The following is a 57,671-nucleotide window of genomic DNA, read 5'->3' on the forward strand; positions in this document are numbered from 1 at the left end:
TGCGCGCCTTCGCCGACGGGGTGCGCAACGTATCGGGCAGTGCCTTCAACCAGAGCAGAAGGAAGGTGGAGCCCGGGGTGTTCAAGGAACTCATGCGAGTGATGAACCAAGAGTTCTACACCGACAACGACGAGCGTGTGAAGCGCTGGCAAGGCTTTCGGCTCCTGGCCACCGACGGGTCCATCATCAACCTGCCGCATACCAAGGAACTGGGCGAGCACTACGGCGGCGCGAGCAACCAGCACGGCAACCGCACGGTGCAGGCGCGTTGCTCGGTGCTCTACGATGTGCTCAACAACATGGTGCTCCATGGCACGCTATCGCCCTGGGCGGTGGGCGAACGTGAACTGGCCTTGCAGCACTTGCACATGTGCCAAGAGGGCGACCTGATGATCTACGACCGCGGCTATCCCAGCTATGCGCTCATGTCGGCGGTGCTGGAGCGCGGAGCGCATTTCCTGATCCGTTGCACCCACAAGTTCAACCAGCAGGTGATCGACTTCGTGGCCGGTGGCCTGCACTCGCACACCGTGCCCATGGGCGCTGGCAAGAACACCCAGCACGGTCGTGGTCCGCAGAGCAATGATCGCATCAACGTACGCATGGTGAAGGTGTTGCTGGACAATGGCGAACTGGAAGTGCTGCTCACATCCTTGACCGATGAACAGCGCTATGCGACGGCCGTCTTCAAAGAGTTGTACGCCAAGCGCTGGGGCGTGGAGCGCTTCTACAACACCATCAAGAACATCGCCCGTGTGGAGCACTTCACCGGACACACCGATGTGGTCATCCAGCAGGATTTCCATGCAGCGCTTTTCATGTGCAACCTGCACGCCCTGCTCCTCGACGAGGCGCAGGACCAGTTGCCCGCCGAGCACCCCGCGCGCAAGCTCTCCTACAAGATCAACAACAACGTGTCCTTCGGCTACATGAAGCAGGAGGTGATGCGCATCATGGCCCAAGAGGACGATGAGCAGACCATGCGCGACCTGTCCGAGCTGTTCCTCTCCACCACCGTGCCCATCCGCCCAGGCCGCACTTTCCCACGCGATCGCGACAAGTACCGCACACGCGACAAGCCCGTCTATCTCACCAACTCCAAACCGGCCCTGTGAGAACCCTTAACTTAATGACATTGCCCGCTCGCGTGCGCGCCGCCGCTCGCTTGTAGCGAGTGGCCTTCTGTCTAGGGCGTTGCGCCCGTCTCAAGTCCACCTGCGCGAGCCCTCACCCCGTCTCCGTCTCAATAATGTACCTCGGCCGTCCCTTCACCTCCTTGTAGATCTTGCCCACGTACTCGCCGATGATGCCCAGGCTGATCATGTTCACGGCGGAGAAGAACAGCACGATGAAGGTGGTGCTGAACCAGCCTTGCAGCGTGCGCCCGGTGAGCAGGGCCCACAGCGAGAGCACCGCCAGCCCAAGGGCCACTAGGGCCATGACCACACCGGCGTAGAACACCAGCTTCAGCGGCGCGGTGCTGAACGAGGTGATGCCCTGCCACGCCAGGCTCATCAGTTTGCGGTAGCCGTACTTCGATTCGCCCGCGTGCCGCTCCTTGCGCACGTAGCTGATCTGCTCGCTGGGGTAGCCGATGAGCGTGAAGATGCCGCGCAGGTAGAGGTTGGCCTCGCCGAAGCGTTCCAGGTCGGCGATCACGCGGGCATCGGCACTGCGGAAGTCGGCATGGCCCCGCACGGCGCGCTTGTTCATCGCTTTGATCAGCCGGTAGTACACGGCGGCCGCCAGCTGCTTGCCGGGACTGTCCACCTTGCGGTCCAATCGCACGCCGTACACCACGCGCTTGCCGTTGTGGTGGGCGTGCACCATCCGCGATATCACGCTAACGTCGTCCTGCAGGTCGGCGTCCATGCTGATGAGCACATCGGCGTGCGGCCGCATGGTGAAGAGGCCCGCGATGAGCGCGTTCTGGTGCCCGAAGTTGGCGCTGAGCTTCAAGCCCCTGATGCGGGCGTTGGCCTTCGCCAGTGCTTCAATCTCGCTCCAGGTGCCGTCACGACTTCCGTCGTCCACGCAGCAGATGAAGCTGTCCGGCGTGGCGTGGCTGCTGGCGGCAAGGCTGTCCAGCTCAGCCAGCAGCACGCTGGTGGTGTGCCCCAGCACGCCCTCCTCGTTGTAGCAGGGCACCACGATCGCGACTTTCAGGGGCTTCATACCGGTGCTCATCGGTGGCGGCCAAGGTAGGCGGGGCCGTTGAGCACCCGCCCCTGCACAAAACACGAACCCCGGCTCTCACCGGGGTTCGCTCATGTCAAGGGTTCTGGGCTACTCCATCACCTGCAACGAATCGAACTTCACGCTTGCGCGCAGTTCGTTGCGCACTACCATGCGGCCGTTGCCCATCAGAAAGGCGATTTCCAGATTTCCCGAGCCACATCGGCAAGGGCTTTCTGTCGCTTGGATATCTGCTCCTCGGACCAGACGTCGTAGCGGTCGGCGATGGCTCGGGTGATCGCCAAGCCACTCCCTGCATACACAGGACGTTTTTCAGCGTAGGTTTTGTTCCCAGCCTCGTTGTTCTTGTTCTTTTCAAGCAAGGTCAGGTTTCCTAGTCTATAAGCACTCCGCTCCACCATTGTGTCGTCAATGCCCCAATCCTCATGAGGGGATTCGGGCAGAATGTGCTCGATCGTTAAACCTTCACCGAACGGATCGATGGCGGAACCGTGTTTCCGACGCTCAATCGATGCGAGCAAGTAGCGGACGATGTTGTTGTTCCTGGAGGTGTCCTTGAACTCGGCCGCAGCGAACGATGCCGCAAAGCTCTCGTCATCGGGGAACACCTCCCTCAGCCAAGCCGGATCGAACCGCTTCTCCTTGTGTATTCTCAAGGCGACCGCATTGTACACACGGTCCTGCTCATTCGGATTCAATCCTCCAATGACGTTATACCGCAGTGATATCACACTACAGGCACGGAGTGCGCGGAGAAAGTCAGGGGCCCCCAGGCTCTCATAAGCTGACAGCAGAAGAGGCAGGGGTTGTTTCACTTGGAACAACCGAAGTTCACTGAGATGATCGGCAACCTCAGGTCGGCCCTTCCAGAGCTCATCTTCAGGGGACCTGAGCGCCATGAAGATGTCCGCCGTGCGCTGGAGGTCACGCAGCAACTGGAAAGCTTCCCCCTTGTTCGTTACCTCCTTTCTGATGACTTTGTACAGTTCGCTCTTACGGACATTACCTCTTCGACTGTTCCAATATGTGCGCAGGAATTCTTCGAAGCGCTCACCGCCCAAGACGCTCATGACGGCGCTCCAGAGCTTTTCCATCTCCTGGAGTTCAGTCGGATGACGTTCGTCGCTGTCAACAACCGAAAAGAGATAGTTCTTCAAGAGGTCCGCTGAGGACAACTGTACGCCACGTGCATTGAGCGTTTCGAAAACCTTGAAGGCGTTCATGTCGTCGCCAACGCGGATCACGGTGAAGACAAGCTTGTCGACCATGGTGTCCACGAAGCTTGCGAGCCCCTCCCCGGTTGTGAACGATTTCCGCAGCCGCTCATAGAACCATTGAAAGCACCCTCGCATCAACTTCTCTGACGCATTCGTTCCCCTGACTCTCGGTGGGGCTAGGGGAACGAGGTACGTTTTGAAGTAGTCATCGTTGTTGCGATTGAGCCTCAACTTGTTCGTGGACACGAGCGTTACCGGATCGAGATACCCGATGTAAGATCCGCGCAACGATTCTTGTCGCCGTTGATTCTTATCGCCGTCCGTTCCACTGTCCACAAGGTCTTGTAGGCACTTCAGAACGGCAAGAATGACAATGCTCAGAGTGGTCAACCGCTGCTGCCCATCAATGACTTGGTGCAGCTTGTTGTTCGTTGTCTGCAACACCAAATACCCCATATAGTGCCCGTCGTCGTGACCGCTCAGCAGACCTTGGATGTCCTGCCACAGATCATCCCATTGCTCAACAGACCAGGAGTAATCCCGCTGGAATTTGGGGATCTCGTAGGTGAGACCGTTGCCAAGAAGCTGTCTGTAGGTGGCGCTTGTGGTGTCCTGAATGCCGATCATCTGGTGCCGTCTCGGTCCGCGAAGATACCGGCCACTGCCGGGCGCCTAGTGCCAAAACACGAACCCCGGCTTTCACCGGGGTTCGATCAAGTCAAGGGTTCAGGGTTATTCCATCACCTGCAGTGAATCGAACTTCACGCCCACGCGCAGTTCGTTGCGCACCACCAGGCGGCCGTTCACCGGGCGCAGGAAGTAGAGGGCGTCCACTTCGCTCACCGGCTCGGGCGCGGCGGTGATGGCCATGAAGCCGAGGTCGCGGCTCATGCGCAGCACGGCGCCGCGGTTGGTGGCATCGAGGCTGTGCACCTCGTCCAGGAAGAAGGGCACGCGGCTCAGCGGCGTGTGCTCCTTGGGGTCTTCCTTCAGCATGCTGCGCAGCACCAGCAGGTTGAACAGCACCTTGATGGTGATGGCGGTACCGTGTGATTCCACCTGCAGATTGTCGTAGCTGTGCACGCGGCCGTTGTTCACCGCAACCGTGAAGCGCAGGGTGAAGAGGTCGCCGTAGTTGAGCGTGATGCGCTCGCTGAGCTTATTGCGGAAGCTCTGGTACGCGGCGTCCAACTTCTTGCTGTCGTCGAAGAGGCCGGTATGGTCGGTTTCGGCCAATTCCTTCAGCGGCTCCACCAGATCGCTCTGGTCGATCACTTCCATGCGCAGGCTCTCGAGGTTCGAGACGCTCACATTGCTGAAGCGGCGGTTGAGGGCTTCTGCGGCGCCACGGATGTCGTTGAGGCCGTTGAGGACGTTGGCGAAGTTGGCGCGCAGCAGGTGCAGGTAGTTGTCCCAGTCCTTGCGCAGGGCCTCCTCGAACGTGGGCAGACCGTCGATCTGCTCGCGCATCAGGCGAACCGTCTCCATCTCGTTCGCGCCGATGATGTCGCCCTTCAGCACGTTCTCGATCTTGCTGCGGAGCTGGTCCATCTCGCGGCTCATGTCCTTGTGCTCGATGGTGAGCTTCTGGTAGAGCGCAATGGCATCCTCCGGGTCGTTCGGCACGCTCACCAGCTCGCGGCCCTTGGCTTCCAGGTCGGGCGGTGGTGTGCAGCCTTCCAATAGGCGCAACAGGCGGTTGAAGCGCTCGTCCTCCTTGTTCAAGGCGGTGCGCTGTTCGAAGAGCTTCACACTGATCTCGTCGAGCTTCTCGCGGATCTCCTTGCGCTGGCCCTCGGCGTCGCCCTTCTCCTTGCTGATCTCGTTGTGGCGCTTCTTCAGGCGCGGCTCCTCACGACGGTCGTGCTGGTAGCGCTCCCACCGGCCCAGCTGCTCTACGTGTGCATCGCACTCGGCCTGCACCTTGGCGCGGTCCTTCGCGATCACTTCGCGGTTCTCGATGGCGTCCATCAGCTTGCGCAGACGGTCCTGTTCGGCTTGCAGATCGGCCAGCGCCTTTTTCATCGCCTTCACGTCCACCAGCTCCTTCCACGCGTTGCTGTTGTCCGGCAGCGGCAAGCTCACGAGCGCATCGCTGTACTTGTCGTCCTTGATGTTCTCGGCAACGCTCTTCAGCAGCGCTTCCACCTGCTTGCGCTTCTTCAGCTCCACACCGCCCTTCTCCACGGGCAGCTTCAGGATGTCCACGTTGAAGAGGCGCGAGAGGCCGTGCACCTCTTCATCGCTCAGCGACTCGCGCAGCTCGGTAATGAGGGCTTTGTCGAAGTTGGCGATGGCGCGCTCGGTGTTGGCCACGCGACCGGTCACCTCGGCGAGGGCACGGGCGGTGCGCTGCCGGTCGGCTTCTTCGGCGTTGCCCAACTGGCGGTTCAAGCCGTGCAGGCGCTCCTTGGCATTGCTCAGGGCCTCGCGCTCCAGGTTCTCCACGAAGTTCTCGAGGCCCTTGCCCAGCTCGGCGATGCGCTGCAGGTCGCCCTCGGCGCGGCCCTTGAAGCCGGCCAGTTCAGCGATCTTCTCGTCGAGGTCCTTGAGGATCTCGGCCGTGCTGATCTTCTCCTTCTCCAGCGCTTCCTGCTTGGCCACGATGGCCTCCTTCACATGCTTGTTGTGGTCGTGCGCTTTGCGGCGCTTCTCCATCAGGTCGCTGTACACGGTGGCCAGGCGCGCTTCCACGTTGAAGCGCACATCGCTCATGCCGATGTACTTCTCCAGCCGCTCGCGCTCGGTCTTCAGCGTGTTCAGCTTCACGCGGCGGTCGCGGATGCGCTCGAATTCCTCGGTCATGAGGCGATTGGCCTCCAGCGCGGGTTTGTTCGGCGGCAGGTTGGCCAGCATCATCAGGCTGCGCTTCATCTCGTGCTGGTCGATGCTGCGCAGGCTGAGCAGGTTCTTCAGCACTTCCTTGAAGTGGCTGTAGCGCTCGGTCTCGGTGAGGTGCACGATGCCCAGGCCGTTGCTCTCGCCCTTGGTTGCCACCAGCAGTGCTTCGCGCAGCAGCTGGGGTTCGCGCAGTTCGCGGTAGTTGCGCTCGGCGAGGGTGGTGAGCACGTCCTTCGGGTCGCGCACGCGGTCGTCGTCCGTGAGGAAGTCGCCCATCACGTAGCCGCCGTCGTAGGTAAAGCGCACGGGATCGCCGCCGCTGCTCTTGCTCACCCCACGCCAGCCGATGGTGTAGGTGCCCTTCGGCCCGGTGCACTCGAACAGCAGGTAGCTGTAGTGGTCGGGGAAGTAGTACTGGCGTGTCGCCTCCTGGTCGTGGTCGCCGAACGACATCTGGTTCCTGTTGTCGAGGTACAGGAACTGCAGCGTGTTGATCAACGTCGTCTTACCGGCGTTGTTCGGGCCAACGAGCTGGATGGAGTTGCTCAGGTCCACCTCCGCGTAGTCGTAGCTACCGGAGCGGATGGCGATGAGTTTGGTCGGTCCTAGTTGCATGTGATCAAAGGGTGGTCATACCGCAAAGAGCGCAAAGGGCGCGAAGAATGCGGGAGACGTTCGGGTCATCTTTTCTTGTTTCGTTCACTTGGCCTTGGGCCTCAAGTATCCTTTGTGTCCTTCGTGCTCTTCGCGGTTGTCCTTCTTCAATTCATTTCAGGATCGATCGTCCGCTCGCCGTCCATCAGCACGCTGCGGCTTTCCTGCTCGGCGGCATTGCTGATCTCCTGGCACTTGTCGAACATGCGGTGGAAGGGGCGCAGGAAGCGGAAGGTGTCGTCGTTGAAGTATTCCACCCAACCCAGGCGCACCATGCTCTTCACCAGTTTGCGCAGGGCCGCTTCGTCATCCACCCCAACGGCCTTCAAGTGTGTTTTGTAACGGTCGCTGGCCAGGTGGGGGAGACCCGCCACACTGAAGCGCTCGGTGAGCAGGTACTCCTCGACAGGTCGCCCTTCATTGGCGGTGGCCTCGATGAGGATGAAGCAGAACACGGCGATGGGCGGCAACGCTTGCGAGGGCGGTGTGGCTTCGGCCGCTTCCGTCTGGAAGTAGAAGAAGTCGCGTTGGTGGCGCACCAGGTTCAGGCCGAGCGGGCTGAAGTAGTCCTTGTAGCCGTCGAAGTTCTCGGCCAAGGCCGTGTGCAAGCTGCCCTGCTCGTGGGTGATGTACGCCCCTTGGCGCAGCTTGTCGAAGACCTCCTTGATCTGGGTGAGGTTGCTCATTTGTTGGTGCCTTTAGCGGGCGTTGGCTTCGTGATGGAAATGGTACCGACCTCCAGCTGACCGTCACGCGTGCGGTACTGTTTCGGCTTGCCGCCTTTGAAATCCACTTCGAGCTTGGGGTCGAAGAGCAGTTTGCTCAAGCCGAGCAGCGCATCGGCGGTCCCTTTCTCGGGGAAGGTCTTGGTGAGCCACGCGGTGATGTCCTTCACCGGAAGCTCTTCGTTCAGCGCGTTCGGCAGTTCGTTCAACCACAAGAGGCGCACGTAGTCGGGCGGTGTCCCCTCGCTCTCCTCCCAGTTGAGCGTGGGCGGCGGCGTGGGCGGGTGGCTCACCACGGCGTCGATGATCTGGTTGATCACAGCATCGGTGGGCGGGCTCTCGATGCGCGCGTTGTCCGCGCTCACCACATACGTCATCGCCCAGTCGTCGAGCTTCATGGAGCGCAGTCGGCCCAGGGCCAAGCCGGCGCCATGGGCGATCGCACTGGCGCGGCGCAGCACGTCATAGAGCGGCTGTAGTTCCTTACGGCTTTCGTTCAGCGTGTGGATGGCGCGGCGGCGCAGCACGCGCAAGGCGCGCTCGTTGCGCTCGATGCTGTGGAGGTCGCGGTACACGCCCTGCTCGCGCGCCATACGCAAGGCCATGTCCGTTTCGTTCAGCGTGTTCACCAGCAGGCCGTCCACACGGACGATCTCCACCAGCGGGTGCACGTACTGGTCCATGAGCACCACGATGCGCAGGTAGCGCTCGCGCACGCTCACGCTGCTGCGGTCGGCGAGGTAGCGGGCCACTTCGGCCATCACGGCGCGGTGCGTGGCATCAAGGTCGTCGCGCATGCGGCGCAACGTGTGGTCGATCTCGTTGGTGGCCATGGCCACGCTCAAGGCGTCGCCGGCATCCACGCCCAGCTGCACGCGCTTGCGGGCGCTCTCCAGTGCGGCGGTGTAGCCCTGGATGATCTCAGGACTGGTGGGCGCAGCGTCGTTGTGCAGGAAGTTCAGCAGCTGCAAGAGCGGCTGCGCCATCACGTAGTGCGAGCTGCCCTCTTCGATGGGTACGATGATCTGCATCTCCAGCAGGCGGTCCCACGTGGTCTCGGGCAGTTCCTCGGCCGCATCGCTGAAGTTTCGGATGAGCTGCCGCACCTGTGCTTCGCTGATGTCGCCCGGCTTGATGGCGATGGCGTGCAGCAAGGGCACGTGCGTGGCGCAGAAGTCGAAGAAGCGTTTGGGGGTAACGTGCATGTGTTTCATCCCGCCCTTGCGGGGGGCGTCCCGTTGACCTGTCGCGCTTTTCATCAGCGCACAACAAGCACGCGAGATTAAGCCGGCCTGCCCGCCCGCACAGGCGCGAGTTTTCGACAGGTGTTGGTAACCGCCGTTCAGCTCTTGCGCCAATCGGCGCCAGGAATGACGCGCTTCATGAATTGATCGAACAGCGGAACCGTGAACGCGGTGTCTCCATGGTTGGGGCTCCAGATCATGCCTTTTGAGATCAAGTTGTTGCGCCGAGGCCCTAGCGCAGTCACCTCCATGCGCAACAACTGGGCAATGTCACCGGACCGATGAGGCCCGGGGCCTAGCTCGGCCATAGCGCGCAAGTAAATCTTTTCAGCGGGTGTGAGCCTGTCGAACCTGACCCTGAAAAAGCTCTCGTCGAGCGCAGCCACAGCGCTGGTTGACGCGACTAGGACGTCTGCCTCTGTGATTGGTGAGCGATCGGCCGCATCCCATGCGTGCTTTCCCCATTCTTGGATGAAGTACGGATAGCCTTCGGTTTTCTCGACTATCATTTCGACTGCACGACCCTCGATTTCCACGTTCTGTTGATTGGCGGGCGCCTCGATTGCTTGCCGTGCATCAGAAGGTTGCAGTGGTCCGATGGTGGGAAAGTCGAATAGTCGCTCCGCATAGGATTTGGCGTCGCCCATGCGCCCCCTGAGTTGCGGCAGGCCCGCACCGATCAGGATTATAGGCAAACGTCGTTGAGCGCATCTGTGCATGGCCGTGATCAATGCGGCCATTTGTGGCTCAGGCACGTACTGCAGTTCGTCGATGAAGATGGCCAGAACGGTATCGGCTTTGGCGGCGGCCTGACCCGCCGCTTCCATCAGGGCTTGGAGGTCGTGTTCGAGATCACCGTTGTCGGCCAAGCCTGGTTCCGGTTCAAAGTCGAAGCCCACTTCAATGTCTCCGTATTTGACCTTCAGGGCCTTCGCGAAGCCGGCGAGACCACGAAGCGCTCGTTGTGCAAGGTCTTTCGCGTTCGCGTTTCGCGAGAGCCGCAAAAGAGCTTGCCTCAGTTGGGGAACGAGAAGCGCGGGGAGCGACCCCTTTTCCTTGGCTTCGATGCGGAGCGTTTGGGCACCAGTTGATTCGGCATCTTCTCTCATGCGGTCCAACAAGACCGTTTTACCAACGCCACGAAGACCGACAAGCATCAAGCTCTTTGCAGGGTTGCCGAGGCGAATACGCGCAATGGCAATGCGTACCGTTTCAAGCAGTTCGTCCCGGCCAACGAGTTCCGGGGGTTGGGTACCAGCCCCGGGCGCAAATGGATTCCTTATGGGGTCCACGGATCAAACATAAGGAGATTAGTCGAATTATCAGTTGTCGATAAGTCGACTAAATCTCTTCAAAATGTTCAGAAGAAATTCCACCTCAATGTACAAGCCCCCGGCCTTTCGACCGAGGGCTTGACCTTTCACACAGGCGTGTGCCCGTGACCACCGTTCCATGGCGTGGAACGGGCGGTGCTTACATCATGTCCATGCCGCCGCCCATGCCGCCGTGGCTGTGGGCTGGGGCTTTCTCTTCTTTCTCCTCGGTGATCACGCACTCGGTGGTGAGGAGCATGCTCGCGATGGAAGCGGCGTTCTCCAGTGCCACGCGGGTCACCTTGGTGGGGTCGATCACACCAGCTGCGAGCAGGTTCTCGTACTCCTCGGTGCGGGCGTTGAAGCCGTAGTCGGCTTTGCCCTCGCGCACCTTCTGAACGATGATGCTGCCTTCGAGGCCTGCGTTGGCCACGATCTGGCGCAGCGGTTCTTCGATGGCGCGGCGCACGATGCCCATGCCGGTGGTCTCGTCGCCGTTGGCGCCCTCCAGCTTCTCCAGCACTTTCTGCGCGCGGATGTAGGCCACACCACCGCCGGGCACGATGCCCTCTTCAACGGCAGCGCGGGTCGCGTGCAGTGCGTCGTCCACACGGTCCTTCTTCTCTTTCATCTCCACTTCCGTGGCGGCACCGATGTAGAGCACCGCAACACCACCGGCCAGCTTGGCCAGGCGCTCCTGCAGCTTCTCCTTGTCGTAGTCGCTCGTGGTGGTTTCGATCTGCGCTTTGATCTGGTTCACGCGTGCGGTGATGTCGGCCTTCTTGCCGGCACCGTTCACGATCGTGGTGTTGTCCTTGTCGATGCTGATCTTCTCGGCTTTGCCAAGCATGGTCAGGTCGGCGTTCTCCAGCTTGAAGCCGCGCTCCTCACTGATCACGGTACCACCGGTGAGGATGGCGATGTCCTCCAGCATGGCCTTCCGGCGATCGCCGAAACCCGGGGCTTTCACGGCGGCCACTTTCAGGGCGCCGCGGATCTTGTTCACCACCAGTGTGGCCAGCGCTTCGCCGTCCACGTCTTCAGCAATGATCAACAGGGGCTTGCCCGTCTGCACGCTCTTCTCCAGGATCGGCAGCAGCTCCTTCATCGTGCTGATCTTCTTGTCGTAGATCAGGATGTGCGCGCCTTCCAGGTCGGCCTCCATCTTGTCGGCGTTCGTCACGAAGTAGGGGCTCAGGTAGCCGCGGTCGAACTGCATGCCTTCCACCACTTCCACGGTCGTGTCGGTGCCTTTCGCTTCTTCCACGGTGATCACGCCTTCCTTCTTCACCTTGGCCATGGCCTCGGCGATGAGGGTGCCGATGGTGTCGTCGTTGTTGGCGCTGATCGAGGCCACTTGCTTGATCTTGGCGTTGTCGTCGCCAACGGCCTTGCTCATCTTCTTGAGCTCCTCCACCACGGCCACCACGGCCTTGTCGATGCCGCGCTTCAGGTCCATGGGGTTGGCACCGGCGGCCACGTTCTTCAGGCCTGCGGTAACGATGGCCTGGGCCAGCACCGTTGCGGTGGTCGTGCCGTCACCGGCGATATCGGCCGTCTTGCTGGCCACTTCCTTCAGCATCTGGGCGCCCATGTTCTCCACGGCGTCCTTCAGCTCGATCTCCTTGGCCACGGTCACCCCGTCCTTGGTCACTTGCGGGGCGCCGAATTTCTTGTCGATGATCACGTTGCGGCCCTTGGGACCGAGGGTCACCTTCACGGCGTTCGCGAGGTGGTCAACGCCACGCTTCAAGCGGTCGCGTGCGTCGATGTCGAATTGGATGTTCTTGGCTGCCATTGCAGTAGGATGATTGGTTGGGTTGGGATGAAGGTCTTCCGGTCAGAGCACCTGTCGTGTCGACCCACTGGGTCGACTGTACGTGTACTCTTGCCGGTAACGTGCTTAGTTCAGGACAGCGTAGATGTCGCTTTCGCGCATGATCATGTAGTCCTTGCCGTCGAGGCTGAGCTCGGTGCCGCTGTATTTGCCGTACAGCACGCTGTCGCCCACCTTCACGCTCAGGGGGGTCACTTTGCCGTCGTCGGCGATGCGGCCGGTGCCCACAGCGATCACTTTGCCACGCTGCGGCTTTTCCTTGGCGGTATCGGGGATGAACAAACCACCCTTGGTGGTCTCTTCTGCAGCGGCTGCTTCAACGAGCACGCGGTCTGCCAGTGGCTTCACGTTGGCCATGGGTTATGATGATCGGGGTTTTGGTTATTTGAGTTGGCGTGGCGCGCATGGCAACGACAGTGCCGACGAGCCCTGTAGGGGTTATCAACTGTCAAGACTTCCGTTCGCTGCCAGTTGCGGGAAAAACAGGCAGTGCGGACTGACAAGAAGTGACGATCAGCCCGGCTGCTTGGCCGAGTCCACGGGTGCGGTGACCGCGTTAGGGTCCACCTCCGCGTCCTGCGTGGTGTTGATGGTCTCCTCGATGGTGTCATCGGGGCCCTGGCTCTTCGCCTGCACTTCGGTTTGTGAGCCGCTCAGGAGCGCAAGGACCATCAGGACACCAGCGAGGGTCCAGGTGCCTTTCTCCAGGAAGTCCGTGGTGCGCTGCACCCCACCGATCTGCTGGGCGCCGCTGAAGCCACTGGCCAAGCCACCGCCCTTGGGCGCTTGCATGAGAACGAACAGCCCTAGGAACACGCACACGAGCAGGATGAGGATCGAGAGGAACATGGTCAGCCTTCTTTTTTCTGTTTCTCCGCAGCCGCCTGCGAAAGGGCCGCGAAGTAAGCTGCTTTTTCCGGCACTTTCAACGCCAGCTTGCGATAAGCCTCTTCTGCCTTGGCGTAGTTGCCCTGCTGTTCGTAGATACGGGCCAGGGTCTCGCTCACCATGTCTGCGTGGTCGCGCAGGCTGCGGCGGCCAGCTTCCTGCGGGCTGAAGAAGGCGGCCTTTTTGGGCGGCTCGATGGGCGTTTTCGCGAGGAACCGGTCGATGGCGCTGCGGGTGGCCGATGGTGCCGAGCCTTCGGCGTGGTCCGGGGCAACAGGCGTTTCCGCCTTTTCCGTGACCGGTGGAGCGCTCGGTTTGGCCGGAGCAACTGGCTTGGGAACGGCTTGGATGTCCGTATCGAGCCAAGCGCCAAAGCTCATGCGCGCACCGGGCACCCGGGCCGCCAGAACCATGGGCCTCATCGGTGGGGCTACCGGCTGCTGCTGGACCGTTGGAGCGGCAGTGGGAGCGGGGGTGTCCTGCATCACCATCGCCTCCAGGCTGTATCCCGTGCTGATGGCGGCCTCCAGCATTTGCTGCTCCAGGATACGTGCGGCCATTTCCTCGTCGGACGGTGGCGGGGCTTCCTCAACGACCGGGATCACCTCAGGCTGGGCCGGTTCTTCAAGGGGCTCCGTCAGCTCATCAATGGGGGCAGGGGGAGCAACCGTTGGCTGCTCAACCGCAACCGGGGTGCTTACCGCTATTTCGGGCTCCTCGTCCCGCACAACGTGCATGGGCGCGGACGCAGCGACGATCTCAGCCTTGGCGGCGTGGTAAAGCACCTCGCGGCTGGGCACATGGGCGGCGGCATCGCGCAGATGTTCCGTGCCGAGCACGTCGCCCGTGGCGTGTTCTCCCTTCGCCAGCAGCACCTGGGCCCCGGAGAACCACGGATGGCGCTGCACCAGGTCGCGCAGACCGGCCAGGTCCTCGGCGGCCACTTGCGCTGGCTCGGCCAGCAATCGGGTCAGGCGTTCCTTGTTCACGGCGAAAGGGCGCGAAAGGTGCGGATCACCACGCACCCAACGTGCGATCGAAGATATCCTGTGCCAGTTGCTTACTGATCTCCTCCACCAGCCCGGCCTCCACCGAGCTCAGGTCGGTGCTGCTGTTGAAGTCGGCGAAGCGGCTCACTGTGAACTCGCTGTCGCGCGCTTTGTCCGTGGAATTGGTGAAGCGCACGTTCACCCCGATCGTGAGGCGGTTGAGCGCGGCCGTTTCGTTGGCTTGGATGGCCACGGGTTGAACGTCGTACTGCACGATGGCGCCGGTGAACTGGACATCTCCGTTGCTGCGGCGCAGGTCCAGCGGTGTTTGGGCCTGCATCAGATCGCGCAGCGTTTCGGTGAAGGTTTGGGCGCTCTGGGGCGTGGCCAGGGGCGCACGCGTATCGAACTGCTCCACGCTGAAGCTCTTCGCATTGCCCACGCTGGCCGGCGGCGTGAAGCTGTAACTGACCGTACAGGCTGGCAGCAGCAGAGCAATGGCGAACGCGAGCAGGAGCCTCACTTGATGTCGTATTCCTTGATCTTGCGGTACAACGTCCGCTCGCTGATGCCCAGTTCCTCCGCCGCGAACTTCCTGCGACCACGGTGCTTCACGATGGCCTTTTGGATCAGCTCCTTCTCCTTGTCCAGAATGCTCAACGACTCCTCCACTTCGGTATGGTGCACATCGTGCGTGGCGCTGTCGGTACGTTGCGGCAACTGGATGCTCATCGGCGCGTGCTCGCCCAACTGCGCCGGGATGATGATCTCGCCGCCATAAACCGGTGGTTGCATCGCAGGCATCGCCTGACCCTGCGCCAGGTTGAGCACTTGGGCCTTCAACGCCGTGATATCGTTCTTGAGGTCGAAGAGGAACTTGTAGATGAGTTCCTTCTCGTTGCTGCCGTCCGCGAACGTGGCCGGACCCGCCAGTGCCGGTAGGTTGCTCGGTGTTTCGTTCGGCAGGTACGACCGCATGATATCGGCGGTGATGGTGCGCCCCTTCTCGATCACGCTCAGTTGGTCCACCATGTTGCGCAGTTGGCGCACGTTGCCCGGCCAGCGGTAGCTCTCCAGCAGAGCAACGGCATCATCCGTGAGGGTCAGCGGCTCGTTGCGGTACTTCTCCGCATTGTCCTGGGCGAACTTCCGGAACAGCAGGTGGATGTCCTTGCGGCGTTCGCGCAGCGGCGGCACGGTGATGGGCACAGTGTTCATGCGGTAGTACAGGTCCTCGCGGAAACGGTGGCGTGCCACTTCCTCCAGCAGGTTTTTGTTGGTGGCCGCTACCACGCGCACGTTGGTCTTCTGTGCTTTGCTACTGCCCACGCGGATGAACTCACCCGTCTCCAGCACGCGCAGCAAGCGCACCTGTGTGGTCAAGGGCAGCTCGCCCACTTCGTCCAGGAAGAGCGTGCCGCCGTCGGCCGATTCGAAGTAGCCCTTGCGCGCCTCGTGCGCACCGGTGAAGGCTCCCTTCTCGTGGCCGAACAGTTCGCTGTCGATGGTCCCTTCGGGGATGGCCCCGCAGTTCACCGCTATGTACGGTTGATGCTTCCGTGCGCTGTAGGCGTGCACGATCTTCGGGATCACCTCTTTGCCCGTGCCGTTCTCGCCCGTTACCAGCACGGTGAGGTCGGTGGGTCCCACTTGCGAGGCGATCTCCACGGCACGGTCCAGCATCGGGCTGTTGCCGATGATGCCGAAGCGCTGTTTGATCGGTAGTACGTTCATCCTGCGATGGTCATGGGCTCCAATGCGCCGGGGTGCGCGATCACGGCGATCGGCTCTCCCTGCAACGAAGCTGCCGTGCTGCTCAATATCCGGACCCTCACAAGATCGCCTGACTTTATTTCAGTTCCGTTCACCGTGCGCGGAACGATCACCGTGGTGTATTGGTCATCACGGCCATAGAGGTGTTCCGTGCTTCGTTTGCTCACGCCTTCGATGAGCACAACGCGTTCCCTTCCAACGGCGAGCTTGTTGAACGCGGCCGAGGAAGCGGCCATGCGGTCGATCACCTCTTGCAGCCGCCGGCCTTTCACCTCGTCGGGCACATCATCGGGATACTTGCGCGCGGCCAGCGTCTTGGGCCGTTCGCTGTATTTGAACATGAAGCCCATGCTGAAGCCGACCTCATCCATCAGGCTCAAGGTCTGCGCATGATCTTCCTCCGTTTCGCCGCAGAACCCGGTGATGATGTCCGTGGTGATGGCACAATCGGGCATGAAGCGCTTGATGGACGCGATGCGCTCCAAATACCAATCGCGCGTGTAGCCGCGGTTCATGCGTTTCAACACGTCGCTGCTGCCGCTCTGCACGGGCAGGTGCACGTACTTGCAGATGTTGGGGTAGCGTGCCATCACCTCCAGCACCTTGTCGGTCATGTCCTTCGGATGGCTAGTGCTGTAGCGCACGCGCAGGGCCGGTGACACCTCAGCCACCATCGCGAGCAGGTCGGCGAAATCCACATGCTCTGCGCTTGCGCCTTCCATTTTCGGTGCCCACTTGTAGCTGTCCACGTTCTGGCCCAAGAGGGTCACCTCCTTGTAGCCTTTGGCCACGAGATCACGGCATTCCGCAACGATGCTCTCGGCATCGCGGCTGCGCTCCCGGCCCCGAGTGAAGGGCACCACGCAGAAGGCGCACATGTTGTCGCAACCGCGCATGATGGTAACGAACGCGGTAACGCCATTGCTGCCCAGACGCACGGGCTCTATCTCTCCATAGGTCTCTTCGCGGCTCAGCAGCACGTTCATCGCTTTCTGCCCGCTTTCCACCTCGTCCAGGAGCAACGGTAGTGTGCGGTAGGCATCCGGTCCTACCACCAGGTCAACCACCTTCTTCTTCTCCAGCAGGTCTTCACGCATGCGCTCGGCCATGCAGCCCAGCACACCCACCTTCAACCCCTTGTTGCGGGCCTTCAGGTTGTTCATTTCGTTGATGCGCTGCATCACCGTGTACTCCGCCTTTTCCCGGATGCTGCACGTGTTGAGCAGCACCAGATCGGCGCCCTCGGGGGTGTTGGTGACGGCATAGCCGTCCTTGGCCAGGATGCTGGCCACGATCTCGCTGTCGCTATGGTTCATCTGGCAACCGTAGCTCTCGATGTAGACCTTCTTGCTCACGCGTTTGGAAAGGGGCCCGAAAGTACGCACCTTGGCAGGGCTGACGTTGTGACAGGGCGGGCAGCGCCGGGCTGCCAGAATGCGACTTGCCAAGACGATGCGGTACCTCTTCTACTTGCTGGCCTGCTTCGCAACGCTGTGTGCATCGGCGCAGCTTAGCCTCGATGCGAGCGCGGGTGTGTTCAGTTGGTCGATCGGTGGCTCGGGTGATAGGTACGAGGATGAGCTTGTTCAAGAGCCAGGCCCTGCTTGGGCGGTCGGCCTGAATTGCAACAATCGGCCTGACTCTGCCTGGGTCGGGTTGGGGTTCGGTATGCGCTATGAGCGGCGTGAGTTCGATGTGGCTTATGGGAATGGCGGCCTTGGGGGCGGCACTCGTGGTGAGGAATATGTGCGGTTGGGTTCGCTCTACATCAACCTTGGGTTGAACGTCAAAATTCACTCCAACCGCCGATGGTGGGCAAGGCCGTCAATGGCCGTGCTCTGTGTCAATGAAGGTGTTGCTTCCGGTTGGAGCCGGTCGTGGTCGATGAACGGGGGCGGCGCCTCAGCGGTGTACAAAGACAAGTACATCAATGAGTATGGTGCGCCCTTCTTTTTGTCGTTCGAATTGGAGCACCTTCAGCCCTTGGGACCACTTTGGTTCATCGCTTATTGTGCGTTCGCTGCGCAATCCTTCTCGCTGCGTCCGGACCATGCGCCATACGGAAGGTTCCAGTACCAGCTAGGAACGGGTCTGACAGTCGGTGTCCAGCTGGGCGATGGGCTGGACTTAGCCCTCATGCGAGATCGCGAAGCGCGAAAGGGTCATTGAACGGGTGTTGAACACCTCGTGTCAATTCAGGTGCCGGGCCCGTTGAAAATTTCCTTCCCGTAGGGAAGAGGGCTGCGCACGGCACCGGGCCGATCCGATTTCCCGCTGAATGCCCTTTCATTTGCCGACCTTTTTTCATGGGGCAGTGATGCCCATCTGAACTGAACGAGAACGCATGGCCAAGAAGACGTCGGCGTCCCGCACCAGCGGGAAGGAAGCAAGCGGGGATCTGGTGATCGTGGAGTCGCCAGCCAAAGCGAAGACCATCGAGAAGTACCTCGGCGACGGGTTCACCGTGCTGAGCAGTTACGGCCATGTACGCGACCTGCCCGAGCGCGACCTGAGCGTGGATGTGGACAACGGCTTCGAGCCCACCTACATCATCCCCGACGACAAGAAGGAGCGGCTGAACGCCCTGAAGAAAGAAGCCGACAAAGCCGCCACGGTATGGCTCGCGACCGACGAAGACCGTGAGGGAGAGGCCATCAGCTGGCATCTGAAGGAAGCTTTGAAGCTTCCGCAGGAAAAGGTGAAGCGCATCACCTTCAACGAGATCACGAAGAAGGCCGTGCTGGAGGCCATCGCCAACCCGCGCGAGATCGATGTGCACTTGGTGGACGCCCAACAGGCGCGCCGCGTGCTCGATCGGCTGGTGGGCTACGAACTGAGCCCCATCCTCTGGCGCAAGGTGAAGCCCAGCCTTAGTGCAGGCCGTGTGCAAAGCGTGGCCGTGCGTTGCATCGTGGAGCGTGAACGCGAGATCCTCGGCTTCAGCACCAGCAGCGCGTTCCGCATCACAGCCAACCTGCTCGCCAATGGCAGCAGCGTGGTGAAGGCCGAACTGCCGCAGCGCTTCGCCACCGAGGAAGAGGCCATGGGCTTCTTGCGCAGTTGTCTCGGTGCCACCTTCACCGTGGATGCCGTGGAGAAGAAACCTGCGAAGCGTTCGCCCGCGGCGCCGTTCACCACCAGCACATTGCAGCAGGAGGCTTCACGCAAGCTCGGCTTCAGCGTTGACCGCACCATGCGGATCGCACAAGGGTTGTACGAGCAAGGGAACATCACCTACATGCGTACCGACTCGGTGAACCTGAGCGAGCTCGCCATCAGTGCCGCGGTGGATGCGGTGACGACCACCTATGGCGAGCGTTACAGCAAGAGCCGCCGTTTCCAGAGCAAGACCAAGGGCGCTCAGGAGGCGCACGAAGCCATCCGCCCCACCGACTTCATGGTGCGCACCGCCGGTGCCGACCGCGATGCCGAGCGCTTGTACGACCTCATCTGGAAGCGCACCATCGCCAGCCAGATGGCCGAGGCGGAACTGGAGAAGACCATCGTCAACATCAACATCTCTTCACGGCCGGGAGAGAACCTCGTTGCGCAAGGCGAGGTGATCCTCTTCGACGGCTTCCTGAAGGTGTACATGGAAGGCCGCGACGACGAGGAAGGAGAGGAGCAGGAGGGTCTGCTGCCCGACATGAAGCAGGGCCAGCAACTGCAGCTGCAGGAGATGACGGCCACGCAGCGCTTCGATCGCCCCGCACCGCGTTACACTGAAGCGAGCCTCGTGAAGAAGCTCGAGGAACTGGGCATCGGCCGCCCGTCCACGTACGCGCCCACTATCAGCACCGTGCAGAAACGCGGCTACGTGGTGAAGGAAAGCCGCGACGGTGTGCCCCGCCCTTACCGCATCCTCACGCTGAAGGAGAACAACATCTCCGACGCCACGGCCACCGAGAACGTGGGCGCCGAAAAGCAGAAGCTCTTCCCCACGGACATCGGCATGGTGGTGAACGACTTCCTGGTGGAGCACTTCCCCAGCATCGTCGATTTCAACTTCACGGCGAACGTGGAGGAGGAGTTCGACGTGATCGCCGAAGGCAAGGAGGACTGGCGCAAAATGCTCAAGCGCTTCTACACCCCTTTCCATAAGACCATCGGCACGGTGAGCGAGACAGCGGAGCGTGCAACGGGCGCTCGCGAACTGGGCCTCGACCCTGCCAGCGGCAAGAAGGTCTATGCGCGCATCGGCCGTTTCGGGCCCATGGTGCAGATTGGCGAGGTGAGCGACGAGGACAAGCCCAAGTTCGCCAGCTTGCGCAAAGACCAGAGTATCGGCACCATCGAGCTGAAGGACGCGCTCGATCTCTTCAAGCTCCCGCGGACGTTGGGCGAACGCGATGGCGAAGTGGTGAGCGTGGGCATCGGGCGCTTTGGCCCGTACGTGCGCTCGGGCAGCACCTATGCGAGCCTCCAAGCTGAGGATGATCCATTGGCCATCGACCTGCAACGCGCCATCGAATTGATCGATCTGAAGAAGGCCGCCAGCGCCACCCGTGATCTCGGCGAGTACCAAGGCGACATGATCGTTGTTGGTCGGGGCCGTTTCGGGCCTTACGTGAAATACGGCAAGACCTACGCGAACATCCCGAAGAGCGAAGAGCCCGGCGACGTGACCTTGGAGCGCGGCATCGAATTGATCCAGGCGAAGCTGGCCGGCGCCGCCGCGAAGACCTTGCGGAAGTTCGACGGTTCGGACATCGAAATACTTGATGGTCGATACGGGCCGTACATCACCGATGGGAAGAAGAACGCCAACCTGCCCAAGGACAAAAAGCCCGAGGACATGACCTTGGAAGAGTGCCAGAAGCTCATCGCCGCGGCACCCGCCAAGAAGAAGGCTGCCAAAAAGGGAGGCTTCCGGCGCAAAGCGAAGTGAGTTGACAGCTCGCCGTTGACACTTGTCCGCTGTTGTGCGCAGCGCACGGCCTGTATTGGTCCAACCTTGCACACTGCTGATGAGCGGTGTCTGCCCGCTGCTTCAGTGACCCACTGTCATGGACCTCTCCATCTACTTCCGTCCGAGCGAACGCTTCGGCCGTTCACAGCCCGACTGGAGCATCCATGCGCTCGGGGCAAACACGCGCTTCCACACCACCAACGGGTTCCCCGGTCTGGAAGGCGCCCAGGTGGCCATCATCGGCGTGCTCGATGACCCGGGCCACGCACGGCCGAGGTCCGTGGTGAAGGCCCCCGATGCCATCCGCGCGGAACTGTATGAACTATTCCTCCCGCCCGGCAAGCTGCAACTGGTTGATCTGGGTGACCTGCTTCCGGGCAATTCATCGCAGGACACACAGCACGCCTTGGCGGAAACCTTGGCCGAGCTGATGCGCAAGAACATCGTTCCGATCGTCCTCGGAGGAGGGCAGGGGCACACGTTCACGCAATACCTGGCCTATGAAAGGCTCGAGCGCACGGCTAACCTCGTTTGCATCGACAGCCGCTTCGACCTGGGTGAGCCTGGCCAAGGCCTTGCCGACACCAGCTACCTCAGTCACATCGTTCTGCGCCAGCCCAACTACCTGTTCAACTACAGCAACCTGGGTTACCAGACCTACCACATCGACCAGCCCGGGATCGAGCTCATGGACCGGTTGTACTTCGATGTCCACCGCCTAGGAGAGGTCAGGGCGGCGATCGCTGAGATGGAACCTGTGCTCAGGAACGCTGACACACTGAGCGTGGACATGTCGAGCATCCGCCGGAGCGATGCACCGGGCACCAGCCGCCCAGGCCCCAACGGCTTCCATGGCGAAGAGGTGTGCCAGCTCATGCGTTACGCCGGGGTAAGCGAGAAGGTGAGCAGCTTGGCCATCTACGAGATGGACCCGGACCGTGACGTGGACGGCACCACAGCCCAATTGGCAGCACAAATGGTCTGGTGCTTCCTGGACGGGCACCGCAGCCGCACCAACGACCTGCCTTGGATGGACCGTAAGAACTTCACCAAGTTCCATGTGCCCATCCGCGGACACGAGCAGGAACTGGTGTTCTACAAGAGCGCTGTAAGTGACCGGTGGTGGATGGATGTGCCGTACAGGGCGGAGCAAGAGGCCCGATACGAGCGCCACCATTTGGTGCCTTGTTCCGTCGGCGATTACCAGATGGCCTGCCGCGAAGAAGTGCCGGACCGTTGGTGGCGGACCTTCCAGAAACTGAGCTGACCGGTTCCCGGGCCGGACAGGTCATGATCCCAAGAGCCCGCCAAAGGCTTGGAAATTTGGTGGGATCGGGCCGATGCTATATTGGCGCCGGGATCGTGGGCGGTCCCGAAGGAGATTTTTGGCCCTGCCGTAAACGAACAGAACGCGTCCAGAGATGAGGAGGATCATTACCGCAGTCGTATGCGCCGCCGCGCTGAGCACCGCAACAGCACAGCAGGACCCGCAGTTCACCCAGTATATGCACGACCGCCTTTCGATCAACCCCGGGTCGGCCGGAACAACCGGGAACATGTGCCTCACAGCGCTTCTCCGCCAGCAATGGACCGGGTTCGACGGGGCCCCCAAGACCGGTCTTATCAACTTCCAGATGCCGATCAGCGCCATTCGCAGTGGTGTCGGCTTGTCTTTGTACTTGGACCAACTGGGTCAACAGAAGAACACACTGGCCCGCCTGCACTATTCGTACCATGTGAAACTGCAGGGTGGCTTGAGCACCTTGGGCATTGGCCTCTATGCTGGCATGACCAGCCGCAGCCTTGGCAATGACTGGGTTTCGGTTGACCCGGTGACCAGCGATGACGCGATCCCGGACAATGGTTCAAGCGCAACCGGCTTCGACCTCGGTCTGGGCCTCTACTACAAATCCCCGACGCTTTACGCTGGCATCTCCACCACCCAGCTACCGGAGACCGGGCTCGATGCCGTTAGCATCAAGAACGCCCGACACTACTATATCCTGGCGGGGTACAACTGGGAGATCAACAACAAGTTCATCCTGCAGCCCAGTGCCTTGGTGAAGAGCGACGGCGCCAGCACCCAGCTGGACATCGGCACCAGCATCCTCTATAATAAGATGGTTTGGCTGGGCGTTTCGTTCAGGACCGAGGACGCCATCGCCCCTTACATCGGATTCCAGCGCGAAAGCGCCGATGGCAAGAGCGCTTGGAAGATCGGCTACGCCTACGACGTCACCACCAGCGAACTGAAGAACTACAGCAGTGGAAGCCACGAGATCATGCTCAACTACTGCTTCAAGATCGTCAAGCCCCCGAAAGTGTTCGAGTCACACCACCCCCTGTTCCTCTAAAAGTCCGGGAGTAGCGTAACCCACAAACCTGCAACACCGTTGTATGCCTTGTCTGAAGCGTGTGCTTACCCATCCGCTTCAACGGAACCAGCAAGGACCCAGCGGCCAAAACGGAGGATCATGAAACGTTCACCAGTGTATCTGAGCGCGCTCTGCGCCACGGTCGTGCTTTCGGGCTGCGGCAGTGGTGGCGATGGCCAATTGGTCGGCGCCGGCGGTCGCCCGGATTGGTACCAAGTTGACCCCTACGGGATGAACTACATCCCTATGGGCAGCTATGTCATGGGACCGAGCGATGAAGACGTGCCCTACGCGCTGAACACCAAGAGCAAGACGGTGAGCGTGCAGGCCTTCTACATCGATCAGACGGAGATCACGAACAACGAGTACCGGCAGTTCGTGGAGTACGTGATCGATAGCACGGCGAAGCGCATCCTTGGTGACGAGGATATCGGAGAGCATGTTATTACTGAGGACGAGTTCGGGGAGGAGATCGATCCGCCAGTGATCAATTGGGGTGAACGCATCGATTGGTGGGGCGAGGAAGAGCGTGAAGCTTTGGCCGACCTGTACCTGAGCGAGAGCGAGCGTTTCTACCGCCAGAAGGAGATCGACTCGCGTAAGCTCATGTTCGAGTACTACTGGATCGACCTGAAGAACGCCGCCCGCAAGGCAGGCAAGGACCTCGACCTGAGCTATACGAACTCTTTGGGCCACAACAACTCCATCCGTGGCCACAGCGACCGGAGCAAATTCATCATCAAGGAGGTGATCAATGTGTACCCCGACACGCTGGCTTGGGTGCACGATTTCACCTACAGCTTCAACGAGCCGATGACCAAGAACTACTTCTGGCACCCGGCCTATGACGATTACCCCTTGGTCGGCATCACGTGGACCCAGGCCAACGCATTCAATGTGTGGCGTACCCGCCTGATGAACTCGTTCCTGATGGCGAACATGGAGCCGTTCATCAACGACTTCCGGTTGCCCACCGAGGCCGAATGGGAATACGCATCGCGTGGTGGACTCGACCTTGCCCCATATCCGTGGGGCGGCCCCTACATCCGGAACCGTCAGGGCTGCTTCCTCGGCAACTTCAAGCCATTGAACGGGAACTACGTTGACGACGGTGGTTTCCACACCGTGCCGGTCGACAGCTACAGCCCGAACGATTACGGTCTCTACAACATGGCCGGCAACGTGGCCGAGTGGACCAGCACGGCCTACGATGAGAGCGTGTATGACTTCGACCACGATCTGAACCCCGAGTACAGCTACGACGCCATGGCCAACGATCCACCTGCGCTGAAGCGTAAGGTGATCCGCGGCGGTTCGTGGAAGGACATTGGTTATTTCCTTCAGACCAGTTCGCGCAGCTACGAGTACCAGGACACCGCGAAATGCTACATCGGCTTCCGCAGTGTGATGACCTACCTGGGCCGCGGCAAGGCCGTGAGCGCGGAAGACCTTTAGGCTGAACCCCTCAACATCGGGAACCGGCGGACGTTACCACCTGCAATCGCCCGCATTCCATACGTGACCTCTTCAACAACCTGAACCAAAACAACTCGGACCACAGATGAAACCCGGCAGCAAGAAGTGGAAGAATTTCATGGCCAAGCTCTACGGATTGGGAGCGGCAGTTGTGATCGTGGGAGCACTCTTCAAGATCCAGCACTGGCCAATGGCCGACTTCTTCCTGATCCTTGGTCTCAGTACAGAGGCCATCATCTTCATCTTCTCCGCCTTCGAGCCGCCTCATGAGGAGCCCGATTGGAGCTTGGTGTATCCGGAGTTGGCCACCGGCGAACATGCCGAGGGCGACGACTTCAAGAAGGAAGACCAGCGCTCCATCACCGAGCAGTTGGACGACATGCTGGAGAGCGCCAAGATCGAGCCGGAACTGATCGCCAGTTTGGGCGACGGCATGCGCAGCTTGAGCGACCAAGCCAAAGCAATGGGCACCGTCACCAGCGCTGCATCGGCCACGAACGAGTACGCCAACAGCTTGAAGGACGCCAGCAGCAAGGTGACCAGCCTCAGCGACAGCTACGAGAAGGCGAGCCAGAGCCTGGTCGGCCTCACGAACAACGTGGACGCGGGCAAGAGCGCGGGCGAGAGCCTCCAGAAGATGAGCCAGAACCTCACGGCCCTCAACGAGATGTACGAGATGCAGCTCCGCGGCAGCCGCGAGAAACTGGAGGCCGCCAACCAGATGTTCGAAGGCATGCACGACCTGCTTGCCAACCTGCGCAGCTCGGTGGACGACACCAAGCGTTACAAGGAGAACATCGCCGTGTTGAGCGACAACCTCGGCAAACTGAACACCGTGTACGGTAACATGCTCAGCGCCATGCGCGTGAGCTGATCATCGCACGACCACAACAGCAATACCTAACGACCTGAGCAATGGCTGGTGGTAATCTGTCCCCGAGACAGAAGATGATCAACATGATGTACTTGGTGCTGACGGCGCTTCTTGCGCTGAACGTATCCAAGGAGATCCTGGACAGCTTCGTGACCGTGAACACGGGCCTTGAAGGAACCAAAGCGACTCTTCAGGAGAAGATGACCGCTACCTACAAGACCTTCTCGGATTACGCGAACGAGAACCAGACGAAATACGGCGCAGCCTTCTCTGATGCACAACAGGTGCAGAAGTCGGCCTCTGAACTGCTCGTTTACATCGACTCCTTGAAGGTTCGCGCCATCGCTGCCGAAGAGAAGATCGAGGTGGCCAAGATCATCGGCAAGGATGCCAACGGTGTGGATACAGTGTTGAACCTGCGCTACGTCGACAAGAAGGACGCGAACAACAACGTAACGAACCTGATGATCGGCAGCGAGCCGGGTGCCCCGAAGGAAGGGCCCTTCACCGCTGTGGAGTTCCGTCAGAAGTTGGAGGCCTACCGCGACTTGGTGAAAGCCAAGGCCAAGGGTGACGCTAAGATCGAAGCGAACGTGAACAAGCTGTTCGATTTCTCCGATCGGGCCGACGCGAGCGGTACGGTGAGCAAATGGGAAAGCATGAACTTCTACCATGTGCCATTGGCCGCCGCGGTCACAATCCTTTCCAAGATCCAAGGTGATGTGCGCAACGCTGAGAATGAACTAGTGAACAAGCTGCTGGGCGACGTGGAAGGCAAGAGCTTCAAGTTCAATACGCTGGTTCCCATTGTTCGGCCCCAAAGCAGTTACGTGACCGCTGGCGGTACGTATCGCGCGGACATCTTCCTCGGTGCATACGATAACCAGAACGCCCCGGAAGTCACGATTTGTGGCCCTGGCGCACGTGTAGATACCGTGAAGATGGAGATCATTGGTGAGGGCAAAAAGCTCCCTCTCGAAGGCGCCATGGCCAAGCTGGAGGAAGGTGCTTCGGGAGCAGGTGTCAAAACCGTGACCGGTATTATCAAGTTCAAGCCGGTCGGTGGTGCGGAGGAGAAGCGCTACTTCGAAACCACTTACGAAGTAGCAGCCCCGAACCTGGTCGTGAGCCCAACGAAGATGAACGTGTTCTATCGCGGTGTGGACAACCCGGTGAGCATCAGCGTATCGGGTTACAGTGACAAGGACATTGCTGCTTCCATTTCCGGTGGCCACTCATTGTCGAAGGGCAAGGACGGTTACATCGTGAAGCCCGGTAAGGACTCGAAAGCCACCGTGGCTGCAACGGTGACCAACGTTGACGGCACGAAGAAGACCATGCCCGGCATCGAGTTCCGCGTGAAGAACGTGCCCAACCCCGTTCCCTATTTCGCTAACAAAGGCGCCAACGATGAGACGGTGAAGAAGGCTGACCTTACCGCAGCCCAAGGCGTGCAGGCAAAAATGGAGAACTTCGAGTTCGACCTGAAGTTCGAGGTGGTGGAGTACCGCGTGACCATGATCGTGGCCGGCACGCCCATCGAGAAGGTCGTGAAAGGCGCCGCATTGAGCGGCGATGTGAAAGAGATGCTGTCAAAGGCTAAACCCGGTCAGAAGGTGTATATCGAGGGCATCAAAGCCCGCGGACCCGATGGCACGGTGCGTAACCTCGGTGGCCTGTCCTTCAAGGTGACCTAAGCATAAACCCGCAGAAGATGAGGACCCTCAAGAACATCCTGCTCGCTGCCCCGATCGCCCTCGGTCTTACCACCGTGGACGCCGGTGCACAAACAGTGCTCGACGGAGCCTACATCAAGGAGCACACGAAGACCAAGCGTGTTGTGCCTTACCCGCACATCCGCGAGTCCGACGTGATGTGGTACCGCCGTGTTTGGCGCACCATCGACCTGCGGGAGAAGATGAACCACACGCTCTACTACCCGATAGAGCCCATCAACGATCGCAAGAGCCTCTTCGATGTCATCAAGCAGGCATTGCTCGTGGACGGTAGCATCACCGCCTATGACGTGGGTGTTATCGGTCAGGACGATGAGTTCACCAAGGCACTCTTGGCCAGCGAACTGAAGGAAATCTTCCTGCGTGTGGATACGAGTTATACGCCCGACCTCGATACGGATGAGATGGTGATGGTGGTGCAGGAGATCCCGCTGGAAAGCCGCGACATCAAGCAGTACCGCTTGAAGGAGGATTGGATCTTCGATAAGCAGCGCAGCAAGATCGACATCCGCATCATCGGCATTGCGCCGATGAAGGAGATGCGCGGCGATGACGGTGAGATCCGTGGTTACTCGCCGATCTTCTGGCTGTATTATCCCGAGTGCCGTTACGTGTTCGCGAACTGGGACGTTTACAATCGGGAGAACGATGCGCAGCGCATCCCGTACGAGAGCGTTTTCATGAAGCGCCAGTTCAGCAGCACGATCACGAAGTGGACCAACGTCTACGACCGCCAGATCAACAGCTACAAGACCGGCATCGATGCACTGCTTGAAGGGGAGGAGATCAAACAAGCCCTCTTCGAGTTCGAGCACGATCTCTGGAACTGGTGACCGAATGTGTCACCCTGAGCCAGTCGAAGGGTGATACGATGAGTCGAGAACCCCGGCCGCAAGCCGGGGTTCTTCGTTGTGGTACGTTTTCGAGCGACATGGGCGTTCTACGTGCATGCGGCAGCGGTTCATCGGCAGGTCGGCGGTTGCAGTGTTCTGCATCTCCTCGACTTTGGCCCAGGACCCGAATGACGGGAGCCCGGGTGGAACGGACAACCGTATGAAGCGTGTTGTACCGTACCCGAACATTCGCGAAGCCGACGTGCTCTGGCACAAGCGTGTGTGGCGCACCATCGACCTGCGGGAGAAGATGAACCACGCGCTCTATTACCCGGTGGAGCCCATCAACGACCGGAAGAGCCTGTTCGAGGTCATCCAGGAGGCCGTGCTCATGGAAGGCAGCATCACGGCTTACGATGTGGGCGTGGTAGGCCAGGACGACGAGTTCACCAAGGCGCTTTCGGCCAAGGAACTGCAGGGAGATCTTCGTTCGGGTTGATACCACATGGACCGAAGACCTCGTGACCGGCGAAATGCTCGCGGTATCCCAAGAGGCCCGGTTGGAAAGTCGCGACATCAAGCAGTACCGCTTGAAAGAGGATTGGATCTTCGACAAGCAGCGCGGCGTTGTTGACGTACGCATCATCGGTATAGCGCCGATGAAGGAAGTGCGCGGAGAGGACGGTGAGTTGCGCGGCCATGCGCCGCTCTTCTGGCTCTACTATCCAGAGTGCCGTTATGTGTTCGCCCAGTTCGACGCCTTCAACCCGCACAACGACGCACAGCGGATCCCGTTCGAGGGCTTTTTCATGAAACGGATGTTCAGCAGCACCATCACGAAGGTCAGCAAGGTGTACGACCGAGGCATCAATACCACCCTCACCGGGGTGGAAGCCCTGCTCGAGGGTGACGCCATCAAACAGGAACTCATGGAGTTCGAGCATGACCTGTGGCACTGGTGAGCGGTCACCTTGTGCGTGAACTGCCATTCATGGGAAATGGTGGACATGCGCAGAGCTCTTTCGCTGATCGTTGCTGCTGTGATCGCCACGGCGGCATTCGGACAGACCGTTCTTGACGGTGCATACATCCGCGAACACGCGGCTACGCGGCGAACCGTCCCCTATGTGCATCTGCGCGAAGGTGATGTGCAGTGGCACCGCCGTGTGTGGAGGACCATCGACCTGCGGCAGATGCTGAACCTGGCTCTTTATTACCCGACGGTTCCGACCAATGGACGAAAGAGCCTCTTTGATGCCATCATGGGTGCAGTTCGTGACGGTGGTGTGAACGTGTACCACCCAGGTGTCCTGCTCCAGGACGACGACTTCCGCAGGGTGATGACCACCGATGAGCGCACGAACCTGCTCGAGCGAAGTGACACCATACAGACCGCGTCGCTCGAGAACCCCGATAGTTCGATTTCCGTTGTGACCACAACGTCGCTCACTTCCGATCAGGTCACCCGGTACCGACTGAAAGAAGACTGGCACTTCGACAAGCAGCGCGGAAAAGTGGACATCCGCATCATCGGCCTGGCTCCCATGCGCGAAGTGCGCAGCGAAAGCGGGGAGATTCTGGGTCATGCACCCCTGTTCTGGCTCTACTACCCCGAGCTGCGTTACTATCTGGCCAACCAAGAGGTGTTCACCAGCGGTAACGAGGCCCAGCGCATCACCTTCGAGCAGGTCTTCACCAAGCGCCGCTTCGCCAGTACGATCGACAAGGTGACCAATGTGCACGACCGGGGCTCTGCGGCGTATTTGTCCGGCATGGATGCCCTGCTTGCCGGGGAACGCATCAAGCATGATCTGTTCGCCTACGAGCACGACCTCTGGAAGTGGTGACCCGGTAGTCCCGCTCTGCCTGGAAGGCCTACTTTCGCGCGCCTTTTCCGCATCGCTCCCGCGATGCGGGATGTACCACATGCTCACCGTCTCCAATCTCACGCTCCACTTCGGCGAGCGGCCCATGTTCGATGAGGTCTCGTTCTTCATCGGTACGGATGATCGCATCGGTCTGGTGGGTCGCAACGGCGCGGGGAAAAGCACCTTGTTGAAGATCCTGGCAGGGGCGCAGCGCTTCGATACCGGCAACATCGGGCGGCCCAAGGAGTTGACCGTGGGTTATCTGCCACAGGAGATGACCCATGACCTGGAGCTCTCACCGCGACAGGTCGCTGAGAAAGCCTTCCAGGAAGCGCAGAAGCTCAAGGGTTCCCTGGATCGCATTGAGAAGGAACTTGAGACGACCACCGACCACGATGCGCTGATGGAACTGGCCGAGATGCTGGCCCACGCGCACGAGCGGTTGAACGCCCTTGGTGCTGCCGACCACGATGCACAGATAGAGACCATCCTGAAGGGTATCGGCTTCGTGGGCAACGACATGGACCGCCCGTTGAAGGAACTGAGTGGTGGATGGCGCATGCGGGCTGAACTGGCGCGCATACTGCTCATGCGCCCCGATCTGCTTCTGCTGGACGAGCCCACGAACCACCTCGACCTTCCAGCCATCCAGTGGTTGGAAGACCTGCTGAAGACCTACCCTGCGGCCATCGTGCTCATCAGCCACGACAAGACCTTCCTTGATCGCCTGACCACGCGTACCATCGAGGTGTACAACGGCAAGCTCATCGATCGCAAGGCCAGTTGGAGCAAGTTCGTGGAGCTGCGCAAAGAGGAGCGCGAGCGGCAAGCGAAGGCCGCCACTGAGCAGCAGAAATACATCGAAGAGACCCAGGAGCTCATCAACAAGTTCCGCGCGAAGAAGGACAAGGCTGCCTTCGCTCAAAGCCTCATCACCAAGCTCGAGAAGCTCGAACGCATCGAAGTGGAGGACGAAGACCTCCGTAGGATGATGGTGCGCTTCCCGCCCGCCCCCTCCAGCGGAAAGATCGTGTGCGAGGTGAAGAGCGTGGGGAAGAGCTACGGACCGAAGGAGATCTTCAGGGATGCCGAGCTGATCGTTTCCAAAGGCGAGCACCTCGCGTTGGTGGGCGCGAACGGTACAGGAAAGAGCACGTTGGTGCGCATGATCCTGGGCAAGGAACCCCACACCGGCGAGATCAAGATGGGGCACAATGTGGTGGTGGGCTACTATGCACAGGATGCCACCGATACGCTGGACCCGAAGAAGAGCGTGATGGAGACGGCCGAGTACGCGGCCAGCGAGGACAACATGAAGCGCGTGCGGGCCATGCTGGGCGCCTTCCTCTTCACCAAGGACGATGTGGACAAGCCGGTGCGCGTGCTGAGCGGCGGTGAGCGCGCGCGACTGGCGCTGTGCTGCATGCTGCTGCGCCCGCTCAACTTCCTGCTGCTTGATGAGCCCACGCACCACTTGGACATCCAGAGCAAGGACGTGCTGAAGGAGGCGCTGAAGAACTACGACGGCACCTTCCTCCTCGTCAGCCACGATCGTGACTTCCTCACAGGCCTCACCAACCGCCTGCTCGAACTGGACGACTACCGTATCCGCGACCAGCACATGGACATCCTGGAGCTGATCGAGAAGCGCAAGGCGTTGCAGGCGGCCGACATGGGAGCCTCGTCGAAGCGCGAAACGGTGAAGGCGGAGGCCAAGGACAAGAGCGACTACAACGAACGCCGGGACCGCGACAAGGAGCGTCGTCGTTTGTTGAACCAAGTTGAACGTTCGGAAGTGCGCATGGCGGAGCTCGAGAAGGAGGAGAAAGACCTTCAAGCGCTCGTGATGAAGAACGGTGTGCCTGCGGCCGAAGTGCAGAAGGGTTACGATCGTATGGGCGAGATCGCAAAGCTCATTGCCGAGCAGATGCAGCAATGGGAAGCAGCAGGTGCACGCCTGCAGGAATTGGGCGACGAGATCGCTTGAACGTTACCTGCGACTTGCCTCGGCATTGGGATGGTGAACAAACACCATCACCATGGCCTCCGCGAAACTGCCGCCACGGCAGAAGATGATCAACATGATGTACCTGGTGCTCACCGCCATGCTGGCGATGAACATCAGCAAGGAAGTGCTGGACCAATTCGTGCTGCTCGATGCTGACCTTGGACGCAGTGAGCTTGCCCACCACGTGCGCACCAGCAGTGAGTACGCTGTCTTCGAAGCCAGCGCATTGAACGTGCCGGCCAAGTTCAAGCTTCCGCTGGAACGCGCGCACCGGGCGGGTGCGGCCGCCGATTCCTTGGTGGCCTACATCGAGGAGATGAAGGTGCTAGCGATCGCGGAGGCAGAAGGTTTGGAACGAGGAGAGGTGCTGTTGAAGTCGAGGGACGGTCGCGACTCCATCATGGCATTGGAGAAAGTGGAAGCGAAGGACGACCGCGATGCGCTCGCGCACCTGTTCGTCGGTAGTGAACCGGGCGATCCCAAGGATGGAGCCTACACGGCCAAGGAACTGAAGCAGCGCGTGTCAGCCTATCGTGATGAGCTGAAAACGATGGTGCCACCGAAGGACGACCGCTTGCTCGCGTCGCTCGATGTGCTCTTCGACCTGGGCGACCGCCGGGACGCCAGCGGTACGCTGAACAATTGGGAGAGCCTGTGCTTCTACGAAGTACCCCTGGTTGCCGGCATTGCCACGTTGAGCAAGTTGCAAGCGGACATCCGCAGCGCCGAGAACGACGTGGTGCGCGCACTCTACCGCAGCGTTAACGGTGACAGCCATGCCTTCACCGACCTGATGAGCGCGGTGATACCGCAGAGCAATTACATCACCGTGGGCGACAGCTTCCGCGCCGACGTGTTCCTGGCGGCCTACGATGCAGGCAATCTACCGGTCATTGAACTCGCACTGGAGGGCGCGCACATCGACACGAACACCATGGAGGTCGTCGGCCCGAAAGCCTCGGTGCCTGTGGGCAGGGATGGCTTGGGCAAGTTGCGTTTGCCCGGCAGCGTGGCCGGAATGCAGGAGCGTGAAGGGATCATACGCTTCAAAGGCGTGAACGGCGAGGAGAAGAAGCGTTTCCGCACGTCGTTCCAGGTAGCTCGGCCCGAATTGGTGGTGAGCCCTACCAAAATGAACGTGCTCTACCGGCACGTGGAGAACCCCATCGAGATCAGTGTACCTGGCTTCGCTGCGGACAAAGTAAGCCCGCGCATTGACAACGGAATCCTGATAAGAACAAGGGAAGGATGGGTTGCGAAACCCGGCAGCGGCGGAAAGGCGTTGGTGTCCGTTACGGTTGAATTGGCTGACGGGTCGAAGAAGTCGATGCCTCCTGTGGAATTCCGGGTGAAGGATCTGCCGCCGCCGGTTGTCGTTTGCTTCAAACGTAAATCGACGGACACCAAGGTCAAGAAGAGCGAGTTGGGGCCGGAGCAAGGTCTGAGGGCGGTTCTTGAGGGCACGGCGTTCGACGAGCCGTGGACCGTGACCAGGTACAAGGTAGTCCTCGTGAGGGCTGGCAGCATTACGGAACTGGTCAACCGGGGCAACGCCTTCAGCCCGGAGGTGGAACAGCTTCTTGAAAAGGCAAAGCCCGGCGATCAGATCTACATCGAGGAGATCAAGGCCCGCTTGACCAAGGCTCCCGACTCTCCGGAGCGGAACCTGGCGGCGATCGCTCTGCGTGTCATTCCAGGCTGACCCACCTCACTCCGAAAAGCGAAAGTCCCGGCCTAGGCCGGGACTTTCTTCGTAGCGGGGGCAGGACTCGAACCTACGACCTTTGGGTTATGAGCCCAACGAGCTACCATCTGCTCCACCCCGCAATGTGGGCGCGAAGCTAGACGAATTCCCATCTTCGCCAACCTTTTCCGCCAACGCTTGTCCGGAAAGAACGCGGAATGCCTCACAAAGCCGGCTACGTCAACATCATCGGGCTGCCCAATACGGGCAAGAGCACGCTCTTGAACGCTCTCTTGGGCGAGCAACTGGTCATCGTGAACCCCAAGGCACAGACCACGCGCCACCGGATACTCGGCATCCTGAACGGCGATGACCATCAGTTGGTCATCTCCGACACACCGGGCATCCTCGATCCGCAGTATCCGCTCCAAGCGAGCATGATGCGCGAGGTGGATGAAGCGCTCAAGGATGCCGACGTATTGCTGGTGATGACAGAGCTGGGCCAGAAGCCGGAGAACAGCGAGGCCGTGCTGAAGCGTGCGCTGCGCTTCAAGGGGCCCATGATGCTCCTCATCAACAAGATCGACACAGGGGATCAAACCACAGTGGCCGAGGCCATCGCTGCATGGCAGGCCGCGTTGCCAAATGCCAATGTCTCTCCGATCGCTGCTTTGCACGGCTTCAATGTACCTGAACTACGCCAAGGGCTCATCGATCTGCTGCCGGAGCACGACCCGTACTTCCCGAAGGATGAAATGAGCGACCGCGACCTGCGCTTCTTCGCAAGCGAGATCATCCGCGAGCAGGTGTTGCAGCACTACCGCCAGGAGATCCCTTACAGTACGCAGGTGGTCGTTACTACGTTCAAGGAAGATGAGGATCCGGTGCGCATCGAAGCCGATGTGATCGTGATGCGCGATAGCCAGAAGGGCATCATCATTGGACCCGGTGGTAGCGCACTGCGCACCTTGGGCACCGGATCGCGCAAGGCCATGGAGAAGTGGTTGGGGCGGAAGGTCTTCCTGCGCTTCCATGTGAAAGTCGATCCCGACTGGCGCAGCGACGACAACAAACTGAAACGATACGGATACAGATGAGCAGCATCGTCGCGATAGTGGGCCGCCCCAACGTGGGCAAGAGCACGCTCTTCAACCGCCTTACCGAGCAGAAGGCCGCCATCACCGATCCAACGGCCGGCACCACGCGCGATCGCCATTACGGCAAGGCGGAGTGGAACGGCAAACCGTTCAGCGTCATCGACACCGGTGGCTACGTGACGGGCAGCGACGACGTGTTCGAGAACGAGATCCGCCGACAGGTCGCCCTGGCGATCGACGAGAGCGATGTCGTGCTCTTCATGGTTGACGTCATGGGCGGTGTTACCGGGCTTGACCAGGCCATTGCCGATATACTGCGCCGCGCGAAGAAGCAGGTGATCCTTGCCGCCAATAAGGTCGATACCGGCGACAAGCAGGTGTACGCCGCGGATTTCTACCAGCTTGGGCTTGGTGAAGTGCACTGCGTGAGCGCCATCAGCGGCATGGGCACGGGTGAGCTGCTCGATGAACTCACCAAGGATTTCCCGAAGGAGGAGGACATCGTTGAGGAGGAGGTCCCGCGCATCGCCATCGTGGGCAAACCGAACGTGGGCAAGAGTTCCTTGGTGAACGCGCTCCTGGGCCGGGAGCAGAACATCGTGACGCCCGTCGCAGGCACCACGCGCGATCCGCTGCACGCGCGCTTCAACGCCTTCGGATTTGACTTGCTGCTGCTCGACACGGCCGGCATCCGGCGCAAGGCCAAGGTGCAGGAGGACATCGAGTTCTACAGTGTGCTGCGCAGTGTGCGCGCCATTGAAGAGAGTGATGTATGCCTGCTCATGATCGACGCCAAGGACGGTGTGCAACAGCAGGACCTCCACATCTTCTCCATCATCCTCAAGAACGCGAAGGGCGTGGTGGTGGTGGTGAACAAGTGGGACACCGTTGAGAAGGAAACGAACACCATGAAGGAGTTCGAGGCCGAGGTGCGCCAACGCCTCCAGCCGTTCACCGATGTGCCGGTGGTCTTCACAAGCGTCACTGAGAAGCAGCGCATACACAAGACCATGGAGATGGCCATGCAGGTGCATCAGGACCGCATGCGGCGCATACCCACGCACGAACTCAACGAGGTGATGCTCGAGGAGATCGCCAACCATCCGCCCCCGGCGGTGAAGAGCAAGTTCGTGAAGATCAAGTTCGTCACACAGCTGCCCACGCGCGTTCCGTCCTTCGCCTTCTTCTGTAATTTCCCGCAGTACGTCAAGGAGCCGTACATGCGCTTCCTTGAGAACAAGCTACGTGGCCACTACCGTTTCACCGGCGTTCCCATCCGCATCTTCCTGCGCAAGAAGTAGGGGCTGTTCCGCGGTTTTGGCCGTGCTGCTTGTTGCATGCGTTTCGGCGCAGCGTGCCGACCTGTCCTGCCTTCGGGTTCGTTATGATTGGGGTGCCCAGCCGGCATTGGATCCCGCGACGCCGCCGTTGGTGGCCTTGGAGGGCGCGGATGTGCTCAGCGACAGTCTGCGCATCGCATTCCGCAGGGCCAGGCCCGAGTTCATCACCGTGTTCTTCGAACGCCATCAGGTGCTCCGCTTCGGGAATGCGGAGGCCGTGGGCCGGTACACTGCGTTCTCCCTACCTGAGAGCCTGGACCCTCCCTATGACCATCAGGACCTGCCGTTAGCCCGGCGCGACAGTCTGCCGCGGCCGATCCACTTCAATACGGAAGTCGTGTTCTGTCGTGCCCGCAAGCTGGGTGCTCAAGCGGATACGGGTGCTCTACCCATCGATGGCCGGGTCATCCGCCAGCGCGTGAAGCACGGGGAACGCTTCCATGAGGTGTGGAGCTACGGCGTGAACGTGCTTGGCGTTCAGCCGGGCGATACCATCGAAGTGCAGTGGAAGTACAGCGTGCCTTTCCTGGAGAACGCTGGGCGTTTCAACGCACAACGCATTTTCTTCCATGGTGCTCTCTACAAACACCGGAACCATCTGCTGCTGGAGGCCGATGGCGCGCAAGGCATCCGGCATTGGGGCATCCCGGCCGATAGCGTTTCGGAGCACAGGGGGACCACCAGCACGTATTGGAACTTGCGCGGGCTGGTTCCCGTGGCCGACGAAGTGGGGGCACGCTGGCACACGGAATTGCCGCACCTGGTCATCGGTACATTGCAGGATGCGCAGTTCAATACGCACCGCACGCGGAGCGGCTTGTGGGTGGATGTGCCTTACTGGGTGCAGGCCATACGGCGCCGGGAAGCGAACGCGTTCTGGTGGAGACAGGTCGCACTGAAGAACGTGCCCGACGCGCAGACGGAGCGCATGAAGGACTTCATCGAACGCTTTCCGGGCACCAGTGGGGTGGACAGGATGCGCAGGATGCACAACACCATCGCGAACGATTTCCTCTTCCAGCTCGATGATGCATGGTTCGACAACAAGGACCTCGAGAACCAGCGCATGGGCGACCAACTGCGCGATGGACGTTTGCGCGAGATCAGCCGGTACGACCTGTACAGCAAGCTCATCGCCATGATGCGGACGAAATACTGGACCGCTTACCTGATGGACAGCCGCGTCGGAGCATTATCACTGGATTGGTTGTCGCCGGTGTGGAACAACGAATGGACCTTTCTGCTGAGGGATGGCGACGAACCGCTGCACCTGTATCCCAAGCGCTCGCGCCACGGTCTGCTCGCGGGCGAAATGCCCTTCTACTGGGAAGGCACACAGGCATTGGTGGGTGATGTGGACAAGTTGTGGAGCGATGCCGAATTGGGTGCCAAAGAGCCGATCAAACCGGAACTCGTGCCGATCCCGTCATTGACCGCAGCGGTGAACGAGCGGCGCACGGACATCAGGGTTGAGGCCGATCTGTCCTCAGGGCTGTTGAAGGTGGAAGCGAACATCCTGCTGGCCGGGCAGTGGAGCACCCTCACACGTGGCGCCTACCTGCACGGCGCAGTGGACAGCAGCGTGAATGTGCGCTACGGCCACAAGCTGCAGGACGTTCCTGGTGCGCGAAACGTGTTGGTTGAGCTCGGCAGGTTGCAGGAGGAAGCGCCCTATCGTATGCCCATCAAGGTCTCGTTCGAGCTGCCGGGGCGCATCGTGCCGCAAGGCGATGGGCGGTGGACCGTTGACCTGCGCGAGCTCGTGCGCCATGTGGTCGACACCACGTTCAAAGCGGAGGGACGAGACTTGTCTTATTGGTTCGATTTCGCTGGACTTGATCTGAGCGAACTTCAGGTCTCGTTCAATCGGCCGGTTACGGCAACAGTGGTGGGCGCCAAGGAGGAGTTGGAAGCTGTGTCTTACACCTCGAACGCCGAACAGCCGGACGATCGCACGGTGCGCCTCTCAAGCGAACTGCGGGTGATGCAGTGCCATGTGCCACCTGCCGATGCAGGTCAATTGGAGCATCTCATGCTCGCCGTTGGAAGCAACACGGCCCTGCGGTTCACCGTGGTCGCGTCGAACGAACGCGATGGTGCCGCAGGGCCGTGACCGGTCCCGAGGGGCTAAGCTCTATTCCATGATCAAGCGCTGTGTACTGGTTCCACGAGCGGTGGCAACTTGAACCAAGTAGAGGCCGCTTGCGCCGCCCAGTTCGGCCTTGTTCAGGCGAAGGCGGAGCCCGTTGGCAGCATCCGTGCGGCTCATGTGCCAAATGCTGCGACCGTCGGCGGCGAGGATGCGGATATCGACATCACCTTCCGCCGCCATGACCAGATCGAAGGCTTCGTTCGCAGGGTTGGGAACGACTTGCAGTACGGGGATACCGTTCACCTCTTGCACACCCACAACTCCTGTAACGTTGATGTCATCGATGAAGAGGTCGTCCGATGCCGCGCTCGCCGTGAACTGGAATTTGAGCCGCACATCAGGCTCGGTGAGCGATGATGGTAGTGTCAATTGGTGCTCGATCCACGATCCGCTGCCTTGGCTCAGGAGCAGGTCCAGGATATCATAGGTGGCCCGCAATGTCCAGGTGCGTCCGCAGTTCGTTGAGCTGAACACCTTCAGTTCTTCCGTTGCATCCGCCAGGTTCGTGGTCTGCGTTGTGTATTTGGTCCAGAAGCTCAGCGTTGGGCTGGTGATGTACGTCATGTCCAGCACCGGTGAAATGAGTTCATCCTCATCGCCGCCGTTATCGCCGAGGAAGTTGATGTCCATGTAGCTGTCGGAATTGTTCAAGCGCATGCAGCCGTTGACGAAGTGGCCTTCGTTGGTGACATGCTGCCATGATGTGACGTTGCCCTCGGGATTCTCCCACGACCAATTGTTCAACTGATCGAACGGCTGTGAGAGCAGGCCGACCACATCGGCGTAGCTGCTCACGTTCACCGAGTAGGCCTGCGTGGTGGAACCTGAACCTCCAGGGCCCGCAACCGTGAGCGATACCGACTTCCATCCATTGCCTGCGAAGGTGACCACAGGGTTCTGGTCCGTGGATGTCGATGGGGTGCCGTCCTGGAATGTCCACGCCCAAGACGTGGCTTCGCCGTTCGTTGAATTATCGGTGAAGTTCACTGAGGTGCCTTCGCAGACATAACGGCGATCAGGATACAGGTCCGCAACGGGTGGGCAGACCTGGTTGGTGATACCATCGGTGCCTGTGGCCGCAAGGTTCGCCGCCGACCAAAGGTTCTCGCGGTTCGATACTGCACTGTGCAGGGCGGCTTGCATTCGCAAAACCTGGCCAGCGGTGTACATCCTGGAGCAATAGGAGTAGTCCATGTAGTTCTGGACGTTCTCAATGATGTTCGGGTCGCAAATGGCCTGGTCCAGGTCGCACACCAGGTCGGAACCTTTGGTAATGGGTGTATCATCCACTTCATCATCACCGCAAGCCACGCCAGGGTCGTTGGTATTGCCCCACGGGTGTTGCAGGTTCAGCCAGTGGCCGATCTCGTGCGTTAGTGCGCGCGAACTGCCCGGGTTGCTCGTTCCCATGCTGCCCACGTAATCGTGCAGGATCATGATGCCGTCCGCGAAACCCATGATGCCGGCTTCAACGGCTGAAGGGTAGTAGGCATAGCCGGCGACACCGTTTTCCATCTGCGCACAGGTCCAGATGTTGAGGTATTTCGCCCGGGGCCATTGGCTGAGCTTTGCGCCGTCATTGCCTTGGTAGGTCTTCACGGTCCGCTCGCGCACGATCCCGTTCGTGCAGAAGCCGAACTGGTCGCGGGTGGCAAGGCGGAATTCGATGGAAGCATCGGCAGCGATGGCTTGGAAGCCTGGAACGATCAGTGTGGTGTCGCTGTTCAGCTTGCGGAAGTCCTCGTTCAGGATGCGCATGGCGTCGTGCACCTGCTCGTCGGAGATGTTCTCCGGACCGTTGTTGTGCAGGATATGGAACACAACGGGAATGATGAACACCGTGTCGTTGCGCTCGCCCGCATGGGCTTCGGCATAGTCCGAGGTGAAGCGCTCAAGGTCGGCTTCGGTGGTCAGGATCTCCGGATGCTGGGCGATGGCACTCTGGCGCATGAGGTCGCTTCCGCATTGGAAAGGGTTTTGGGCCACCGCCGGAACGATCAGTCCACGAAGGACGATCGCGACGAGGAGAGGAAGGGTCAATTTCTTCATGACAGGTCATGGGTTTGGAATGGTGCGGAGGTAGGAACATGCCGTCGCGCCCCACAATGGGGAACGAGGAGCGGTCCAACCTGTGGATGGAATGGCGACAGGTGTGCGGCGTTGCGCCGGACTGCCGCCCACACCCTCACCCGTTGACGTGCCGAAGTGAGGAGCGCGTGCTGTGCAAAACTATTATTGTGCGGGCATGCGCAGGATACTGGCCATACTTCTGTTGTTGGGTCTGGTGGGCCAACTCCTCCAATTGGCCTTGTTCGATGTCCGGCGGAGCGCGGTGCAGCGTGAGGTGAAGCTGAAGTTGAAAGCAGGTGTGCCGCAAGGCGAACGGACCGTATTCACGTTCACCCAACGGCAATACGATGCCCTACGCTGGCTCAAGCCCGGCAAGGAATTCACGACAGGTGAGGGCTTCTTTGATGTCATCGACCGATGGGAAGATGCGTCGAGCAACATCCATCTCTCCTGCATGAACGATACACAGGAAGCGGCGCTCTTCGAGGACCTCGCACTGCTGGTGGATCAGGCCATGGACCGCAGGGGCGATGGCGACAAGCGCACAGGTGTTGTTTACAGTACCATCAAAACGTGGTGCTCGGAGTCGGTGTCATTCAAGATCACCGTTCCGTTCCTGCCGGTTCAATGTTCAACCCGGTCGTTGACGTGCGTTCCGTTGTGGACGTTCGAACCGCCGTTCCCACCACCGCGCGTGGTGTAGGACATAGCTGATCCGTTGTCGGAAGCAGGACAGCGGTTGCGCGCACTCTCCGGGCGGGCGACCTGGGCTTCCTATCACCTGAACTCACCGAAATGAACCTCTTTAGAACACTATTCCTGTGCATGTCGGCGGCGTTGGCCACTTCGTTGGTCAATGCCCAGACCATCACCCTTCTCGATTCCGGCACCGGCGAACCCATTGAAGCCGCGAGCATTGGCACCCGCGGTGGTGCCAGCGTACTGTCCGATATCAAGGGCCGTGCGCCCATCGATGCTTTCCGATCGGCGGACAGCATCCGCATTGCTCATCCTGCATATTCCACCATGTCCTTCACCTACGCGGCGCTAAGTGCAACGCCACAAGTGAAGCTCGAACCTCTTCGCAGGCCGCTCGATGAATTCGTCGTCAGCGCCAACCGTTGGGAGCAGGAAGACTCCCGCGTTCCGGACCAGATCACAGTGATCCGTCCGAAGGACATCGCTTTCAACAACCCCGGTACCGCCGCGGACATGTTGCAGCAGAGCGGCGAGGTGTTCATGCAGAAGAGCCAGCAAGGCGGCGGAAGTCCCATGCTCCGTGGTTTTGGGGCCAACCGGGCTCTCATTGTGGTGGACGGCGTGCGCATGAACAATGCGATCTACCGCGCGGGCAACCTGCAGAACATCATCAGCGTGGACGCCAACGCCATCGAGCGGGCCGAAGTGGTGCACGGCCCGGGTGCCATGACCTATGGCAGCGATGCCATCGGCGGTGTTATGGACTTCCATCTGCTGCGTCCCCGTTTCAGCAACGACAGCAGCCTGCTTTTCCATGGCGGTGCAATGGCACGCTATGCCACGGCAGCCGGTGAACAAGCTGGTCACTTGCACTTGGGCCTTGGAGGAGGCAAGCTCGCTTTCGTCGGTAGTGCAAGCTTCAATCGGTTCGGTGACCTGCGCGCCGGTACCAACGGCCCCAAGGACTACCTGCGCCCTTGGTACACGGAGACCATCAATGGTGTGGACAGCCAGGTGGTGAACACCGACCCCGAACTACAGGAGCAGAGCGGGTACGACAACATGGCGTTCATGGCCAAGCTGGCCTGGAAGCCGGTGAAGTCATTGGAGATCGGGGCGAACGTTTACTACAGCACCACGAGTGATGTGCCGCGCTATGATCGCCTCATCGAACTGCGCAATGGAGCACCGCGCTCGGCAGAGTGGTACTACGGCCCGCAGGAGTGGATGATGTACAACCTGCGCTTCACGCACACAGCGGAGAAGGGCCCATGGAGCACCGCTCGCTTGATCCTTAGCATGCAGGACTACACCGAGAGCCGCAATGATCGGAACTTCGGCAACCGCCGTTTGCGCACGCAGACGGAGCACGTCACCGGCACGTGGGTGAACCTTGATCTGGAGAAGGAGCTGGGCTCGGGCACACAACTGTTCTATGGCGCCGAACTGGTGATGAACGATGTGGAAAGCACCGGCAAGCGTGTGCACCTCGATACCCGGGAAGAGGAGATCATCAATTCCCGTTATCCCAACGGATCCACCTGGAACACCGGCTCGGTGTACTTGGGTGCCATGCACGACCTGTCGGAACGCTTCACCGTTTCCGCCGGGGCCCGTTTCAGCTGGGCAGCGCTGGAGTGTGAGTTCGATACGACGCTCTTTCCGTACCCCGCCACCAGCACCAGCCTCAGCAGCAGTGCGCTCACGGGCAATCTGGGGTTTGCTTACCGCCCGGGCACCGACTGGAAGATCTCCCTTGATCTGAGCACGGGCTTCCGTGCGCCCAACGTTGACGACATCGGCAAGGTGTTCGATAGCGCACCCGGTCTGGTGATCGTGCCGAACCCCGACCTGGCGCCCGAGTATGCCTACAACGCAGAACTGGGGATCGAGAAGGTGATCGCGCAGCGCGTGCGGGCCGGGGTCACCGGGTTCTACAGCATCCTGGACAATGCCATGGTGCGCCGTCCGTACCTGATCAATGGCGAGGACAGCATCATGTACGAAGGTGATCTGAGCGAGGTGAACGCCATCCAGAACGCCGCGAAAGCAACGGTGTACGGCTTCGTGCTAGCCATTGATGCCAAGCTTGGTGGCGGCTTCGGAGTGGACGTGCGTTACAATTACCAGCACGGTGTGGAACAGGACGACAACAATGTGGACGATGTGCCGCTGCGCCACTCTCCGCCTCCGTTCGGTCAGGCTGGTCTCTCGTGGGAGCGCAAGAAGCTCCGCCTGCATGCCTATGCACAGTTCAGCGATGGGTTCGACTTCGACGAACTGCCTCCGAGCGAGCAGGACAAGACACCCATCTATGCGGTGGATGCCAACGGCAACCCGTATGCGCCGAGCTGGTACACCATCAACCTGAAGGGTAGCTACCGGATCACCAAAGGCTTGTTGTTCTCGGCCGGTGTTGAGAACATCACCGATGAACTCTATCGTCCCTATAGCTCAGGCATCAGCGCTGCTGGTCGCAACGTCATCGTTGCGTTGCGCGCCAACTTCTAGTTCTTCTGATCATGCAGAGGAACTGATGCATCATCCGCGGGGTTGTTGACGTGGCCCCGCAACGAAGGCACCCCACAGCCGCTCCAACAGGCTGCTGGGGTGCTTTTCGTTTTCAGTCCTCAGCCCTGGTAGCTCACACGGAAGCGCATGCGCACACCGCCTTCGGGCAGTTCCGCGACTTCCTCGCCGCGCACGGTAAGCTGCAATCCGTGCAAGGTCAGGTAGCGCACGTTGCTCAGGCCTGAACGCCATTCAGTGGTCAGCCACGCGCGGAGTTCTTCCAAGAGCGCCATCTCGGATTCGGAAGAGAGCCGGGCTTGTGCGGCGCTGGCCGGGAAGAGCGCAACATCCTCAATGGACAGCTGCCGTGCGCGGGGAGTTCGCTCCCTGAACAGGACCACGGCACCTGTGATGCGTTGTCCGTGGTCCCTGATGGGTTCAGCATGGATGCTGATCAACCGTTCCTTGCCCTTTGTCCCCACCAAAGACGTGTGTTCCGGCAGGGTCACCTTGGCCCCGGTGCGCAAAGCCTCAGCGGCCGGGTTGGGCAGCGGCATGCACGTGTGCAGGTTCACCAACGGCAGCAGATCCTCCACTTCCATGCCATGCACTGCAGAGGTTGTTCTGCCGGTTATCTGCTCCGCCACTTCGTTCATGAACGTCACCCGCCCGGCCGTGTCGGTGATGATGAGACCGTCGCCCAAAGCAGCGAGCGCGGTATTCGTGCGTTCAAGCTCGCGCAGCGCTTCCAGTTCGTTGTGCTTGCGCTCTGCCGCTTCCGCCCTCCATTTCAGCAGGCGTATGCGGCCCCAACCGCCCAGCAGCACCAGCGCGGTACCGACCGTGAGGAAACGGAACGCACCGATGGCATCCTTCATACCTGACAGGTCGAGGGACAGGCGCGGTGGCGCGAAGAAGAACGTGGCCACCAGGTAGCTCGCCACGATGGAGAACAAACCCGGGCCGATACCGCCGAAGGTGGTGGCCACCATCACCGCGAAATAGAAAACGTAGTACGGCATGCCTTCCCCCATCACCGGGTCCAGCAGCCCGCGCATCACGGCGGACATGACCACGGCAATGAGGGCGATGGCATAACTGCGTCGGGTTCGATCTTCGGCCAGCATTCCGCGCGAAGATGCGAAAGGAGCAAGGCGCACGCAACACGGTGACAGCATGATCGCCGCGTCATTTCGGCCGTGGACCAACTGGTATTACACCGTCTCAAGGGACAGGCGAAGGTCATCGATGAGCGCCTCCGGATCCTCGATACCCACGTACAGCCGCACCATGTTGAACGATAGGCCACGCGGGTAGCCGTCCGGTCCCTTTGCAGCGCAAACCGGCCATTGCAGGCTTTCGTAGCCGCCCCAGCTCACGGCCATCAGGAAGCGCTTCAGGTTGTTGCAGAAGCGTTCGACAGCCGCCTCGTCCGCTGCATTGAGTTCGATGGTCATCAGGCCGCCGCAGCGCTTCATCTGTTGTTTGGCCAGCGCATGCTGCGGGTGACTTTCCAGGAAGGGCCAATACACGCGCTTCACCTTCGGATGTGCTTCCAGGAACCGCGCGATTTTCTCCGCATTGTCGGCGCTGCGGTGCACGCGCAGCTCGAGGGTCCGCAGCCCGCGCATCAGCAGCCATGCATCGTGCGGGCTGGGCACTGCGCCCAGGGTCATGAATTCCTTGCTCATCACCTGCCGCATGTGGGCTTTGGTTCCGGCGAGCACGCCGCACACCACATCGCTGTGGCCGTTCAAGTACTTGGTCCCGCTGTGTGCCACCAAGTCGATGCCCAGGTCGAAGGGGTTCTGGAACAAGGGGCTGTTGTAGCTGTTGTCGCACAGGGTGACGATGCCACGCTCCTTGGCGATGGCTGCCACTGCCCGCAGGTCCTGCAGTTCGAACGTGAATGAGTTCGGGCTTTCGGTGACGAAGAAGGAGGTGTTCGGCTTGCAGGCGCGGCGGTAGTTCTCGGCATCCGTACCGTCCACGTACGTTGTTTCCACCCCGAACCGGTCGAGCAGTTCGCTCAGCAGCTTCTTGGTCCAGGTGTAAGGCTTGTGCACGCACACCACATGGTCGCCCGCCTTGGTGAAGGAGATGATCGCTGCAGCGATGGCCCCAGCGCCGCTGCTGAAGAGCAAAGCATCCTCAGCGTGTTCCAATACGGCGAGTTTTTGCCGCACAATGGCAACGGTTGGGTTCGCGCCGCGCGTGTACACAGGCTGCTCCAGCTCGTTCTGCACAGCGTGGTGCATGGCCGCCACCGAGGGGTAGGTGAAGTTGCCGCTCTGCACGATGGGCGGCACCACAGCGTTGTAGCCGCGTTCGCGGTCTTCGCCCAGGTGGGTGAGCAGGTAGGAGAGGTCGTCGGTCATGGACGTCGTATGTAAAACACGAACCCGTTCTTGCGCGCGACTTCCGTGAAGGTGCCGATGGCTTCCACTTCGTGCACATGCGTCACCTTGCACGAGAGGTACACCGGCCTTTCGATAGCACCGTGGTAGAGGACGTCCTCCGGTGGTTGCGCTTCCTTGATGCGGCCGTAGAACTCGGGCACGTAGCTCTTGTAGCCCTTCGTCAGCAGCCAGCACGGTTCGCCTGGATGGCTCTTGGGGAGCTTGTCGATCCTGCTTACCGAAAAGCCTTCCGTATGGCCTTGGAAGAACTCCACGGCCGCGCGTTGCGAATAACCTTCAATGTTGTTGATGAAGAAGAACAGCGTGGCCCATATGAACACCACCACGCCGCCGAACGTGACAAGGATGCTCTGCCGGTACCGCGCGCGCTGGTGCAGGAAATGAGCTGCGGTGAGCGAGCCGAATAGGACAAGGCCGGCCAACGCTTCGAGACCTGTCCAATGCACATCGGCCTCCAGGTTGCCGAGTGCGAACGGGTCGGCGGCGAACAACGGCTTGAAGCGTTCGATGTGCATAGCGGCGAACGGCAGCACGATGACAACCACTGCCACGATGTTGCCCAGGATACCCAATGCGAAGCGCGTCCAGCCGAAGCCCTCGCGCTTCTCCCACACGCGCTCCAACTGAAGCGCGGCCAGGAAGGTCAGCGGGAAGTAGCACAGGCTGCTGTAGTGCACGATCTTGGTGCTGACGATGCTGAAGAGGATCAGCACCACCCAGAACAGCACCAGCATCCAGCGGCGGAAGTCATGGTGCTCGTCGCGTGTGGGCTTCAACAGTTCCTGCAAAGCGAAAAGCGACGCCGGGAAACAGCCGAGCAGCAGCACCACGAAGTGGTAGCCGACGAAGCCACCGTGGCCCGCATCCTCCTGTGTGAAGAGTTCCACCTGGCGCTGGAAGAAGGCCGCGCTGAAGGCCGGTCCGTTACGCAAGTAGTCGATGCCGAACCAGAGGCCGGTGACCACTACCAGCGCGGCCAGGAGCAGCGCAACATGCTTCCACGCGAAGAACATGCGGAAGCGGTTGGCGGCCCAGTACACACCCACGGTAAGGCCCAGGATGATGATGGCCGCCGGGCCCTTGGTCATGGTGGCCAGGCCCAGCAGCGCGCCGCTGAGCAGGGCCTGCACCGATGAACGCTCGCGCACGCAACGGATGATCGCATACAGCGACAGGAAGATGAAGAGGTTGAACCACGGGTCGATGATGCCGCTGTGGAAGTAGAGGTGCGGCAGGATGGAGCCCACGTAGGCCAGCACCCACAGCAACCCGAAGGTGCGGCCGCGCTCACGCGCACCGATCCGGAACAACACGACCAAAGTCACTGCACCACAGATCGCGTTGGGCAGGCGCGCAGCGAACTCGTCGATACCGAAGACGCTCATGCACGCGGCCTGCATCCAGATGAAGAGGGGTGGCTTCTCGTGGAAGGGCTCGAAAGCCATTTGCGGCCGCCACCAATCGCCGCTGGCCACCATCTCGCGGGCGATCTCGGCGAAGTTGATCTCGTCCCAATCGAAGAGGTGCACCGCGCCGAGGCCGGGCACGAACAGCAGAAGGGCGCCGAGCGCTATGAGCCACTGGATGCGCGCATTGCTCCAGTTGGCCATGGCTCAGGAGCGTTTGCCGAGCAAAGGCCAGCCCATGAGCCCGGTGCGGGCCAGGAAGTAGCGCCAGCTGGTGTGCACCACGCCCAGACCATAGGTCATGCTGCGGCTGAAGTTGATGCTGCTGGCCTCGTCGAAGTACTTGGTGGGGCAGGTGATCTCGGCGATCTCGAAGCGGTGCCAGAAGATCTGCGCGATCATCTGGTTGTCGAACACGAAATCATCGGAGCACTCGTGGTACGGGCAGGCATCGAGCACGGCGCGGTTGAAGGCGCGGTAGCCGGTGTGGTACTCGCTCAGCTTCTCGCCCATGAGCACGTTCTGCCCGAAGGTGAGCATGCGGTTGAAGATGTACTTGTATAGCGGCATGCCGCCCTTGAGCGCGCCGCCGCCCAGGATGCGCGAACCGAACACGACCGGGTAAACGCCATTGCCGATGAGCGTGATCATGCTGGCCAGCAGCTTGGGCGTGTACTGGTAATCGGGGTGCAACATCACCACAATGTCGCCGCCGAGCTCCTTGGCCTTGTCGTAGCAGCTCTTCTGGTTGCCGCCGTAACCGCGGTTCTTCTGGTGCTCCACCACGTGCTTTATGCCCAGTTGCCGGGCTACCTCCACGGTGTTGTCGGGACTTTTATCGTCCACCAGCACCACCTCGTCCACCAGGTCGAAGGGGATCTCGTCGTAGGTCTGCTTCAGTGTGAGCGCCGCGCGGTAAGCGGGCAGCACCACGATCACTTTCTGGCCGTTGTACATCGGGCGGCAAAGATGGGCCCCAAGGGCGAACAGGGTTTTAGAGGCCGGGCCTGTGGTATGGCAAGGCGAAGTGCCACTTGGGCAACCTAGCGGGGAAAGCGGAGACAAGTCGAGGATGGCGTATAAGGTGCGGAAACGGTAGTTTCACACAGCCAGCGGAACACTCGCCCATCGCGTCCTACACCTAGCAAACCCCTGCTATGAGCGCACGTATTTTGTCGATCGTCGTGCTACTGGTCATGCTATGCACCGGTCATCGACTAGGGGCGCAGGATTGGGCCGATCTGGGTCCGAACGATTGGAATTGGCCCTCCATTGGCAAGGTATCCTATCCGAAGTTGGTGCTCGATGCCAACGGCTATCCGGTGGTGGGCTGCACAGACCATGGCGCAGGGGGTGTGTTCCGGGTAAGGCGTTGGGACGGCACAAGCTGGAACGCACTCGGGTCGAACGGTTTCTTTCCCAGTGGTTCACTCCTGACCGGACTGGTCCTCGATGAGGTCGGCAACCCGGTGATGGCCGGTAGCGACGCAACGGGGCGCATTTGCGTGAGGCGGTGGAACGGATCGTTGTGGGCACCTGTTGGTAGCGATGGATTTTCATCGGGCGAGATCGCGGCTGTTGGGCTCGCGAAGGATGTGAACGGGACTTTCGTCGTGGCCTACATCGACGAAGCGCTGGACAGGCATGTGGTCGTTAAGCGATGGACGGGAGCCGTGTGGGAGACCATTGGCGAAGACGATTTCTCGGATACGGATGCATCCGAGCTTGCTCTGGCCTTGGACGCATCGGGCAATCCCATTGTGTGCTACAGGACGACCACTGGCGTTCATCTAAGAAGGGTGCAGCGCTGGACCGGTGCGATTTGGGAAACGCTACCACCGATCGACCTTGGTGCCGGCATCTTTTACGGGCTCGGACTTGCCGTGCAAGCCGATGGACATCCCATTGTGATCCTGGCACATACCGTTTACGGGAGCAGGGCAACGGTAGTGCGCTGGAACGGCACCGAATGGGAATTCGTGGGGCCTGCCGGTTTCTCCGTGGGCGACATCTTCAACCCGAGGATCTCAATGGATGGAGAAGGCAGGCCTGTGATCCTTTACAATGATCCGGATGATGGTGGAACGAGCATCAGACGTTGGGACGGCTCCGCATGGCAAGTGCTCTGCACAATGGACCCGCGGCTCTCTCCGCGAGATGCCGTCATGGCGTTGAGCCCCAATGGGGACATCACGGTTGCATGCGAATCCTGGGGGCTCGGCATGCGGGCATTGGTGCAGCGGTGGAACGGTTCTGAATGGCTGGATGTGGGCGAACGGGGGTTCTCGGCCACGGGCGCGTATTACCCCGGCCTGGCCATGGATACGGCCCAAGTTGTTGTCGCCTACACTGACATGTCGCTCGACAACCGCACCACGGTGCAGCGTTGGAACGGTAGTGCATGGGAAGTGATAGGGGCTGCCGGTATATCAGCAGGCTCTGCAGGACATCAAGCTGTCGCCCTTGACCCAATGGGCTTTCCGGTGGTGGCCTTCGCCGATCAGGCCAACGGCGGAGCTACGGTGATGCGCTGGGATGGTAGCACGTGGGCAGCCATTGGTCCTGTGGGTTTCACTGGGGCGGTACCGGCCGGGATAAGCATGAGCCTCACAGCCAGTGGGCAGCCCGTGCTCGCACTTAAGTTCTCCATCGGCTTCGAAGACTTCTACAGCATATATGTGGTGCGCTGGGATGGCACGTCATGGAATGCGGTCGGGCAGTTCCCTGCCGGGTACGGGCAGCACGGCATGAGCATGGCCTTGGATTCGGATGGGTATCCAGTGGTCGGCTACGACAAGGCCACATCAGACGGCTCGCGGGTGGTACGTTGGGACGGCATGGAGTGGAACATACTACCGGGTGTGCCCGAGGCGGGCTGGCCGTTTTTCCAGGACCTGGTCGTGGACACCGCGGACAAGCCGATCCTGGCCTCCAACGGCACGCTCTATCGATGGAGCGGGGCGTCCTGGCAGAGGATAGGTGCAGGTGGCGACGTTGAGATGGATGCGGTCTGCCTTGCGATAGGTGCAGCGAATGAGATCCTCGTCGGTGGCGTGGTGAACGGAAGCCCGGTGGTCAAGCGCCGGGTCGGTGGATCGTGGCAGCAACTGGGAAGCGGACGCTTCGCAACGAGCTTCTCCGATTTCAATGGTCCTCATTGGCTTGCAACCGATAAGCAAGGAGGGGTTGTGGTGGCCTACACGAACGGGGGCATGTTCGCTAAGTCGATCCAGTATTCCACCGCAACAGTCGTTCCCACCACCGGCGTGCTCTCCATTGGCCCTAACCCCAACCCCGGTGGCGAACTGTGGATGAGCTTGGATGGCTTGCCCACCGAGACAGCGAGCTTGGACGCGCAACTGCACGACATGTCGGGCCGCTTGATCGCTGCACAGGTTCTGCCTGTGGCAAACGGCCTGCTGAACGCAGCGATGCAGTTGCCTCCTGCGTTGCCGAGCGGGCTGTACGTTACCTCGATAAGCTCGACCGGTTCGCGATGGATCGCGAAGGTGATCGTCGCTAAGCCCTAGAAGTGTCGGCCCTATCTGTACAAACCGCCGCACCATGCACCACCGTTGCCGGGGACCACAGGTCCACGACCGATGGACACTCCCCCTGCACCTGCTCGCGGGGTGACGGGAGTGGCTTGGATGCAGGGAGAATGGGACAAGGAAGGATGCGCGTAGGACTGTCGTACAGCGCAGAAAGTCGCTGCCCCGCTCGTGTCTGTTGATGAGCCGCTGAACGCACGCGAGTACGGCATACTTTCGGCCGAAGGCCAGCGACCGAGGGACACTCGGCGAAGCCGAGCGTCAGCCCACCTGCGGTCAGCCATGGCAGAGCAACACGCGAGGAAGTGCGGGGCGACTGGTCGAGATTTTCGCGAAGGGGCAAGCGAGGGTCGCTGCTAAGGGCGTGAAGTGCTGTATTTTGTTCAGCCGAGGTTGACACGATTTCCGTCATCCTCGCCAACGAACAAACCGATGAGCTTTATCACCCAGTTGGCAGAACGCTTCAATGAAGAGAACTTCGATAACGTCGATGCTCATGGGAAGTTCATTTCGCAAGCCAAAGGCCAAATCAGCGCTATTGATAGCAAACGCGACCGCATCGAGTTCTTGACGGTTGTGCTCGAGGAGAATCGACGACGTTATGATGAGCATAAGCCGAAGTGCGGATCACCGAGTTCCTGTCAACTCAACTTCGCTCATGAGAGCGTTGGCTACTTTCTGACCCAGGAACTCACTCGCTTGGGTGCCGTTGTGGACGAGGACGCGTTCACCCCAGAGGAGAAGGATGCAAAGTCAGACAAGCTCGACCAAGTCTTGAATGATCTGAGCTCGCTGAAGGCCGGACAGGGGGCCATATGGACGGACATGCAGGAGCAACTCGATGAATTGCGTTCGTACTTCTTTCTTGGCAAGAAGAAGTGGTACCGGCTTGCTGCGGGAACCTTCGGAGAGATGGTCCTGTCTGGTATGATAAGTGAGTCGGTATCAAAGGGCTTGCTCTCTGAATTGAACAAGGCCTCAGCCCATCTACTTGGTCAATAGAAGATGTTCAGGGGGGAGTCAGCACACGTGAGATTCTCAAGCCTAGCGACTTACCTGTGAAGGGTGCGGGAGGTGTAATGGAATAAACTACCTTCAGTGCCTGTGCAAATGGACCAGCAACAGGAGGAAAGTCTTTTGGGTCGCATCTTGACCAATCAGTGGTTAGCTCTATTTGTTTTTGCTAAGGAGATTGTCGAAGGTGTGGCATGGATAGTTGGGGAGGTGGCACCGTGGATTGGGGGGCATATTCCCAAACTGAACACGCCACACGTTGATTGGATTGACCTGTTGTCTAAAGGGGTGATTGCTGCGCTTATCTTCATGCTCCAGCGTATGCTGAAGCTTATGCGTGCAGAGAACAAATCATTCCGAGCGACGCAGGAACTATGGAGGTCGCAGCAGGAAGCATGGCATGTCCGTCAAAGGAAGCTGGAGAAGGTTGAAAGATGGTTATCCACTTTCTCCGATTTCAGAGATGCTAAGAACAGCGGCAAGCCGCTTGACATGACATTTTATGCCCAGCAACGACTAGACTATTGGGTGTTAGCAGTTCGTGCGTGCTTGCGGCTGAAGGTGGTAGCTACACGTGAAGAGGCTGAATCGCTCATGGAAGAGCACTTCGGTATCAGTCGAACAATTCTGGAAGAGTGGGCCGCTGGGCAAAATCCTGGTGACATGCTGCATCGCGACGCCGCTCAACATCCATAATCGAGTTCACTCGCAGAGCTCGCTTGGTCGCACTAACCCTTAGGCTTGCACAGCGCTGACGCTCGCCTGTGGCGAGTTTCCATCCGTCGTGGGCCTGTGGCCCCTAAGCAGAACAACTTGTGTGCGGCAGCTGCCCGCATAGGCCCTTCCTTTCCATACCCAACCCTCACCCCACCCTCGCCGGCCTTGTCACCAACCACACCCCACTGAGCACCACCAGCACCATGGCGAATTGCGCTGCGGTGAAGGCCTCGCCATCGGCCACGCCCCAGGCAATGGCCACTATGGGCATCAGGTAGGTGACGCTACTGGCCCATACGGCCGAGGCCTTTTTGAGCAGGGCGTTCCAGAGCACGAGCGAGATGGCGGAGCTCATGACGGCCAGGATGGCCACAAAGCCCAATGAAGACCAGCCGTGCGGGTGCGTGGCCACGGTGGTCGGCAGGTCGGTGGCCAGCATGCCCATGCACCCGATGGGCCCCACGAAGGTGAGCGCCAGGCAGGCCGTGGCTTCGGCGGGCAGCATGTGCAGGTGGCGCTTCACGATGTTGCCGCTGAAGCCGTAGCAGAGCGTGCCCAGGATGGGCAGCACGGCGAAGAGGCTCCACTCGGGCCAGTTCCAATTGCCTTTTGCTAGGACAAGTCCCGCCGCACCGGCCAGGCCGAGCAGCACCCCGGCCACGTGCACCGCCCGCAAACCCGTGCCGAAGAACAGCGTCCCCACCAGCAGGGTAAACAAGGGCGTGAGGCTGTTGAGCATGCCGCTCAGGGAGCTGTCGATGCGGGTTTGGGCGGCGGCGAACAGGAAGGCCGGTATGCCGTTGCCGAGCAGGCCCGAGCCCAGCAGGGGTTTCCAGTGGGCGCGCAGTAGGGCCGCATGCCGGAAGAGCAGGGGGGAGAGCGCCAACCAAGCAATACCCAGCCGGGCGCTGGCCAGCTGCCAGGGGTCCAGCACGGGCTGCCCGTCGTGGAACAGCCCCCGTTTCATGAGGATGAAGGAGCTGCCCCAGATGAGGGTGAGCACGCCGAGCAGCGCCCATTTCTTCCACCCGTCACCCGCTGGCGCCATTCGTTAAAAGTTCGGCGCCGAAAGTACCCGGCGATATACCACGGGTACATTTGTAACCGTTAGGGGGCCCAGCCCGTCATAGACCCGGAACCCACCGCCATGAACACCGCCAAGTCCCTCCTTTTCGCCAGCCTGCTCTTCGCCGCCTGCGGCCAGCAACCGGCAGCTGAGACGATGGAAAGCGCGCAAGCCACCCCGGCCGTTGAGCGCACCGAGATCAGCACGGAGATCACCGAAGGCACCCCCGTCACGTTCGCCGATCTGAAGATCGATGGCATGACGTGCGAGCAGATGTGCGGCGGCAGCATCAAGAAGGCCTTGGCCGCTCTGCCCGGAATAGCTTCCACGGAGATCAAGTTCGATTCCCCCGACGGCGACCACGCCGTGGTGACCTACGACCCGAACGCCATCACCGATGCGCAGATGGTCGAGGCCATCCAGAAACTGCACGAGGGCCAGTACAAGGTGCTGGCCGTCACCATCACCAAGCAGGTGAAGGTGGAAGGCGCGGCTGCTGAAGAGAACACCGGCGAAGTGAAGAGCAACGAAGTGCAAGCCGCTGCAGCCACTGCGGCAAAAGCTGCTGAAGCCGTGAGCGCCATTCCTGGCATCCTCGAAATGCTCAGCGCGATCATCCGCCGCTGATCCGCTTCCGAAAACTTGAACGAAGGGCCTCGCAAGGGCCCTTCACTTTTTTCCGGCAGTGCGCGTGACCCGCGCAACGCACCGGCGTCGGAAACCCCGAGGACCGGTCAGCAATGACTGGTTAGTGGGAGAGCGGCCGCTGTGGGGAAACCTGTGGCGGTCGCTTGCATTTCCATGACCCCGCACATTGTACCGCCGGTAGTTTCGCGGCCGATGAACGATGCTGCTGTGAGCGATGGCCTGAGGCCCGTGCGCAATTGGTTGATGACGGGCGCGGTGATGATCGCCCTGATGGTGGTGATCGGTGGCATCACCCGCCTCACGGAAAGCGGGCTCAGCATCACAGAGTGGAAACCAGTGACAGGCGCGTTGCCGCCGCTGAGCGAAGCGGCGTGGCAGGAAGAGTTCGAGCGCTACAAGCTGATACCCGAGTACCAACTGGTGAACAACACCATGGACCTCGCCGGGTTCAAGCGCATCTACTTCTGGGAATGGTTGCACCGCAACTGGGGAAGGTTGATGGGCGTGGTGTTCGCTGTGCCGTTCTTCATCTTCTGGCGGCGCGGGCTGCTGAAGGGATGGTTGATGAAGCGCTCCATCGCCATCATGATCGGTGGCGGCTTGGTGGGCGCGCTCGGCTGGTACATGGTGTCCAGCGGACTGAGCCAGAACACCGATGTGAGCCACTACCGGCTGGCCATCCACTTGTGCGCGGCTTTCACCGTGTTCGCCATGGTGCTTTGGACCTGGTTCGACCTGAAGAAGGACCGACGCACCGTGGCGCCGGAGAGCAGCACAGGCAAGTGGGCACGCGCGATCCTGGCGGTGCTGGCGGTGCAGATCATCTGGGGGGCGTTCACCGCAGGGCTCGATGCCGGCCGCATCTACAACACCTGGCCACTGATGAACGGCGAATTCATGCCGGACAACGTGCGCGCGTTCGGCAACGTGGTGCAGGACTTCACCGACCACAAGGACGGTGTGCAGTTCGTGCACCGCAACCTGGCCTACGTGGTGGCGTTGGCGGTGTTCCTCTTTGCGTTGATGCCGAAGCACCCAGCGCATCTGGTGCGCCCGAACATGTGGATGCTGGGCATGGTGCTCGCGCAGTTCACGTTGGGCATCCTAACGCTGGTGTGGCAGGTGCCCATCCTGTTGGGCGTGCTGCACCAGTTCGGTGCGGTGCTGCTGCTGGCCGCGGTGCTCAATGTCATGCACCGCACCGGAAAGCCCATCAACGCCACTCCAGCGTCTGCGTGAAGTGCGCGATGTCCGACCGCAGCCGCTCGGTGACGGGCGCCAGTGAATCGGCGTTGGGGCGGCAGTTGAAGTAGAGCGAGCCGTATAGGAAGCGCGAGGTGCTGTCGGTGAGGTAGAACACCATGGGGCTGGCCACATTGCCGTCCACGGTGAACACGGTGCCGAACACATTGCTGCTGTCGCGCAGCACGCGTTCGCTTTTGATGCGCACGGCCTTGCTCTGGTGCTTGCTCTTGAAGTCGTGTGCGTCGTTGATCAACCGTTCCAGGTCGTTGTTCACGGTCTTGTAGGTGAGGAACACCTGGGCCCGCTGGCCGCTGAAGTTCCAGTCCTGCCAGCAGCGCTCACCGCTTTTGTGCGCGGCCATCTTCGAGTAATCGGGCAGTTCAGCATTGAAGCACTCGCCTTCCCATGCGGTGAACTTCTGCTCGGGCAGGTCGATGCGGAAATAGGCGCGCTCCTTGGGCACGGGGTCTTCGTTGCAGGAGGTCAGGAGCAGGAGCAGGGGCAGGGGCAGGAGCAGGAGCGCGCGCAGCCTTGCTCCTGCACCTGCCGACTGCTCCTGGCTACTTCTTCGCTTCATCTTTCATGTGCACCTTCACGCGGCGCACGCGTTTGTTGTCCGCGCTTTCCACGGTGAAGGTGAAGTTGCGCAGGTCCACGCGTTCGCCTTTGCGTGGTATGCGCCCGGTGAGCTCCAGGATGAACCCGCCGAGCGTTTCGCTGTTGCCCTTGTTCTCGTCGAACACCTTGCCGTCGGTGTTCAGGATGCGGTACACATCGGTGAGCGCGGCCTTGCCCTCGAAGACGTAGGTGCGGTCATCGAGCTTGCTGTAGATGAGGTCCTCGTCATCGAACTCGTCGGTGATGTCGCCGACGATCTCCTCGATGACGTCTTCCAGGGTGATGATGCCGCTGGTGCCGCCGTACTCGTCCACCACGATGGCCAGGTGCACGCGTTTGCGCTGGAACTCGGTGAGCAGGTCATCGAGCTTCATGTTCTCCGGCACGAAGTAGGGCGTGCGCAGGAGCTTCTGCCATTCGAAATCCGTGGTGTCCATGTGCGGCAGCACGTCCTTGATGTGCAGCACGCCGACGACGCGGTCCAAGGTGTTCTCGTACACGGGCACCCGGCTGAAGCCGCTTTCGATGATGCTCTGCATCAGTTCGCCGAAGGTGAGCTCCTTGTCGAAGGCGACCACATCGGTGCGGGGCCGCATGACCTGTCGCGTTTCGATGTTGCCGAACTTCACGATGCCCTTCAGGATGCGCTGTTCCTCGGCGGTGGTGCTGGCGTCCTTGGTCAGTTCAAGCGCCGCGCCGAGCTCATCCACGCCGATGTTGCCACCGCTGCGCTTCTTGTAGCGCTTCTCGATGAACTGCGTGCTGCGGACGAGCACCTCGTTGATGGGGCTCCAGAACCAGCGCAGGGCCATCAACGGGCCGCTCATCATCATGGCCACGCTCATGGTGTGCAGGGTGGCGTACACCTTGGGCATCACTTCACCAAGCAGCAGAAGCACGGCCGTTACGGCGATGGCCTGGATGATGAACACCACGTACTCGGGCAGCCGCTGCAGGTCGAAGAAGCCATCGATGACGATGGTGGAGAGCAGCGCGATGGCGATGTTGACGAAGTTGTTGCTGATGAGGATGGTAGCCAGCAGACGACGGGGACGCTCCAGCAGTTCCAGCACGCGCTGACCACTGGTGCCGCCGCGTTCGCGCAGGTCGCGCAGTTGTGTGGGCGTAAGCGCAAAGAGGGCCACCTCGCTGGCGCTGATGAGCGCCGAGCAGACGAGCAGCACCACGATCAGCACCAGGGCGATGATCGTCATGCCGTCAACTGCTAGAAGGGGAAGGTGGCTCACGAGGGGGTGTGGTGGATCATGGGGTGCATGGCATCCCGATCCTTGCTGCGATGTTGCTCAGAAGGGAAGGTCGTCCAGTTCCTCGGCGGGCGCTGATGTGCCGGTCGGTGCAGCTGCCGCAGCGGGTGCGGCCTGCGGTGCGGTGCTGCGCTCTCCGCTGGGGCGGTCGAGCATCGTCAGTTCATCGGCCTGTATCTCGGTGGTGTAGCGCTGCACGCCGTCCTTGTCCTGCCATTGCCGCGTGCGCAGCTTGCCTTCCACGTACACCTTGCTGCCCTTCTTCACGTACTTCTCCACCACCTCGGCCAGGCCGCGCCACGCCACGATGTTGTGCCACTCGGTCTGCTCACGCTTCTCGCCGGTGGTCTTGTCGCGGAACGTTTCGCTGGTGGCAATGCGGAAGTTGGCCACGGGGATGCCGCTGGGCAGG

Annotated in this window: 46 protein-coding genes and 1 tRNA gene (2 of these 47 running past the window's edge); 24 read left to right on the forward strand and 23 right to left on the reverse strand. The window is 60.5% G+C overall.

Features of this window, described 5'->3' with window-relative positions; translation table 11 throughout:
• On the forward strand, positions 1-1,115 hold the 3' portion of the coding sequence (locus IPJ76_11940) for an IS4 family transposase (GenBank protein QQR85323.1). Its footprint begins 202 nt before the window's first position; 1,115 of the gene's 1,317 nt are visible here — the last part of the coding sequence; its start codon lies off the left edge, out of view; the stop codon is at positions 1,113-1,115.
• 112 nt (positions 1,116-1,227) lie between these two features.
• Here IPJ76_11940 and IPJ76_11945 read toward each other — a convergent pair whose 3' ends face one another.
• The 13 genes from IPJ76_11945 to miaB all read right to left on the reverse strand — a co-directional run bounded on the left by IPJ76_11945 (position 1,228) and on the right by miaB (position 16,993).
• Positions 1,228-2,175, reverse strand: coding sequence for a glycosyltransferase family 2 protein (locus IPJ76_11945; GenBank protein QQR88452.1), 948 nt, complete (start codon positions 2,173-2,175; stop codon positions 1,228-1,230).
• Positions 2,176-2,363: 188 nt separating this feature from the next.
• Positions 2,364-4,040 (reverse strand): DUF262 domain-containing protein, encoded by a 1,677-nt coding sequence (locus IPJ76_11950; GenBank protein ID QQR85324.1) that lies wholly within the window; start codon positions 4,038-4,040, stop codon positions 2,364-2,366.
• A 105-nt stretch (positions 4,041-4,145) separates the two neighbouring features.
• Positions 4,146-6,869, reverse strand: a complete 2,724-nt coding sequence (locus tag IPJ76_11955; protein QQR85325.1) for a hypothetical protein — start codon at positions 6,867-6,869, stop codon at positions 4,146-4,148.
• A 146-nt stretch (positions 6,870-7,015) separates the two neighbouring features.
• Positions 7,016-7,594 (reverse strand): hypothetical protein, encoded by a 579-nt coding sequence (locus IPJ76_11960; GenBank protein ID QQR85326.1) that lies wholly within the window; start codon positions 7,592-7,594, stop codon positions 7,016-7,018.
• Positions 7,591-8,838, reverse strand: a complete 1,248-nt coding sequence (locus IPJ76_11965; GenBank protein QQR85327.1) for a hypothetical protein — start codon at positions 8,836-8,838, stop codon at positions 7,591-7,593. Before IPJ76_11965 ends, IPJ76_11960 begins: the two co-directional genes overlap by 4 nt.
• Before the next feature lie 137 nt (positions 8,839-8,975).
• Positions 8,976-10,169 carry an ATP-binding protein gene (locus IPJ76_11970; protein ID QQR85328.1) on the reverse strand — a complete coding sequence of 398 codons (1,194 nt, stop codon included), beginning with the start codon at positions 10,167-10,169 and terminating at the stop codon, positions 8,976-8,978.
• A gap of 181 nt (positions 10,170-10,350) precedes the next feature.
• Entirely contained in the window at positions 10,351-11,988 is a 1,638-nt protein-coding gene (gene groL, locus IPJ76_11975) for a chaperonin GroEL (GenBank protein QQR85329.1), read from the reverse strand.
• A gap of 105 nt (positions 11,989-12,093) precedes the next feature.
• Positions 12,094-12,384, reverse strand: a complete 291-nt coding sequence (gene groES, locus IPJ76_11980) for a co-chaperone GroES (protein QQR85330.1) — start codon at positions 12,382-12,384, stop codon at positions 12,094-12,096.
• A 156-nt stretch (positions 12,385-12,540) separates the two neighbouring features.
• Positions 12,541-12,882, reverse strand: a complete 342-nt coding sequence (gene secG, locus IPJ76_11985; protein ID QQR88453.1) for a preprotein translocase subunit SecG — start codon at positions 12,880-12,882, stop codon at positions 12,541-12,543.
• Positions 12,879-13,904: a hypothetical protein gene (locus tag IPJ76_11990; protein QQR88515.1), complete on the reverse strand. Its 1,026-nt coding sequence runs from the start codon at positions 13,902-13,904 to the stop codon at positions 12,879-12,881. The genes secG and IPJ76_11990 overlap by 4 nt, the downstream gene beginning before the upstream one ends.
• A 25-nt stretch (positions 13,905-13,929) precedes the next feature.
• Positions 13,930-14,427 (reverse strand): LptE family protein, encoded by a 498-nt coding sequence (locus IPJ76_11995; protein ID QQR85331.1) that lies wholly within the window; start codon positions 14,425-14,427, stop codon positions 13,930-13,932.
• Positions 14,424-15,638, reverse strand: coding sequence for a sigma-54-dependent Fis family transcriptional regulator (locus IPJ76_12000; GenBank protein ID QQR85332.1), 1,215 nt, complete (start codon positions 15,636-15,638; stop codon positions 14,424-14,426). The genes IPJ76_11995 and IPJ76_12000 overlap by 4 nt, the downstream gene beginning before the upstream one ends.
• Positions 15,635-16,993 (reverse strand): tRNA (N6-isopentenyl adenosine(37)-C2)-methylthiotransferase MiaB, encoded by a 1,359-nt coding sequence (gene miaB / locus IPJ76_12005; GenBank protein ID QQR88454.1) that lies wholly within the window; start codon positions 16,991-16,993, stop codon positions 15,635-15,637. Before miaB ends, IPJ76_12000 begins: the two co-directional genes overlap by 4 nt.
• A gap of 136 nt (positions 16,994-17,129) precedes the next feature.
• Here miaB and IPJ76_12010 point away from each other — a divergent pair, with 136 nt between their 5' ends.
• From IPJ76_12010 to gldM (IPJ76_12070), 13 genes are all read left to right on the forward strand, one after another.
• The gene (locus IPJ76_12010) at positions 17,130-17,846 is read left to right on the forward strand and encodes a hypothetical protein (GenBank protein ID QQR85333.1); all 717 of its coding nucleotides are present in this window, start codon (positions 17,130-17,132) and stop codon (positions 17,844-17,846) included.
• A gap of 175 nt (positions 17,847-18,021) precedes the next feature.
• Positions 18,022-20,565: a type I DNA topoisomerase gene (topA, locus tag IPJ76_12015; GenBank protein QQR85334.1), complete on the forward strand. Its 2,544-nt coding sequence runs from the start codon at positions 18,022-18,024 to the stop codon at positions 20,563-20,565.
• A gap of 118 nt (positions 20,566-20,683) precedes the next feature.
• On the forward strand, positions 20,684-21,853 hold the full coding sequence (locus IPJ76_12020) for a formimidoylglutamase (GenBank protein QQR85335.1): 1,170 nt from the start codon (positions 20,684-20,686) through the stop codon (positions 21,851-21,853).
• Between the two features lie 154 nt (positions 21,854-22,007).
• On the forward strand, positions 22,008-22,940 hold the full coding sequence (locus tag IPJ76_12025) for a type IX secretion system membrane protein PorP/SprF (GenBank protein QQR85336.1): 933 nt from the start codon (positions 22,008-22,010) through the stop codon (positions 22,938-22,940).
• 120 nt (positions 22,941-23,060) lie between these two features.
• A complete protein-coding gene (locus IPJ76_12030; protein ID QQR85337.1) occupies positions 23,061-24,416 on the forward strand; it encodes an SUMF1/EgtB/PvdO family nonheme iron enzyme in 1,356 nt (451 codons plus the stop codon).
• A gap of 106 nt (positions 24,417-24,522) precedes the next feature.
• Positions 24,523-25,311: a gliding motility protein GldL gene (gldL, locus tag IPJ76_12035; protein ID QQR85338.1), complete on the forward strand. Its 789-nt coding sequence runs from the start codon at positions 24,523-24,525 to the stop codon at positions 25,309-25,311.
• 74 nt (positions 25,312-25,385) lie between these two features.
• A complete protein-coding gene (gene gldM / locus IPJ76_12040) occupies positions 25,386-27,008 on the forward strand; it encodes a gliding motility protein GldM (protein ID QQR85339.1) in 1,623 nt (540 codons plus the stop codon).
• 17 nt (positions 27,009-27,025) lie between these two features.
• Positions 27,026-27,880 carry a gliding motility protein GldN gene (gene gldN, locus IPJ76_12045; GenBank protein ID QQR85340.1) on the forward strand — a complete coding sequence of 285 codons (855 nt, stop codon included), beginning with the start codon at positions 27,026-27,028 and terminating at the stop codon, positions 27,878-27,880.
• A 115-nt stretch (positions 27,881-27,995) separates the two neighbouring features.
• A complete protein-coding gene (locus IPJ76_12050; protein QQR85341.1) occupies positions 27,996-28,379 on the forward strand; it encodes a hypothetical protein in 384 nt (127 codons plus the stop codon).
• A gap of 34 nt (positions 28,380-28,413) precedes the next feature.
• On the forward strand, positions 28,414-28,842 hold the full coding sequence (gene gldN / locus IPJ76_12055; GenBank protein QQR85342.1) for a gliding motility protein GldN: 429 nt from the start codon (positions 28,414-28,416) through the stop codon (positions 28,840-28,842).
• Between the two features lie 45 nt (positions 28,843-28,887).
• Entirely contained in the window at positions 28,888-29,727 is an 840-nt protein-coding gene (gldN, locus tag IPJ76_12060) for a gliding motility protein GldN (protein QQR85343.1), read from the forward strand.
• A gap of 79 nt (positions 29,728-29,806) precedes the next feature.
• The gene (locus IPJ76_12065; protein ID QQR85344.1) at positions 29,807-31,735 is read left to right on the forward strand and encodes an ABC-F family ATP-binding cassette domain-containing protein; all 1,929 of its coding nucleotides are present in this window, start codon (positions 29,807-29,809) and stop codon (positions 31,733-31,735) included.
• A 52-nt stretch (positions 31,736-31,787) separates the two neighbouring features.
• Entirely contained in the window at positions 31,788-33,458 is a 1,671-nt protein-coding gene (gene gldM, locus IPJ76_12070) for a gliding motility protein GldM (GenBank protein QQR85345.1), read from the forward strand.
• 52 nt (positions 33,459-33,510) lie between these two features.
• Here the strand turns inward: gldM (IPJ76_12070) and IPJ76_12075 are convergent.
• A tRNA-Met gene (locus IPJ76_12075) sits at positions 33,511-33,583 on the reverse strand.
• 75 nt (positions 33,584-33,658) lie between these two features.
• Between IPJ76_12075 and era the strand changes: the two genes are divergently transcribed.
• The 3 genes from era (at position 33,659) to IPJ76_12090 (ending at position 37,990) form a co-directional block, all read left to right on the forward strand.
• Positions 33,659-34,537, forward strand: a complete 879-nt coding sequence (era, locus tag IPJ76_12080) for a GTPase Era (protein QQR85346.1) — start codon at positions 33,659-33,661, stop codon at positions 34,535-34,537.
• Entirely contained in the window at positions 34,534-35,838 is a 1,305-nt protein-coding gene (gene der, locus IPJ76_12085; GenBank protein ID QQR85347.1) for a ribosome biogenesis GTPase Der, read from the forward strand. The genes era and der overlap by 4 nt, the downstream gene beginning before the upstream one ends.
• A 106-nt stretch (positions 35,839-35,944) precedes the next feature.
• Positions 35,945-37,990: a hypothetical protein gene (locus IPJ76_12090; protein ID QQR85348.1), complete on the forward strand. Its 2,046-nt coding sequence runs from the start codon at positions 35,945-35,947 to the stop codon at positions 37,988-37,990.
• Positions 37,991-38,011: 21 nt separating this feature from the next.
• Here the strand turns inward: IPJ76_12090 and IPJ76_12095 are convergent, their stop codons facing one another.
• Positions 38,012-40,078 carry a T9SS type A sorting domain-containing protein gene (locus IPJ76_12095; GenBank protein QQR85349.1) on the reverse strand — a complete coding sequence of 689 codons (2,067 nt, stop codon included), beginning with the start codon at positions 40,076-40,078 and terminating at the stop codon, positions 38,012-38,014.
• 196 nt (positions 40,079-40,274) lie between these two features.
• Between IPJ76_12095 and IPJ76_12100 the strand changes: the two genes are divergently transcribed.
• Both IPJ76_12100 and IPJ76_12105 read left to right on the forward strand, forming a co-directional pair.
• Complete coding sequence (locus IPJ76_12100) at positions 40,275-40,802, forward strand: hypothetical protein (protein ID QQR85350.1); 528 nt, start codon at positions 40,275-40,277, stop codon at positions 40,800-40,802.
• A 92-nt stretch (positions 40,803-40,894) separates the two neighbouring features.
• The gene (locus tag IPJ76_12105) at positions 40,895-43,309 is read left to right on the forward strand and encodes a TonB-dependent receptor (protein QQR85351.1); all 2,415 of its coding nucleotides are present in this window, start codon (positions 40,895-40,897) and stop codon (positions 43,307-43,309) included.
• Between the two features lie 119 nt (positions 43,310-43,428).
• Here IPJ76_12105 and IPJ76_12110 read toward each other — a convergent pair whose 3' ends face one another.
• The 4 genes from IPJ76_12110 to IPJ76_12125 all read right to left on the reverse strand — a co-directional run bounded on the left by IPJ76_12110 (position 43,429) and on the right by IPJ76_12125 (position 48,092).
• Complete coding sequence (locus tag IPJ76_12110) at positions 43,429-44,436, reverse strand: DUF4118 domain-containing protein (GenBank protein ID QQR85352.1); 1,008 nt, start codon at positions 44,434-44,436, stop codon at positions 43,429-43,431.
• A gap of 87 nt (positions 44,437-44,523) precedes the next feature.
• On the reverse strand, positions 44,524-45,687 hold the full coding sequence (locus tag IPJ76_12115; GenBank protein QQR85353.1) for a PLP-dependent transferase: 1,164 nt from the start codon (positions 45,685-45,687) through the stop codon (positions 44,524-44,526).
• Positions 45,684-47,339, reverse strand: a complete 1,656-nt coding sequence (locus IPJ76_12120; GenBank protein QQR85354.1) for a glycosyltransferase family 39 protein — start codon at positions 47,337-47,339, stop codon at positions 45,684-45,686. The genes IPJ76_12115 and IPJ76_12120 overlap by 4 nt, the downstream gene beginning before the upstream one ends.
• 3 nt (positions 47,340-47,342) lie before the next feature.
• Positions 47,343-48,092, reverse strand: coding sequence for a glycosyltransferase family 2 protein (locus IPJ76_12125; GenBank protein QQR85355.1), 750 nt, complete (start codon positions 48,090-48,092; stop codon positions 47,343-47,345).
• Positions 48,093-48,292: 200 nt separating this feature from the next.
• Between IPJ76_12125 and IPJ76_12130 the strand changes: the two genes are divergently transcribed.
• From IPJ76_12130 to IPJ76_12140, 3 genes are all read left to right on the forward strand, one after another.
• Complete coding sequence (locus IPJ76_12130) at positions 48,293-50,665, forward strand: T9SS type A sorting domain-containing protein (protein ID QQR85356.1); 2,373 nt, start codon at positions 48,293-48,295, stop codon at positions 50,663-50,665.
• Positions 50,666-51,118: 453 nt separating this feature from the next.
• A complete protein-coding gene (locus tag IPJ76_12135) occupies positions 51,119-51,688 on the forward strand; it encodes a hypothetical protein (GenBank protein ID QQR85357.1) in 570 nt (189 codons plus the stop codon).
• Positions 51,689-51,796: 108 nt separating this feature from the next.
• Complete coding sequence (locus IPJ76_12140; GenBank protein ID QQR85358.1) at positions 51,797-52,396, forward strand: hypothetical protein; 600 nt, start codon at positions 51,797-51,799, stop codon at positions 52,394-52,396.
• 166 nt (positions 52,397-52,562) lie between these two features.
• Here IPJ76_12140 and IPJ76_12145 read toward each other — a convergent pair whose 3' ends face one another.
• Positions 52,563-53,465, reverse strand: a complete 903-nt coding sequence (locus tag IPJ76_12145) for a DMT family transporter (protein QQR85359.1) — start codon at positions 53,463-53,465, stop codon at positions 52,563-52,565.
• A 99-nt stretch (positions 53,466-53,564) separates the two neighbouring features.
• Here IPJ76_12145 and IPJ76_12150 point away from each other — a divergent pair, with 99 nt between their 5' ends.
• Together IPJ76_12150 and IPJ76_12155 are read left to right on the forward strand one after the other, a co-directional pair.
• Entirely contained in the window at positions 53,565-54,110 is a 546-nt protein-coding gene (locus tag IPJ76_12150; GenBank protein ID QQR85360.1) for a heavy-metal-associated domain-containing protein, read from the forward strand.
• Between the two features lie 213 nt (positions 54,111-54,323).
• Entirely contained in the window at positions 54,324-55,370 is a 1,047-nt protein-coding gene (locus IPJ76_12155; GenBank protein ID QQR85361.1) for a COX15/CtaA family protein, read from the forward strand.
• On the opposite strand, the gene IPJ76_12160 is transcribed toward IPJ76_12155, so the two are convergent.
• The 3 genes from IPJ76_12160 to ssb all read right to left on the reverse strand — a co-directional run.
• On the reverse strand, positions 55,345-55,953 hold the full coding sequence (locus IPJ76_12160) for a hypothetical protein (protein QQR85362.1): 609 nt from the start codon (positions 55,951-55,953) through the stop codon (positions 55,345-55,347). The two genes, IPJ76_12155 and IPJ76_12160, sit on opposite strands and share 26 nt — an antisense overlap.
• Positions 55,937-57,208 carry a gliding motility-associated protein GldE gene (gene gldE, locus IPJ76_12165; protein ID QQR85363.1) on the reverse strand — a complete coding sequence of 424 codons (1,272 nt, stop codon included), beginning with the start codon at positions 57,206-57,208 and terminating at the stop codon, positions 55,937-55,939. Before gldE ends, IPJ76_12160 begins: the two co-directional genes overlap by 17 nt.
• Positions 57,209-57,298: 90 nt before the next feature.
• Positions 57,299-57,671 carry the 3' portion of a single-stranded DNA-binding protein gene (gene ssb, locus IPJ76_12170; protein QQR85364.1) on the reverse strand. It continues 62 nt past the right edge of the window, so the window shows 373 of its 435 coding nt (coding positions 63-435); the start codon falls outside the window, past its right edge — the gene reads right to left on this strand; the stop codon is at positions 57,299-57,301.

It is taken from the genome of Flavobacteriales bacterium (assembly GCA_016699575.1).
GTDB lineage: Bacteria > Bacteroidota > Bacteroidia > Flavobacteriales_F > PHOS-HE28 > PHOS-HE28.

Bases quoted from the DNA above. Each gene is read 5' to 3' on its own strand.
- IPJ76_12120 (QQR85354.1), bottom strand. From the start codon at position 47,339: ATGGCCAACTGGAGCAATGCGCGCATCCAGTGGCTCATAGCGCTCGGC.
- IPJ76_12100 (QQR85350.1), top strand. From the start codon at position 40,275: ATGCGCAGGATACTGGCCATACTTCTGTTGTTGGGTCTGGTGGGCCAA.
- IPJ76_11965 (QQR85327.1), bottom strand. From the start codon at position 8,838: ATGCACGTTACCCCCAAACGCTTCTTCGACTTCTGCGCCACGCACGTG.
- IPJ76_12105 (QQR85351.1), top strand. From the start codon at position 40,895: ATGAACCTCTTTAGAACACTATTCCTGTGCATGTCGGCGGCGTTGGCC.
- IPJ76_12155 (QQR85361.1), top strand. From the start codon at position 54,324: ATGAACGATGCTGCTGTGAGCGATGGCCTGAGGCCCGTGCGCAATTGG.
- IPJ76_12115 (QQR85353.1), bottom strand. From the start codon at position 45,687: ATGACCGACGACCTCTCCTACCTGCTCACCCACCTGGGCGAAGACCGC.
- IPJ76_12110 (QQR85352.1), bottom strand. From the start codon at position 44,436: ATGCTGGCCGAAGATCGAACCCGACGCAGTTATGCCATCGCCCTCATT.
- der (QQR85347.1), top strand. From the start codon at position 34,534: ATGAGCAGCATCGTCGCGATAGTGGGCCGCCCCAACGTGGGCAAGAGC.
- era (QQR85346.1), top strand. From the start codon at position 33,659: ATGCCTCACAAAGCCGGCTACGTCAACATCATCGGGCTGCCCAATACG.
- IPJ76_12140 (QQR85358.1), top strand. From the start codon at position 51,797: ATGGACCAGCAACAGGAGGAAAGTCTTTTGGGTCGCATCTTGACCAAT.
- groES (QQR85330.1), bottom strand. From the start codon at position 12,384: ATGGCCAACGTGAAGCCACTGGCAGACCGCGTGCTCGTTGAAGCAGCC.
- IPJ76_12050 (QQR85341.1), top strand. From the start codon at position 27,996: ATGCGGCAGCGGTTCATCGGCAGGTCGGCGGTTGCAGTGTTCTGCATC.
- gldE (QQR85363.1), bottom strand. From the start codon at position 57,208: ATGACGATCATCGCCCTGGTGCTGATCGTGGTGCTGCTCGTCTGCTCG.
- IPJ76_12095 (QQR85349.1), bottom strand. From the start codon at position 40,078: ATGAAGAAATTGACCCTTCCTCTCCTCGTCGCGATCGTCCTTCGTGGA.
- gldN (QQR85342.1), top strand. From the start codon at position 28,414: ATGCTCGCGGTATCCCAAGAGGCCCGGTTGGAAAGTCGCGACATCAAG.
- gldL (QQR85338.1), top strand. From the start codon at position 24,523: ATGAAACCCGGCAGCAAGAAGTGGAAGAATTTCATGGCCAAGCTCTAC.
- IPJ76_11950 (QQR85324.1), bottom strand. From the start codon at position 4,040: ATGATCGGCATTCAGGACACCACAAGCGCCACCTACAGACAGCTTCTT.
- IPJ76_11955 (QQR85325.1), bottom strand. From the start codon at position 6,869: ATGCAACTAGGACCGACCAAACTCATCGCCATCCGCTCCGGTAGCTAC.
- IPJ76_12160 (QQR85362.1), bottom strand. From the start codon at position 55,953: ATGAAGCGAAGAAGTAGCCAGGAGCAGTCGGCAGGTGCAGGAGCAAGG.
- IPJ76_12130 (QQR85356.1), top strand. From the start codon at position 48,293: ATGAGCGCACGTATTTTGTCGATCGTCGTGCTACTGGTCATGCTATGC.
- IPJ76_11945 (QQR88452.1), bottom strand. From the start codon at position 2,175: ATGAAGCCCCTGAAAGTCGCGATCGTGGTGCCCTGCTACAACGAGGAG.
- IPJ76_12065 (QQR85344.1), top strand. From the start codon at position 29,807: ATGCTCACCGTCTCCAATCTCACGCTCCACTTCGGCGAGCGGCCCATG.
- gldM (QQR85339.1), top strand. From the start codon at position 25,386: ATGATCAACATGATGTACTTGGTGCTGACGGCGCTTCTTGCGCTGAAC.
- IPJ76_12025 (QQR85336.1), top strand. From the start codon at position 22,008: ATGAGGAGGATCATTACCGCAGTCGTATGCGCCGCCGCGCTGAGCACC.
- topA (QQR85334.1), top strand. From the start codon at position 18,022: ATGGCCAAGAAGACGTCGGCGTCCCGCACCAGCGGGAAGGAAGCAAGC.
- gldM (QQR85345.1), top strand. From the start codon at position 31,788: ATGGCCTCCGCGAAACTGCCGCCACGGCAGAAGATGATCAACATGATG.
- IPJ76_12030 (QQR85337.1), top strand. From the start codon at position 23,061: ATGAAACGTTCACCAGTGTATCTGAGCGCGCTCTGCGCCACGGTCGTG.
- groL (QQR85329.1), bottom strand. From the start codon at position 11,988: ATGGCAGCCAAGAACATCCAATTCGACATCGACGCACGCGACCGCTTG.
- gldN (QQR85340.1), top strand. From the start codon at position 27,026: ATGAGGACCCTCAAGAACATCCTGCTCGCTGCCCCGATCGCCCTCGGT.
- IPJ76_12145 (QQR85359.1), bottom strand. From the start codon at position 53,465: ATGGCGCCAGCGGGTGACGGGTGGAAGAAATGGGCGCTGCTCGGCGTG.
- IPJ76_12150 (QQR85360.1), top strand. From the start codon at position 53,565: ATGAACACCGCCAAGTCCCTCCTTTTCGCCAGCCTGCTCTTCGCCGCC.
- IPJ76_12010 (QQR85333.1), top strand. From the start codon at position 17,130: ATGCGGTACCTCTTCTACTTGCTGGCCTGCTTCGCAACGCTGTGTGCA.
- gldN (QQR85343.1), top strand. From the start codon at position 28,888: ATGCGCAGAGCTCTTTCGCTGATCGTTGCTGCTGTGATCGCCACGGCG.
- IPJ76_12125 (QQR85355.1), bottom strand. From the start codon at position 48,092: ATGTACAACGGCCAGAAAGTGATCGTGGTGCTGCCCGCTTACCGCGCG.
- miaB (QQR88454.1), bottom strand. From the start codon at position 16,993: ATGAACCATAGCGACAGCGAGATCGTGGCCAGCATCCTGGCCAAGGAC.
- IPJ76_11960 (QQR85326.1), bottom strand. From the start codon at position 7,594: ATGAGCAACCTCACCCAGATCAAGGAGGTCTTCGACAAGCTGCGCCAA.
- IPJ76_12000 (QQR85332.1), bottom strand. From the start codon at position 15,638: ATGAACGTACTACCGATCAAACAGCGCTTCGGCATCATCGGCAACAGC.
- IPJ76_12135 (QQR85357.1), top strand. From the start codon at position 51,119: ATGAGCTTTATCACCCAGTTGGCAGAACGCTTCAATGAAGAGAACTTC.
- IPJ76_12020 (QQR85335.1), top strand. From the start codon at position 20,684: ATGGACCTCTCCATCTACTTCCGTCCGAGCGAACGCTTCGGCCGTTCA.